Source organism: Micromonospora sp. NPDC051141 (assembly GCF_044455765.1).
In the GTDB taxonomy this organism is placed as follows: Bacteria; Actinomycetota; Actinomycetes; order Mycobacteriales; family Micromonosporaceae; genus Micromonospora.
On the sequence record NZ_JBITFD010000001.1, the window covers coordinates 456283 to 511435 of the forward strand.

Sequence of the window (55153 nt, forward strand, 5' to 3'; positions counted from 1 at the left end):
CCACCCGGGTGCGCACACCGGGCAGCGGCACCCCCACCGTGCCCGGCCGCCGGGGCCCGTCCGCCCGGGCGCTCACCGTGATCAGGGTCTCCGTCATCCCGTACCGTTCGACCGGGCGGTGGCCGGTCAGCTCGGTGAGCGCGGTGAAGACCGGCTCGGGGAGCGCGGCGCTGCCGGACACCAGCAGCCGGGCGCCGCGCAGCGCCCGCGCCGCCGCCGGCTCCGCCGCGATTCGCGACCAGATCGTGGGTACGCCGAAGTAGAGCGAGCCGGCGGCGCCCGCGTACCGGTCGGGGCGGGGCCGGCCGACGTGGTGCAGCCGGCTGCCGATCCGCAGCGGGCCGAGCACGCCGAGCACCAGCCCGTGCACGTGGAACAGCGGCAGACCGTGCGCCAGCACGTCGTCCGGCGTCCAGGCCCAGGCGTCGGCGAGCCCGTCCAGGCAGGCGGCGACCGCGCGGCGGGACAGCACCGCGCCCTTCGGCGCGCCCGTGGTGCCGCTGGTGTAGAGGATCAGCGCGGTGGACGCCGGGTCCGGCTCGCGATGCCGGGTGTCCGAGCGGCGGGTCAGGTCCACCGGCAGGGCCGGCGGCCCGGCGGGACCGTCGACGGCCGGCGTCCCGGGCGTCGTCAGCAGCACCTCGGCGGCGGAGTCGCGCAGCACGTGGTCGCGCTCCACCGGCCCGGCGTCCGGCGGCACCGGCACCACCGCCGCGCCGGCCAGCAGCCCGCCGACCACGCCGACCACGGTCTCCAGGCTCGACGTGGCGGGCACCGCGACCCGGCGGACCCCGTGCAGGTCGTCGGCGACCGCGGCGGCGGCCCGGCGCAGCTCCACCCAGGACAGTGCCCGGTCGTCTACGCGGATCGCGTCCGGTCGCTCGTCGGTGGACCGGTCGAGCCAGCTCAGCAGCGGCACGGGCACCCCTCTCGCGATTCGCCGCCGACGGCGGCGCACCGACCGTAACCGGGCCGCCCGGGAGCCGGCCACCCCCTGTGCCCACCGGGCCCGACGACACGCCGGGTGACCGTCCGACACCCCTGGCGGCGGCCGTACACCCCCGATTCATCGGCCGATGGGTTGAACCGGGTCTCGGTTGCCCGGATGATGGGCGGCGTCGGCCCGCCGCGCGGGTCGCTCCCGCCCACATCCGACGCCGCGACTCGCCGGCGGCACCCGTACCCGACGGAGGATCCCGCCAGATGCCGGTCATCGAAGTCGAGCACCTGCACAAGAGGTACGGCGACAAGGTGGCGGTCGACGACGTCTCGTTCAGCGTGGAGCAGGGCGAGATCTTCGGGGTGCTCGGCCGCAACGGCGCCGGCAAGACCACCACCGTGGAGTGCGTGCAGGGCCTGCGTCGCGCCGACGGCGGCACGGTGCGGGTGCTCGGGCTCGACCCGATCCGGGACCGCACCGAGGTGCGCCAGCGGGTCGGCGCCCAGCTCCAGGAGAGCCAGCTCCCCGACAAGCTGCGGGTACGGGAGGCGCTCGACCTCTACCGCTCCTTCTACCGCAACCGGGCCGACATCGACGAGCTGCTGGCCGACCTCGGGCTGGCCGAGCAACGCAACACCGCGTTCCACAAGCTCTCCGGCGGCCAGAAGCAGCGCCTGTCGGTGGCGCTGGCGCTGGTCGGCCGCCCCGAGATCGCCATCCTCGACGAGCTGACCACCGGGCTGGACCCGAAGGGCCGGCGCGACACCTGGGACCTGGTCGAGCGGATCCGCGACCGGGGCGTGACGGTCGTGCTGGTCACCCACTTCATGGCCGAGGCCGAGCGGCTCTGCGACCGGCTCGCGCTCATCGACGCCGGTCGGGTGGTCGCCATCGACACGCCGGCCGGGCTGATGTCCCGGGTGGACGCCGAGCACCGGGTGCACTTCCGCCTGGTCGACCACCTCGACGACGCGCTGCTGTCCGCGCTGCCCGAGGTCAGCTCCGTGCGCCGGGACGGCGACGAGGTCACCGTCACCGGGCCCGAGGAGGTGCTCCAGGCGGTGCTGTCGGCACTGACCGAGCGCAAGATCCGTTACTCCGGCCTCCGGGTCGAGCAGCCCACCCTGGACGACGCGTTCGTCTCCCTCACCGGCCACCCGGCCACCCCGCCGGCGCTCGACGGAAGGTCATCGTGAACGCCCTGTCCAAGCTCGTCGCCGTCGAGGCCAAGCTGTTCCTGCGGGAGCCGGTCTCGCTGTTCTTCGTCTTCGCGCTGCCGCTGGGCCTGATGCTGGTGTTCGGCCTGCCGCAGCGTGGGGCCCCCCAGGAGGCGACCCCCGGGCAGCACGGCGAGCAGACGTTCCTGCCGTCCATCGCGCTCTCCCTGACGATCGGGATGCTGGCGCTGTTCACGCTGCCGATGGCGCTGGGCATCTACCGGGAACGCAAGGTGCTGCGCCGGCTGGCCACCACCCCGGTCAGCCCGGCGTTGCTGCTCATCGCCCAGGTGGTGGTCAACCTGGCCATGGGCGTGGCCGGCGCGGTGGTCACCGCGGTCGGCGTACGTTTCCTGCTGGACCAGCCCGCGCCGGCCAACGTGCCCGGTTTCGTGCTGGCCTTCCTGCTCGGGGTGGCCTGCCTGTTCGCGATCGGCCTGCTCATCGCCGCGCTCGCCCCGTCCGCGCGGTCGGCGCAGTCCATCGGGCCGACGCTGTTCTTCCCGCTGCTGTTCCTGGCCGGGGCCTGGCTGCCCCGCGACCAGATGCCCACCGTGCTGGCCCGCATCGGGGAATACTCGCCGCTGGGCGCCACCTTGGACACCCTCTCCGCGGCGTGGGCCGGGCAGAGCCCGTCCGTGTCGCAGCTGCTCGTGCTGGCCGGCACCGCCGTCCTGGGCTGCCTGCTCGCCACCCGCCTGTTCCGCTGGGAGTAGGGCCCGCCGGCCCTCGCTAGGGGGCGGCTAAGGGTACGTCGGCAGTGTGATCTGGATTACGTTCGAGTCGCACGGGAGATCGCCCGCACGGTCCGCCCCGGCGGAACCGGCGGCGATCCGCCCCGCGCTCGTGCGCGGCGCCCGCGGCGCGCGCACGGCGAGGCGGAACACGAGCGACGGAGGTCGTGCCATGACAGCTTCTTCCGATCCCGCCCCGGCCGTCCGGACGGCGACGTCCTTCGTCAACGGTGACGACCGGACCGCCTGGCCGCTGGCGGCCCACCAGATAGGCACGGACGCCACCGGCATCGTCGAGGCGGTGCTGGAGGGCGGGCCGGCGACGCTGCCGGTCGAGCTGCGCAACCACCGGGTGTCCCCGGTGGAATCCAAGATCAAGGTACGGCACTACGGGGGCTACGAGCACTTCGAGCGGGATCCGGCCGGCGTCGTCGACGGCACGCCGGCGGTCTTCCGCTGGACCGGCCGAACCCGTATCGCGGAGTGAACGAGAGGCGGTAACGCGATGGGCGTCGGGGATCCGCGCAACGGTGCGCACCTGACGGTGACCGACGTCGCCACGGTGACCGCGTTCTACGCGGCGGTCTTCGAGGCGGTGCCGGTGCAGCGGGAGTGTCTGCTGGACGGCCGCGTCCTGCACGCCGAACTGGTGGTCGACGGCCACCGGCTGACGGTCAGCGAGTGGTCCGACGGCCCGGGTGATCCGGGCGGTCCGGGTGGCCCGCTGCCGCTCGCGCCGGCCGATCCGCACCTGCTCGTGCAGCGGGCGCTGGCGGCCGGCGCGACGCTCGAACCCACAGGTGGCGGCCCGCCGGTGGGCGTGGTGTTCCGGGACCCGGCCGGCCTGCGCTGGGCGGTGCCCGGCCCCTAGGCGCCCGACGACGACGAACGGCCCCGCCCGACGGGCGGGGCCGTTCGTCGTGTCCGCGAGGATCAGCGACGCAGCGTCGACCCGAGGCCACCGCCGCTGCGCCGCCGGTGCTGCCAGTAGAAGTCCCGCCGGGCGCCCTGCGGGAAGCCGGGCTGCCACGGCTTGACCGGGCCGGCGGTGTGGATGATCGACGAGTCGGTGAGCTTGCCGCCGAACTCCGGCTCCCGACGCCAGGCCATCAGGTCGTTCCACCGCCACGGCAGCCGCAGCCAGTTGGCGTGCACCGCGAAGTTGAGCGCGTCCTGGTCCGGGTAGCGGGACTCGTGCGCGTGCCGACGCAGGTAGTCCAACGACACCTCGCTCACCTCGCACTCCTTCCAGCGCGGCACGTCGATCAGCAGCACGCCGGAGTTGAAGTAGAGCGCGTGCGGGTCGAGGTGGTCGTAGCTCGACAGGCCGGGGATGCCGCCCATGTCCAGCAGCCGGCGGTTGAACGGGTCCCGCACCCCGCCGAGCGGCACCCCGCCCATGTCCAGCTCGAACAGCGGCTTGAGGCTGTTCAGGCACATCGTGTCGCAGTCCAGGTAGAGCAGCCGCTGCACGTCCGCCGGCAGCGCCGCCGGGACCAGCAGCCGCAGGTACATCGCCGGGGACAGGTACGCCATCAGCGGGTCGCTGCCCTTCGACAGGTTCACCTGCGCGGCGTCCACCCGGAGGAACTCCACGGTGGCGTTGGGCCCGGCGATGCGGGTGAGCGTGTTCCGGGCGCTCGCCGGCACGTCGTCGGCGGCCACCAGCCAGTACCGGAGCGTCTCGCCCGGGTTCGACTCGGCGACTGTCGACATGACGACCGCGGCGTGCGCCGCGTACGCGTTGTCAAAGGTCAGGGTGAGGTCCACGGGTGCTCTCCTTCGCGGCGGTGCGTGAGCGCAACGTCGAGAAAAGTAGCCGTGGAATTGTCGGCCCGGCAAGGAATGCGCATTCGCTCAGGGGGTTCGACGCGCAACCCCTGAATATGCCCCCTCAATTCCGCCGGTACGGCAGCAGGCGAGATGTGGCAGGCCGGAAGCGATTCGATGGACCCGAAGGAGCTGGTATTGCTGGCCGGCCCTCGCCTCGCCTGCCCCCGCCGGGGTTGGGTGCGTTTGTTGTCGCCAGAGCGACGACAACCGCACCCGAAGCGGGCTGAGCGTGCCGTCACCGCGTCTCGACGAGGCGGAAGCGCTCCAGCACGGCGGGTGTGTCGTCGTCGACCGTGAACGTCGGGTCGCCGAGCCACGCCCGGTAGTCGTCGCCGTGCCAGTAGTCCTCGTGCCCGGCGCGCCAGGCGGCGACCGACGCGTAGCCCTCGCCCTCGTCCCGGGCGTGGTCGAGGTCCACGTCGCCGAGCCGGGCCACGCGGACCTCGACCAGCTCGATCACGGCCACCGGCCGGCCGGCGGAGTCGATCACCGCGAACCGGGTGCCGACGGTCGGCAGCGGCTCGCCGTCGATCTCGTAGTCCTGGAGCAGCCCGGTGGTGCTGGTCTTGGTGCCGTCCAGCACGGCGGCGACCAGTTGGTCACGCAGCGGGCCGGGGAAGGCGAACTCGAACGGGGGCAGCTCGGCGGTCATGGCGCGCAGCGTAGCCGCGCCTCGGGTCGGCGGCGACGCGGTTTCGCCGGTCACGCCGACGGGGACCCGGGAGCCGGGAGCCGCCGGTCGAGCCAGTCGAGCAGCACGGCCTCGTAGCGTGGGCTGACGGCGGCCAACTCCTCGCGCTCCCCGAGCGTGGGCGCGTGGTCGCAACCGGGCAGGCGGACCACGGTCAGGTCGGCGTGGCGGGCCGCCCGTCGCCACACCGCGATGCTCTCCTCGATCGGGATCCAGGCGTCGGTCTCGCCGTAGCAGAGCAGCACCGGACCGGCCAGCCGGGCGAACACCGGCGCCGGGTCGAAATCCATGTCGGCCCAGGTGCCCGGCCGCTGGGGCAGCTCGCGGGGGAGGAACGCCAGCGGGAACCAGGGCCGCGACAGCGCGGCCGTCAGCGCCGCCTGCGCGGTCGGGCGCGGCACGTCGCCGCGTTGGAACCCCTCGGCGGCCTCGCGCAACCGGGTCAGCTCGGCCACGTCGGCCGGCCCGTAGTCGTGCCGGCGTAGCTGCTCGGCGGTGCCGTAGCGCATCTGCGCGGCCGGGCTGACCCCGCTGCACCCGACCAGGATCAGGAAGTCGACGGGGTGCGCGGCGGCGGTGACCGCCGCCGCCCAGGCCCCCTGGCTGAAGCCCCACAGCCCGATCGGCGCCGGGTCGACGTGCCGGCGCAGCACGGTCACCGCGGCGGCGGCGTCCTCGGCCTGGTCGGCGAGTGGCACGTCGCGGCCGTCTACCCGGGGGCGGCGGTCGTAGCGCAGCACCGCGACGCCGGCCGGCGGCAGCAGTCGGGCGAGGTGCCGGTAGAGGAAGTGGGACCGCTGGTCGGCGTGCGAACCGTGCAGCACCACCAACCCGCCCCGGGCCGGCCCGGCCGGCAGGTCGAGCGTCGCCGGCCGGCCCGACGCGCCGATGGTCGTCTCCACGCCGGCAGTGAACCACGCCGCGCCGGTCCCGGCCGTCCCGTGCCGCCGGGTGCGTCGCACATCCGCCTGCGTACGCTGGCGGGGTACGCCGCGCCGACCGTGGAGAACACGATGACCAGCACCACGACCCGTACCGCAGGACCCGCCGACGTGCCCGCCCTGGTCGACCTGATCGAGTCGGCCTACCGGGGGGACCGGGCCCGGACCGGTTGGACCCACGAGGCGGACCTGCTCGACGGCCAGCGCACCGACCCGGAGATGGTGGCCGCGGCGGTGACCGGCCCGGCCGGCGTGGTGCTGCTGGCGGAGCGGGACGGCGCGCCGGTCGCCTGCTGCCAGCTGGAGCGCCGGGACGACCACGCGTACTTCGGCATGTTCGCGGTCGCGCCCGGTCACCAGGGCGGCGGCCTGGGCCGGGAGCTGCTCGCCGAGGCCGAGCGGTACGCCCGGGAGCGCTGGCACGCCGGTGAGCTGCGGATGACCGTGATCGTCCAGCGCGACGACCTGATCGCCTGGTACGAGCGACGCGGCTACGCCCGCACCGGCGAGTTGAGCCCGTTCCCCTACGGCGACGAGCGCTTCGGCGTGCCGCGTCGCCCGGACCTGGCGTTCGAGACGCTGTGCAAGAAGCTCGGCTGACTCAGCCCGGCGGCCGGTCGACCCGGGCGGCCAGCTTCCTCGGCGCCCGCAGGCAGTAGCTCTCGGTGAGCAGCTCGGCGACCTCGGTCCAGTCCGTCGCGTCGTCGAGCGCCATCCCGACCACGTCGGCGCCCCAGCCCGGCGCGAAGAACGGAGGACCGGCGGCGAGTAGCCCGGCGACCTCGTCGCCGGGCGCGCGGAACGTCAGCACGCAGAGCGGCTCCTCGGTCGCGGTGGCCCGCGCGACGGCGGCCGGGTGGTCGGGGCCGACGGTGTACGCGTGGGCGAACGTGCGGGCGCGGATCCGCCAGCGCAGGCCCACCCAGGCGGGCTCCTCGCGGGTCTCCGGCAGGCCGAGGCAGACCGGTCGCAGGCGGTCGAGGTGGGCGGGTGGGACGTCTCCGGGGCCGGTCACGCGCGCAGGTTAACCACTCCCACCGACAACCCGGACGGCCGGCGCGGCGTCCTTGCCGCCGCCGGTGGGGCCGTCGATTGTCGTAGCCGGGGAGTAGAACACCGATGAGTCTCGACGCGATCCGTGGTCATAGCTGCTGCACCTGCGGACAAAGGATGAGGATATGAGCATAGTTCGAGTGCTTGTCGGCACGCGCAAGGGCGCGTTCCTGCTGACGTCGGACGAGCGGCGCCGCGACTGGACGGTCGACGGCCCGCACTTCGGCGGCTGGGAGATCTACCATCTGACCGGCTCCCCGGTCGCTCCGGACCGGCTCTACGCCTCCCAGTCCGGCGGCTGGTTCGGGCAGCTCATCCAGCGCTCGGACGACGGCGGTCGGAGCTGGGCCCCGGTCGGCAACGACTTCGCCTACGCCGGGGACGTCGGCCAGCACCTCTGGTATGACGGCACGCCCAGGCCGTGGGAGTTCAAGCGGATCTGGCATCTCGAACCGTCCCGTCACGACCCCGACACGGTGTACGCGGGCGCGGAGGACGCCGCGCTCTACGTCTCCACCGACGGCGGCGAGAAGTGGACCGAGCTGACCGCGCTGCGCCAGCACCCGAGCGGTCCCGGCTGGCAGCCCGGCGCGGGCGGGATGTGCCTGCACACGATCATCCTGGACCCGGTCCACCGGGACCGGATCTACGTGGCGATCTCGGCGGCGGGGGCGTTCCGCAGCGACGACGGCGGCGCGAGCTGGCTGCCGATCAACAAGGGGCTGCGGTCGGCGGAGATCCCCGACCAGGATTCGGAGACCGGCCACTGCGTGCACCGGCTGGCCCAGCATCCGTCCCGCCCCGACACCCTGTTCATGCAGAAGCACTGGGACGTGATGCGCACCGACGACGCCGGCGGGAGCTGGCGGGAGGTCAGCGGCAACCTCCCCTCGGACTTCGGCTTCCCGATCGCGGTGCACGCGCACGAGCCCGAGACGATCTACGTGGTGCCGATCACCAGCGACTCGCTGCACTACCCGCCGGACGGCCGGCTGCGGGTCTACCGCAGCCGCACCGGCGGCGAGCACTGGGAGCCGCTGACCGAGGGCCTGCCGCAGTCGCACTGCTACGTCAACGTGCTGCGGGACGCGATGGCGGTCGACACGCTCGACGAGTGCGGGATCTACTTCGGCACCTCCGGCGGGCAGGTCTACCACTCGGCGGACGCCGGCGACAGTTGGGCGCCGATCGTGCGCGACCTGCCGCCGGTGCTCTCCGTCGAGGTGCAGGTGCTGCCGTGATCCGGGTCGTGCTGCCGGCCCACCTGAAGAACCTGGCGCACGTCACCGGCGAGGTGCGCGTCGAGGTGGCCGGTCCGCCCACGCAGCGCGAGGTGCTCGACGCGCTGGAGGCCGCGTACCCGATGCTGCGGGGCACGATCCGCGACCGGCACAGCGGCGTGCGCCGCCCGTTCGTCCGCTTCTACGCCTGCGAACAGGACCTGTCGCACGAGTCGCCGGACGCGCCGCTGCCCGAGGAGGTGGTCGTCGGCAAGGAGCCGTTCATCGTGCTCGGCGCGATGGCCGGCGGCTGAGCCGCCGGGTCCGGGGAACCGCGTCCGGGGCGGCCACGTCTGAGGGTCCATGACTGGTGGCAGATCCCGAACCGTCGGATGGGTGACGGTCGTCGCGCTGACCCTCGCCGGCTGCACCGCCGCGCCACCGGCCGAGCCGCCGCCCTGGGGCGGCCCGGCCGGTGGGCTGCGGTTGGTCGCGTTCGACTCCTGCGAGGAGGCGTTGCGGCAGCTCCGGGCTGCGGCGCGGGCGGTGGTCGGTCCGTGGGGAATCGGACCGGACGGTGACACCATGCCGATTGTCACCGCCGAGCGGGGCGACGGACCGGCCGCCGCCAAGGACGCGGCGAGCGCGCCCACGGCTGGCTTCTCCGGCACCACGGTGCACGAGGCCGGGGTGGACGAGCCGGACCTGGTCAAGACCGACGGCCGGCGGATCGTCTCGGTGACCCGGGGCGTGCTGTCCGTGGTGGATCCGGTGAGCCGCCGGCTGACCGGACGGCTGGCGATCGACCCGACGGCGGGGGAGCGGTTCGCCGGGGGTGACACCAGCCTGCTGCTGCACGGCGACCGGGCGCTGGTGCTGCTCCCGGCCCGGTGGATGGTCAAGTCCGCCGCGCCGAAGGGGCGGCCCGCCCCGGACGGGCCGCAGGCCCGGCTGGTCCTGGTCGACCTCGCCGGGACGCCGCGGATCCTCGGTGACTACCGGATCGACGGCAGCATGGTCGACGCGCGGCAGGTCGGCGCGACCGCCCGGGTGGTGGTCCGCTCCGCGCCCCGGCTGGCCTTCCCCGCGTCGGGCCGGGGCACCGACGCGCAGCGGACCGCCGCCAACCGCGCCGTCGTCGACCGGGCCACGATCGACGACTGGCTGCCCCGGTACGAGGTCCGCGAGGGTGGCCGCATCGCCACCGGGCGGGTGGACTGCGACCGGGTGAGCCGACCGGCCGGCTTCTCCGGGGTCGCGATGGTGACCGTGCTCAGCTTCGATCTCGGCGCGTCCACGCTCGGCGCCGGTGACCCGGTGACCGTCGCGGCCGACGGCGACACGGTCTACAGCAGCGGTCCTCGCCTCTATCTCACCAACGACCAGCGCCGGCGGATGCCGCTGGCGTCGCCGGGCGGGGCGGACGGCGGCACCGAGATCTACCAGTTCGACCTGACGGGGCGCACCCCCCGTCACGTCGCGTCCGGCTCGGTGCCGGGCTGGCTGATCAACCAGTACGCGTTGTCCGAGTGGAACGGCCACCTGCGGGTGGCCACCACCACCGGCGACCGGTGGGGCCGCGGGGACCGGTCCACCTCCGGCGTCTACGTGCTGCGGCCCGACGGCCCGACGCTCACCCGGGTCGGGCAGGTCACCGGGCTGGGTCGGGGCGAGCGGATCTTCGCGGTGCGGTTCCTCGGTCCCACCGGCTACGCGGTGACGTTCCGGCAGACCGACCCGCTGTACGCGGTGGACCTGCGGAACCCGGCCGCGCCCCGGGTGACCGGCGAGCTGAAGATCAACGGGTACTCGTCGTACCTGCATCCGGCCGGGGACGGCCGACTGCTCGGGGTCGGGCAGGAGGCGACCGACCGGGGGCAGGTCCTGGGCACCCAGGTGTCGCTGTTCGACGTCGCCGACCCGGCCCGGCCGACCCGGATCGCCCGGCACCACGTCGCGCGGGGCTGGTCCGACGCGGAGGCCGACCCGCACGCGTTCCTGTACTGGGCGCCGGAGCGCCTGGTGGTGCTGCCGGTGAGCCGACCGGGCGTGGTCACCGACCGGGCCGGCGGGGAGGCCGGCCGGGCCGCGCCGGCCACCGGGATGCTGGCGCTGCGGGTCGGCGACGACGGGTTCACGGTGGCCGGCACGATCGACCATCCGCCGTCGCTGGGCGACGGTGCGGAGTGGACGCCGGTCCGCCGGTCGCTGGTGGTCGACGGGGTGCTCTGGACCGTCTCCGACACCGGCCTGAAGGCGACCGCCCCGGCCACCATGCGGACGGTGGCCTGGGTGCCGACGACCTGACCTGTCGCCTCCGTATCCATGAATGTCTGTTAATGTCACGACGATGAGGATCGTCGATGCTCGGGTCATTCTGACCTGCCCCGGCCGCAACTTCGTCACCCTCAAGGTGGTCACCGACGAGGGCGTCACCGGAGTCGGCGACGCCACCCTCAACGGTCGCGAGCTGGCCGTCGCGTCCTACCTGCGCGACCACGTGGTTCCGCTGCTGATCGGCCGCGACCCGGCCCGTATCGAGGACACCTGGCAGTACCTCTACCAGGGCTCGTACTGGCGACGCGGGCCGGTCACGATGAGCGCGATCGCGGCGGTGGACACCGCGCTCTGGGACATCAAGGGCAAGGTCGCCGGGCTGCCGGTCTACCAGTTGCTCGGCGGCCGGTCCCGCGAGGGCGTCACCGTCTACGGCCACGCCAACGGCGAGACCGTCGACGAGGTGCTGGCCGAGGTGGCCCGCTACGTCGACCTCGGCTACCGCGCGGTACGCGTGCAGTGCGGCGTGCCCGGCCTGCCCCGCACCTACGGCGTCAGCGCCGACAAGATGTTCTACGAGCCGGCCGACGCCGCGCTGCCCAGCGAGACCACCTGGTCGACCGAGGCGTACCTCGCCCACGTGCCGGGCGTGTTCGCCCGGGTCCGGGACGAGTTCGGCCCCACCCTGCGGCTGCTGCACGACGTGCACCACCGGCTCACCCCGATCGAGGCGGCCCGGCTCGGGCGCAGCCTGGAGCCGTACGCGCTGACCTGGATGGAGGATCCGGTCCCGGCGGACCTGCCCGAGGGCTTCCGGCTCATCCGACAGCACACCACCACCCCGGTCGCCGTCGGCGAGGTCTTCACCAGCATCTGGGACGCCGCCCAGCTCATCCGGGAACAGCTCATCGACTACGTCCGCGCCACGGTGGTGCACGCCGGCGGGCTCACCCACCTGCGGCGCATCTTCGACCTCGCGGCGCTGCACCACGTGCGCAGCGGCTCGCACGGGGCCACCGACCTGTCGCCGGTCTGCATGGCCGCCGCGCTCCACCTCGACCTGGCCATCCCGAACTTCGGCCTCCAGGAGTACATGCGGCACACCGAGGAGACCGACGAGGTCTTCCCGCACGGCTACCACTTCGCCGACGGCTACCTGCACCCCGCCGAGACGCCCGGCCTCGGGGTGGACATCGACGAGGCGGCGGCGGCCCGGTTCCCGTACGCGCCGGCCTACCTGCCGGTGAACCGGCTGACCGACGGCACGGTGCACCCGTGGTGACCGCGTCGGGTCACCAGATGCGGCGACCGTACGCGTCCGGCACCCCGGACTTGCGGAAGAAGTAGGTGTTGATCTGGTCCCGCCACTGGATGGCGCTGCGGACCTGCTCGTCGAGGCGCTCGGCCACCCGTTCGTGCACCGCCGGTTCGACCAGGCCGGCGAGCCGGCGCCACCGCTCCCGCATCGCCTCCACCTGCTCGACGCCGGCGAAGTGCGTGTCGTAGATGTGCTGGATCACCGTGCGGCCACTGTGCAGCACGTGGTCGTAGGGGACGTGGTGGAAGAAGAGCAGCAGTTCGTCCGGGCACCGCTCGCGTGACTCGTACACCTCCGACCAGGGCGCCGGGTACTGGCCGGTGAACCCGGTCCCGGTCGCCCGGGTGCGGTCCACCCCGACGCCGTCCCGGTCGGCGAAGTGGTAGGTGCCCCAGGCGGTGTACTCGTAGCCGTCCACGTCGGGCCCGTAGTGGTGCCCGGGCCGCACCATGAAACCGACGCCCAGCGGCGCGGTGTACCGCTCGTAGCCGCGCCAGGAGTCGTCCATGATCTCGTGCAGCGTCCGCCGCAGCAGGTCCGGGTCGGGCGTCGTGGCCGGCGGCCACGTCAACCCGATCCACTCGTCGAGCACCGCGTCGGGCTCCAGGCGGGGATCCCAGGCGAGCCGGCCGACGGCGTACAGGTTGGCCTGGGCCAGCGGATGCCCGGTCCAGAACGGGTCGGCCCCGGTGTTGGCCACCGCGGCCAGGCCGCCGCCGCGTGCGCCGGCCACCACGTCGGCGACCGTGCCGGCGTCGCCCCGGGGCGCGAACCGCAGCACCTCGCTCCAGCAGGGGCCGAGCCAGCAGACGTGCCACTGCTGGCCGGTGTACTCCTGCGTCACCTGCACCTCGATCGCCATCCGGGTGGCCGGCATGGCCAGCAGCAGCGGCGACACCGGCTCGCGGACCTGGAAGTCCACCGGGCCGAACTTCACCTGGACGATCACGTTGTCGGCGAAGCGCCCGTCCAACGGGGTGAAGTGGTCGTACGCGGCCCGGGCCCGGTCCGTCGACCGGTCCCGCCAGTCCTGGTGGTGGTCGTAGACGAACGCCCGCCAGTGCACCACCCCGCCGTACGGTGCGAGCGCGGCGGCCAGCAGGTTCGCCCCGTCGGCATGGTCGCGCCCGTAGGTGAACGGGCCGGGCCGGCCCTCGGAGTCGGCCTTGACCAGGAAGCCGCCGAAGTCCGGGATGCGCGCGTACACCCGCTCGGCGGCGGCGGCCCACCAGGCCCGCACCCGGTCGTCGTGGGGGTCGGCGGTCAGCAGGCCGCCGAGCACCACCGGGGCGGCGAATGTCACCGCCAGGTGCACCCGCACACCGTACGGGCGCAGCACGTCCGCGATCTCCGCCACGTCGCCCAGCCGGTCGGTCAGCAGCCGCGCCTCGGTGTCGTGCACGTTGACGTTGTTCACCGAGACCGCGTTGATCCCGGTGGCCGCGAGCAGCCGCCCGTAGTCCCGGATCCGGGCCGTGTCCCGCCGCGCCGCGCCGTCGTGCCAGAAGATCGAGCCGCCGGCGTAGCCGCGCTCCACCTGACCCGACACCGGGTGCACGGCCACGTTGTCCCAGTGGTCGAGCATCCGGCGGGACAACGCCGGGCGGTGCCGCCGCGCCGGACGGTCGACGTCGAACGCCGCCGCGCCCAGCCGGACCACGTGGAACAGCCCGTACAGCAGGCCGGCCGGCGTGTCGGCCAGCACCACCGTCACGCCCGCCGAGCGGGCGGTCAGGAATCCCTCGTCGCCCAGCGCGCCGTCGCCCCGGCCGTTTCCCACCGGTGTGGCGGCGAGGCGGACCGCCTCCGCGGTCGCGTTCGCCAGCGGACCGGCGTCGCGCAGCGCGAGCACCAGGTCGGCGTCGACGTCCCAGGACGGGGAGCGCCACACCCGGCCGCCGTACCGGGCGCAGGCCCGCGTCACCTCGTCCAGCACGGTGTCCACCAGCGGGCCGGGACCGTGCACCAGGACGCCCCGCGCGCCGATCGCCCGGAACGCCTCCGGCGGCAGCCAGGCGGCGTGCCAGGTGGTGGTGTCCACCGGCAGCGGCTCCGCGCCGCTCGCCGGGTCGTCCGTGGCAGCGGTACTCACGTGGTGAACTCCCTCCGGATCACGTCGATCATCGGGTCGCCGATCCGGAGCAGCGCCAGCACACCGACCGCGCCCAGGAGCGCGAGCACCGCCTCGGAGAAGACGGCGGTGACGCCGGCGGCGGCGCCCAGCAGGACGACGTTGCCGACCGTGACACCGGGCGTACGGACCAGGAAGTACCCGGCCAGCCGGACCACGTCGCGGGTGCGGAACGCGAACAGCGAGACGATCACCAGGGCGTTGGTCCCGACCAGCGCGACGCCCGCCCCGACCAGCGCCAGCGGCACCGCCCACCAGGCCGGCACGGCCGCGGCCGGCAGGTGGGCCAGGTTCACCGCGATGAGCGTCAACCACGCCAGCGTCGGCACCCAGACCCGCAGCACGCCCGGCAGGTTGGTCCGGTAGGCGCGCCGGAACGCGGCGGCGGGCCGCAGGTCGGTCAGGTCCCGGCGCTGGTGACGCAGGGCGTGCAGCGCGGCGGAGACGGCCGGCCCGACCGGCAGCAGGCAGAGCGCGACCAGCGGCAGGTTGCTGGCGTCCCGGTCGAGCAGCACCAGCGCGACCAGCCCCGGCACGGTGGTGAGCAGGAGCAGCAGCTCCACGACGAGCAGGATGTGCACGGCCGCGGCGGCCCGCGACAGCGGCCCGTCGCCGAACTCCCGCCGGCCGGGCCCGCTCACCACGGCTCCGGCCGGGTCGGGGCCGGCTCACCGGACGGATCGAGCAGCCGCCCGTCGTCCCACGGCGGCGTCTCGTCCACCACCGGCGTCAGCTCGACGAGCGTCACCTCGTGCCGGGCGAGCGTGAGGTCAACGTCGGCCCGCCCGGTGGCGACCGGCAGGGCCCGGTGGCTGCGGACCGGCTCGGCGGCCTCCCGCAGCGCGTCGAGTTGCCGGGGGCGGGGCGAGCGCGGGCTGCCCATCTCCCGCCAGGCCGCCCGGACGTTGCCGGCCTCCTCGCTCACCGACGAGCGGAGCTGGAACGCCGAGGTGGTGCCGGGCGGGCCGAGCGGGACCGACAGCGCCAGGGTGTGCCGCGCCGGCGCCGGCGCCCGGCCGGTGACGTCGACCGGCGCCCAGGCCAGGATCGCGACCCGCCCCTCCGGGTGTCGGGTGACCAGGTGGTCCTCCCCGCGGGCGAGCACCTCGCCGCCGAGCCGCGCCATGAACGCGTACAGGTGGTAGGTGGGTTTCTTGAGCTGCCGGTGGGCGAGCAGGCCGAAGCCGCCGTGCAACGGCGCGGTCGGTACGCCCACCTCCTCGAACACGTCGCTGAACGTCCAGTACGAGAACGAGTCGACCAGGTCCCCGCCGCCGGCCAGCACCGGCGCGAGATAGGCGGCGTGGAACGCGGTGTCGTGGACCGGGTTGTCCGGCCGGTAGGAGGAGTTGAACTCGGTGATGTGCACCGGCCGGTCCGCCAGCGCGGTGCCGGCCAGGTGGCGGCGCGGCGCGGCGAACTGCTCCAGCAGCTCCGCCGCCGGGGCCAGCGTCTGGTGGGTGCCGAACGGCACGTGCCGGGCCGGGCCGGAGGTGTACGCGTGGCGACTGACGAAGTCGACGGGCACGTCGCGGGCGGCGACGAACTCGGCGAACGGCGCCAGCCACTCGTCCGCGCCGGGGGAGATGGCCGGGCCGCCGACCTGGAGCGAGGCGTCGACGTCCTTGACCGCGTGCGCGGACACCTCGTACAGGCGGTGGTAGGCGGCCTGGTCGGCGTCGCGCCAGAAGTCGGGCAGGTTGGGTTCGTTCCACACCTCGATGGGCCAGCCGCGCACCTCGGCCAGGCCGTATCTGTCGACCAGGTGGGCCACCGTGGCGCGGACCAGCTCGCCCCACTCCGGGTAGGAGCGGGGCGGTGTGACGTTGCCCCGCCACCAGAACACGGTCTGCTCCCCGGAGGCGAGCGCCGACGGCATGAAACCCAGCTCCACGAAGGGCCGGACGCCCCGCTCCAGGTAGGCGTCGACGACCTGGTCGACGTACGTGAACGAGTGTCGCACCCGGCGCTCGCCCCGGTGCTCGTACGGCTGGTGCACGCCGACGCCGTCGCTGAACAGCCCGTGGCCGCGGATGTGCCGGAACCCGATGTCGCGCTGCACGAGCGCCAGCGAGTCCTGGTAGTCCCGGCGCAGCGCCAGGTCGAACCGCCCGGTGCCCACGCAGGCCCGCCAGGCGTCGGTCAGCCGGCCGACCGGCCGGTCGGGGACGATGTGGCGCATCTCCGGTCACCCGTGGTTCTTGCGGTACCGCTCGTACGCCTTGTTGACCAGATCGGTGTACGCCTGCGCGTTCTTGCCCTTCAGTTCGGTGACGTAGGCGTCCCACTCGCTCAACGGGCGCTGGCCCAGCGCGAACCGGAGCGTGTTCTGGGTGACGTAGTCCTTCAGCGCCGTCGCCCAGAGCGTGGTCTGCTCGCGCTCCTCGTCGGTCAGCGGCGCGGGCGGCGGCGTCACCCAGGGCGCCGGCTTGCGGCCGTTCATCTCCCGCTGGAACTCCATCTCCTCGGCGGAGAAGAACGACTGCACCAGGTCCAGCTTGCCGCCGTACGCGAAGACGCCGTTGGCGAAGCCGAAGTCCTTCTGGAGGTGCTTGGTGCCCTTGGGGTTGAGCCCGACGATGTCGACGTCGGGGGTGGGCGCACGCCGGCCCGAGGCGTCCCTGGTGTACGTGGTGCCCTCGACGCCCCACTTGGCGAACTCCTGGCCGGCGTCGGAATACCAGAGCCAGTCGATGAACTGCATCATGGCCACGAAGTTCTTGCCCTCCCGGGCCTTGCTGGAGATCATCACACCGTTCTCCAGCCGGCTCGCCGGGTTGACCGGGCCGGCCGGGCCGATCGGGAACATGATCTTCTTCAGCCGGGCGTTCGGGTTGATCTTCGCGATGTCCGGGCGGTAGTCGTTCACGAGCGTCTGCGCGTTCGTGCTGATCACGAACGACTTGCCGCTGGCGAGCTTCTGGCGGGCCTGGTCGTCGGTCTGGGTGAACGTCTCCGGGTCGAGCAGCCCCTCGGCGACCAGCTTGTGCAGGAACGTCACCACCTGCCGGTACTGCTCCGACGCGCCGGTGAAGACGTACTTCCCGGCGCCGGCGTCCCAGGCGGTGGCCTGGTAGTTCCAGCCGGCGCCCGGCAACCCGTGCGACAGGGCGAGCATGTTCAGCAGGTTGCCGGCGGGGTTGGGCTTGCCGAACCGGTCGGAGAACGGATGGACGTCCGGGTGGGCCGCCTTCATCGCCTTGAGCATGGTGTACACCTCGTCCCAGGTGGTCGGCGACGGGACGCCCAGTTGCTCCAGGATGTCGGTGCGGACCGCGAGCGTGTACTCCTGCCAGGGCTTCTCGTGCAGGCCGGGCAGCAGGTAGAACTTGCCGTCCTCCTGCCGGAGCGTGTCCATCTCCGGCTTGAGGTTCCACTTCTCCAGCTTCTCCGCGAAGTGCGGCATCAGGTCGAGGTAGTCGCTGACCGGCAGGATGGCCCCGGAGGAGACGTACGAGTTCTCCTGCGGGTGGTAGGTCTTCGGGATGATCAGCGGCGCGTCCCCGGAGGAGACGAGCACGCTGCGCTTCTGCTCGTAGTCGCTGAGCGGCACGGCGACCGGGTCCAGCTTGACGTTGGTCCGCTTCGCCAGCTCCGACCAGAACATCCACTCCGGCTTGAGCGGGTAGTTCGGGTGGTTGTTGTAGAGGATCGAGAACGTGACCGGCTCGGTGGCCCGGAACTGGTCGCCGACGCCGTACTTCTCCATCGCGCCGGCCCGGTTGCGGTCGAGGTCCTTCTTGTCGGGGCCGTCGTCACCGCACCCGGTGAGCGAGACGACGGCGGCCGCGCCGGTGGCGAGCAGCACCTGGCGGCGGGACAGCTGGACCATGGGTGTTCCCTTCGGTTGGTGGCGCCGCTATCCCTTGACGGCGCCGAGCATGATTCCGGAGACGAAGTAGCGCTGGATGAAGGGGTAGACCGCGAGGATCGGCAGGACCGTCAGCACGATGGTCACGGACTGGATGGTCGCGGCGGCCTGCACGATGTCGTCGCCGCTGCCGAGCCCGCCGCCGGTCTGCGTGGCGTCACTCGCGCCCACGATGAGGTTGCGCAGGTAGACCGTCACCGGGAGCAGGTCCTGACGGTCCATGTAGAGGAACGCGGCGAACCACGAGTTCCAGAACGACACCGCGTAGAACAGCACCATCGTGGCCACCATCGCCTTGGACAGCGGCAGGACGATCCGCAGCAGCGTCCCGTACGTGCCCAGCCCGTCGACCGCGGCGGCCTCCTCCAGCTCGACCGGCAGGCTCTCGAAGAACGCCTTCATCACCAGCAGGTTGAACACGTTGATGGCGTTGGGCAGCGCGACGGCCCACACGGTGTTCTTCAGGCCCAGGCTGGTGACCAGCACGTAGTTGGGGATCAGGCCGCCGGTGAAGAACATGGTGAACACGGCGATCCCGACCAGCGCGGTCCGGCCCCGCAGGTGCCGCTTCGACAGCACGTACGCGTAGCAGGTGGTCAGCACGACGGAGATGAGCGTGGCGACCACCGTGTAGACGACGGTGTTGCGGTAGCTGATCCAGAACGCCGGGTCGGACGTCACCACCCGGTACGCGGTGAGGTTGAACCCGCGCGGGACGAGGTTGACCTGCCCGCTGACGATGGCGGCGTTGTCGCTGAGCGAGCGCGCCACGATGGTGAGGAACGGGTACACCGTCACCACCACCACGGCGGTGAGGACGATCGCGTTGACCGCCTGGAAGACGCGGTAGCCCCGGCTGGGCCGGGGGCCGCGCGGCCGGTCCGCCCGGCCCCGGGCCCGGGTCCCGGCGGTCACCACAGGCTCGTCCCCACCGCGCGCCGGGAGATCCCGTTCGCGGAGAGCACCAGCGTCAAGCCGATCACGGCCTCGAACAGGCCGATCGCGGCGGCGTAGCTGAGGTTCCCGGAGACGATGCCCACCCGGTACAGATAGGTGGAGATGACGTCCGCGGTCGGGTAGGTGAGCGGGTTGTAGAGCAGCAGGATCTTCTCGAAGCCGACCGCCATGAACGTGCCGATGTTCAGGATCAGCAGCGTCACCATCGTCGGTCGGATCCCGGGCAGCGTGACGTGCCAGGTCTGTCGCCACCGGTTGGCGCCGTCGATCCGGGCCGCCTCGTAGAGGTCGCCGTCGATCGTGGTGAGCGCCGCGAGGTAGAGGATGGTGCCCCAGCCGACGGTCTGCCAGACCTCGGAGGAGACGTAGATCGACCGGAACCAGCCGGGCTCCTGGATGAACGGGACCGGTTGCCCACCGAACGCGCCGACCACCTGGTTCACCGTGCCGTCCACGGACAGCAACTGCATGACCATCGCGGCCACGATCACGATGGACAGGAAGTGCGGCAGGTAGGACACCGACTGCACGAACCGCTTGAGGACCCGGCTGCGCACCTCGTTGAGCAGCAGCGCGAGCACGATCGGCAGCGGGAAGCAGAACAGCAGCGTCAGCGCGCCCAGCACCAGCGTGTTGGTGAAGACGTCCCAGAACGTGGGGTCGGTGAAGAACAGCCGGAAGTAGCGCAGGCCGGTCCAGTACTCGCCGAACACGCTGCCGCCGGGGCGGAAGCGCCGGAACGCGATCACGTTGCCCAGCATCGGCAGGTAGCGGAAGACCAGGAAGAACAGCAGCGGCAGGACGGCCAGCGAGTAGAGCTGCCAGTCCCGCCGCAGCGCCCGCCGCCAGGGCCGGCGACGGGCGACGCGACGCCGGCGGTCCGGCCGCGGCGCGGGCGCGGGCCCCGTCGGGGCGGACCGCGCATCCGAGCGTACGGATGTCATTCGCGCCCTCCCACCGTGGCCGAAAATTCCGGTAATGGCCCGTAAGCTTTCCGGAAATTTATGGCCATCGCTTGATCGATGTCAAGGTGATCGATGCGCCCGTCATTCGTGGAGGATCCGTGCCCTTCTCCGACCTGCCACTCGACCAGCTCCGGCGGTACCGGCCGGCGGTCCCCGAGCCCGCCGACTTCGACGGGTTCTGGCGTGCCACGCTCGACCGGGCCGCCGCGACCCCGGTCCTGTGCGACGTCCGGCCCGAACCCACCGGCCTGCGACTGGTGGACACCTGGGACGTGACGTACGCCGGCTTCGACGGCGAACCGGTGCGGGCCTGGTACACCCGCCCCGCCGGCGTCGACGGGCCGCTGCCCGCCGTGGTGGAGTACGCCGGCTACGGACGTGGGCGGGGCCTGCCCGGGGAGCGGCTGACCTGGCCGGTGGCCGGGTACGCCCACCTGCTGATGGACAACCGGGGCCAGGGCGGCGGGTACGCCCGCGGCGACACGCCCGACCCGCACGGCGGTCCGGGCGGTCCGACCCTCGCCACCCGGGGCATCCTGAACCCGGACGACTACTACTACCGTCGCCTGATCACCGACGCGGTCCGCGCGGTCGACGCGGTCCGCGCGCTGCCGGGCGTCGACCCGACGCGCGTTGTCGCGGCCGGGAACAGCCAGGGCGGCGGGCTCGCCCTGGCGGTCGCCGGCCTGGTCGACGACCTCGCCGCGGTGTTGGTCACCGCGCCGTTCGCGTGTCACATCCTGCGGGCCGTCCAGCTCACCGACGCCTCCCCGTACGGCGAGATCGCCCGGTACCTGGCCGTGGACCGCGAGGTCGAGGCGGCGGTCCGGCACACGCTCGCCCACGTCGACGGCGTCGCCTTCGCCCGCCGGGCCACCGCCCCGGCGCACTTCGGCATCGGCCTGCGCGACGACGTCTGCCCGCCGAGCACCGGCTTCGCCGCGTACAACCAGTACGGCGCCGGCAGCGGCCGGCCGGTGTCGCCGTTGCGGGAGATGCACACCTACCCGTACAACGGGCACGAGGGCGGGGAGGCGGTCCACGTGCGACGGCAGCGGAGCTGGCTGGAGGCGGTGCTTCGGCGTGCCGACGCGCCGGTGCGGACCTGACCGCCCGCCGCTGCCGGCGTGCCGGGCCGGTGCGGCCGGGCACGCCGGGACGGCGGGTGCGGTCGGGCGGCGGCCGATCAGCCGACCGAACAGGGGGCGCCGTTCAGGGTGAAGGACGCCGGCTTGCCGGCGTTGCCGGAGTGGGTGGCCTGGAAACCGATGTCGACCGAGGCGCTCGGGGCGATCGTGCCGTTGTAGGAGACGTTGCGCGCGGTCACCGCCCCGCTCGTCGGTGCGTACGAGGCGTTCCAGCCGCCGGTGATGGTCTGCCCGCTCGGCAGCGTGAACGCCAGCGCCCACCCGTTGACGGCCGCGCCGCCGGTGTTGGTGATCGTGACGCTGGCGGTGAGACCGTTGCCCCAGGCGTTGACCGCGTACGCCACCCGGCACCCGCCGGCCGGCGGCGGGGAGTTCGGCGGGGGAGTGGTGGGCGGCGGTGTGGTGGGCGGGGCGGTGGTCGGGGGTGTGCCGTCGCTGATGCTGCCCGGCACCGATCGCAGCGCGTTGTACCAGGCGGTGGCCATCTTGGCGTAGCCGCCGGCGTTGGGGTGCACGCCGTCGGCCAGGTCGCCGAGGGTCAGCGCGGCGTACATGTCCACCAGGTGCACGCGTCGCCCCGCGTCGGCCCGGCTCTTCACGATGCCCGGGATCGCCGCGTTGTACGCGCGGACCTGCGTGTCCGCGCCGGACTTGGGGACGATCGTGGCGACGAAGAGCTCGGTCGTGGGCGACGTCGACGTGATGCGGTCGACGAGCGTGGCCAGCCGGCCCGGGGCGCCGCTGGTGTCGCCGTACATGTCGTTGGTGCCGATGTGCAGCAGCACGGTGCGGGGGTTCGTCACCCGCAGCCAGTTCACCACGTTGGCGTCGATCTGGGCGATGGTCCACCCGGAGTGCCCCTCGTGGTCGTGGTCACCCAGGCTGCTCGGGCCGTTGAACTGCGAGCCGACGAAGTCGATCCGGTAGTTGTCCGCCGCCAGCCGCCGCCACAGCTCCGTCCGGTAGCCGCCGGGCACGTTGAACCCGTCCGTGATGGAGTCGCCGAGCGGCATCACCCGGACGCCCCCGTTGGACTCGGCGCTCGCCGGGCCGGAGGCCATCGTCGCCGCGGCGGCCAGGGCCACCATCGCGGCGGCTGCGGCGCTCCACAGTCGAAATCTTCGGATCATCGGGTCCTCCGCGGGGGATCGGTCGGTGCGTCACCGCGGTCGCCGTGGCGCGCGGTGAAGGAGAGTGAGGTGCGGAGCGGCCGACCGGGACCCGGACACCGGTGTCGTGCCGCACGGGGAGCGTGCCCTCCGCTCCCGCCGGACCACGCTACTGAGCTTTCGATAACGATGTCAATCGATGGTGCTGAATCGGTTTCGACCCCCGTGCGGGCGCCGCCGCGCCGTGGTGCGGCGCGGGCGTGATAGGCAGGGTCGAGGACCGCGTGCGCGGTGGCCCACGGCGTCGTCGAGGTGTGGCCGCTGCGCGACGTGCCCTAGCCGAGCCGGCGCAACGCCGCGTCCACGGTGTCCTCCGGGGTGCTGTTGAACGCGATCGCCGCGCCGGGCGCGTGCCGGTGCACCAGGTTGACGACCTGCTCGAAAAGCTCCAGCAGCGGCTCGTGCTTGCGGAGGCCGCCCCCGACCACCACGCAGGCGTACGCCCGGCGGGTCAGCGCCGCCGCGACCTCTCGTCCGGCGTCCGGGTCCGGCGCGACCAGGCACAGGTCGGCCTCGATCCCGTGCTCGGCGAAGCGGGCGTGACCGCGTGCGATCGCGGCGACCACCGGCGCGGGGTCCCAGCCCGGGACCCGGGCCGGGTCGAGTCCGATCACCAGCACCGGGCCGTGTGCCATCGCGTCCTCCTCGGTGTGCCGCGCCGTCCGGTCCGTCCCATCCCACCCCACCGGTGGCGCTCCGGCCAGCCCGCCACCCGGTTTCACTTTCCGTTGCCCGGGGCAATTGACCGGTCGACTCACACCCCTGAGGAAGGGCGGCCATCATGCACGTCGGCGGCATCATCTCCGGCATCATCATCGGTCTGATCATCGGCGCGCTGGGCCGCCTGGTCGTACCGGGCAAGCAGAACATCCCGATCTGGCTCACCCTGGTCATCGGCGTGGTCGCCGCGCTCCTGGGCACCGCAGTCGCGGGCGCGCTGGACGTGGCCGACACCAACGGCGTCGACTGGATCGAGCTGCTCATCCAGGTCGTCTTCGCCGCGATCGGCGTGGCGATCGTCGCCGGCACCTACGGCCGGCGACGGATCTGACCCGACCGCACCGCCGTCACCCGGGCCGGTCGGGACGCCGCGTGCGTCCCGACCGGCCCGCGTCTCAGGAGCCGTCGGCGGCGAACGGGCCGCCCGCGCCGAACGCCAGCGCGGCGAACCGCTCGCCGATGCGGCGGTCCGCCACCGGGTCCGGGTGCAGCTCGTCGGGCAGCGGCAGCTCGGCGTAGTCGGCCTCGCCGTAGAGCTCCAGGCCGTCCAGGTAGTGCAGGTTCGGGTCGTCGGCGGCCCGGGCGGCCACGATCCGGGCCAGTTCGGCGCGGATCACCCGCAACGTGAGCTTCCCGGCGGCCTGTTCGGCCGGGTCACCGGTGGCGACGAACCGCAGCGTGCCGGTGCTGAGGTCGGCGGCACCCGGGCCGGGCGTGTCCTCCTGGATCGGGCACAGGATCGAGGAGACGACAAGCAGCGGGGTGTCCGGGTGCCCGTCGCGCAGCGTGTCGAGGAACCCGTGCACCGCCGGGGTGAACGCGCGCAACCGCATCGCGTCGCTGTTGACCAGGTTGATGCCGATCTTCACGCTGATCAGGTCCGCCGGGGTGTCGCGCATCGCCCGCGCGGTGAACGGGTCGAGCAGCGCGCTGCCGCTGAACCCGAGGTTGACCAGCTCCACGCCGGCGAGCCCGGCGGCGATCGCCGGCCAGGTGGCGGTGGGGCTCTCGGCGTCCGAGCCGTGGCTGATCGAGCTGCCGTGGTGCAGCCACACCCGCCGCCCCCGGTCGCCGACCGGCTCGACCGGCGCGTCGGTGCGCAGCGCCACCAGCTCGGTGATCTCCCGCTGCGGCAGCCAGATCTCCACCTCCTTGTCGTCGGCGGGCAGGTCGGCGAAGCGGACCGTGGCGACCGGTCCGGGATCGGTGGTCACGGCGCCGGTGGTCAGGTCGATGGTGAGCACCTTGCCGCCGTCGGCGGTGGCCTGCCCGGCCAGCCGCCCGTCGACGAGCAGGTCGTAGCGGCCGTCCGGGCGCGGCGGCGCGCCCCGGTAGACCATCTTGGTGGGCAGCACGTCCAGCTCGACGACGGTGGCGCGGGTGCGGAACACCAGTCGTACGCCGGACGGCATCGTCTCCGCCATCGTCACCTGCGGGTCGGTGTTCTGGGCCCGGGCGCGGGCCGGCAGCCGGTGCGGCAGCACGCCGTGCGCGGTGCGTTCCAGGTCGAGCGCGCCGCGCAGCAGGTCGGCGGTGATCGGCGTGGTGATCGAGGGGGGCGGCAGCGTCATGACCCGATCTTGACCTACCGGTCCGCCGGACGACCACGTGTTTCGCCCGACAGGCCGGACCCGGGGGCGCGTCAGTCGGCCAGCACCAGCTCGACGTAGCGCTCGGCCATGGTGGCGACGACCTGGTCCGGGTCGGTCGCCCAGATCTCGGCGTTGAAGATCTCCACCTCGGTGTCCCCGGTGTAGCCGGCCGCCGCCACGGCGCGGCGCAGCGGCGGGAAGTCGATGTGCCCGTCGCCCATCATTCCGCGCCCGAGCAGCACGTCGGCCGGGAGCGGGGTGAGGAAGTCGCACACCTGGAAGCTGGCGATCCGGGCCCCGGCGCGGGCGATCTGCCGCCACACGTCCGGGTCCCACCAGACGTGGAACGTGTCCACCACGACGCCGACCTGGTCGACCGGGAACGACTCGGCCAGGTCGAGCGCCTGCCCGAGGGTGGACAGCACCGCCCGGTCGGCGCAGTACATCGGGTGCAGCGGCTCCAGCGCCAGGCGCACGCCGCGTTCGCCCGCGTACGGGGCCAGCTCGGTGAGCGCGTCGGCGACCCGCGCCCGCGCGCCGGCCAGGTCGCGGGAGCCGGGCGGCAGGCCGCCGACGACCAGCACCAGACAGTCGGTGCCGAGGCCGGCCGCCTCGTCGATGGCACGCCGGTTGTCGGCAAGCGCCTCGGCCCGCGCGGTCCCGCCGGCGGCGGTGAGGAACCCGCCCCGGCACAGCGACGACACGCGTAGCCCGGCGTCCGCGACGAGCGACGCGGCGGCCGGTACGCCGATCTCGGCGACCGGCTCGCGCCACAGCCCGATCGCCGGGATGCCGGCACGGACGCAGCCGTCGACCGCCTCCCGCACCGACCAGCGTTCGGTGGTGCGCTGGTTGAGCGACAGCTTCGCCAGTCGCGGATCGACGGTCATCCGGTCACCCCGGCCACGTCGAGGTACCCGCGCATCCGGTGTGCCGCCAGCCCCGGGTCGAGCAGCAGCCCGGCGGCGTCGGCCAGCCGGAACGTCTCCACCAGGTGCGGCACGCCGCGTCCGCCGTGCAGGCCGCCGACCATGGTGAAGCCGGGCTGCCGGCCGTTGAGCCAGGCGAGGAACGCGATGCCGGTCTTGTAGTACCGCGTCGGCGGCGCGAACACGTGCCGGGACAGCGGCACGGTCGGGTCCAGGACCGCCCGGAAGCCGGCCGGGTCGCCGGCGTCGAGCCGTTGCAGCGCGGTCGACGCGGCCGGGGCGACGGCCGCGAACGCGCCGAGCAGCGCGTGACTGGACCGCTCGCCGTCGCCGGCGATCAGCTCGGGGTAGTGGTAGTCGTCGCCGGTGTAGACCTTCACGGAGGGTGGCAGCAGCTCCCGCAGCCGCACCTCCCGGCCGGCGTCGAGCAGCGACACCTTCACGCCGTCGATCACGTCGGCGTGCGCGTGCACCAGCGCGACGAACGTCTTCGTGGCGTCGTCCAGGTCGGTCGAGCCCCAGTAGCCGGCGAGCGCCGGGTCGAACATGTCTCCGAGCCAGTGCAGCACCACCGGCGCACCGCTGGCCCCCAGCACCTGCTCGTAGACGCGCCGGTAGTCGTCCGGACCGGTGGCGAGCGCGGCGAGCTGCCGGCTGGCCATCACCACCGCGACCGCGCCGCACTCCTGCACGAACGCGACCTGCTCGGCGTACGCGGCGACGACGTCGTCGAGCGTGTCGGGGACGCCGGTGAGCTGGTCGGTGGCCGCCCCGGCGACGATGCGCCCGCCGCACGCGGCGGCCTCGGCGGCGCTGCGCCGGATCAGCTCGCGGGTGGCCGCCCAGTCCAGCCCCATGCCGCGCTGCGCGGTGTCCATCGCCTCGGCCACGCCGAGCCCCCACGACCACAGGTCACGCCGGACCGCGAGGGTGGCGTCCCAGTCCAGCCGGGCGGGCGCGTCGGGGGCGTTGTCGGCGTACGGGTCGGCGACCACGTGCGCCGCCGCGTACGCGATCCGGCTGGCCGGCGGCGCGGCCGGCCGCTGCCAGCCGGCCGGTTCCCGCAGCGTCCGCGTCTCGGTGCCGCCGCCCGGGGTGGGCAGCGTGATCCGGACGGTCACCTGTCGATCTCCTCGATCTCGACCCGCCGCCCCTCCCGGGCGGAGCGCAGCCCGGCCTCGGCGAGTTGCACGCCGCGCGCGCCGGCCAGGAAGTCCCACGGGAACGGCTCGTCGTCCACGACGTGCCGCAGGAACGCCTCCCACTGCACCTTGAACCCGTTGTCGTAGTCGGCGTTGTCCGGCACGGTCTGCCACTGGGCGCGGAACGGCTCGGTGACCGGCAGGTCGGGGTTCCACACCGGCATCGGGGTGGTGCCGCGGTGCTGGATGCGGCAGTCCCGCAGCCCGGCCACCGCGCTGCCGTGCGTGCCGTCGACCTGGAACTCGACCAGCTCGTCCCGGTACACCCGGACCGCCCACGAGGAGTTGATCTGCGCGATGACGCCGCCGGCCAGCTCGAAGATCCCGTACGCGGCGTCGTCGGCGGTGGCCGGGTAGGTGACGCCGTTCTCGTCGACCCGCTCCGGGATGTGCGTGGCGGTGACCGCGGTGACGGCGGTGACCCGGCCGAAGAGCTGCTCCAGCACGTAGTGCCAGTGCGGGAACATGTCGACGGTGATGCCACCGCCGTCCTCGGCGCGGTAGTTCCAGCTCGGCCGCTGCGCGTCCTGCCAGTCGCCCTCGAACACCCAGTAGCCGAACTCGCCGCGCACCGACAGGATCCGGCCGAAGAACCCGCCGTCGACCAGCCGCTTGAGCTTGCGCAGGCCGGGCAGGAACAGCTTGTCCTGCACCACACCGTTCTTCACGCCCCGGTCGGTGGCGAGCCGGGCCAGCTCCAGCGCCCCGGCCAGTCCTTCGGCGAGCGGCTTCTCGGTGTAGACGTGCCGGCCGGCCTCGATCGCCGCCCGGATCGCCTTCTCCCGCTGGGCGGTGACCTGCGCGTCGAAGTAGATCTGGTGGCGGTCGTCGGTGAGCGCCGCGGCCAGGTCGGTGGTGTACGAGGTGAGCCCGTGCCGGGCGGCGATCTCGGCGAGCCGGGCCTCGTCGCGGCCCACCAGGGTCAACTCCGGCCAGATCCGGCTGCCGTCGCGGGCGGGCAGTCCGCCCTGCTCCCGGATCGCGAGCAGGGACCGGACCAGATGTTGCCGGTAGCCCATCCGCCCGGTCACGCCGTTGAGGATGATCCCGATAGACGTGCGCTCCACGTGTGTCCTTCCGGGTGGCGGTCCCGCTCCTGAATGCGTTTTCAGTAAGCGCTTTCAGGAGGTACGGTAGCCACGCCGAAACCGGCCGGTCAAGACGTTCCGCACGGGGGAGATCGATGCAGCCACGGGCGCACGTGACGCTGGAGGACGTGGCCCGGGCCGCCGACGTCTCGCTGGCCACGGCCTCCCGCGCGCTCAACGGCATGCGGGTCACCCCGCACCTGCGGGACCGCGTCCTGGCCGCCGCCGCGCAACTCGCGTACACCCCGAACGCGCACGCCCGGGCGCTGGCCGGGGCCTCCCACCGCACCGTCGGCGTCATCTGTCACGACGTCACCGACCCCTACTTCGCCGCCGTCGCCGGCGGCGTCATGCGGGTCGCCGGCGCCAACGACCTGCTGGTCATGCTGGCCAGCACGTTCCGCGACCCGGAACGCGAGATCGCGTACGTGTCGATGCTGCGCGCCGAACGCGCCCCCGCCATCCTGCTCATCGGCTCCGGCTTCGAGGACACCCGCTGGGAGCGGGCCATGGAGGCCGAGCTGAAGCCCTACCTCGACGGCGGCGGCCGGGTCGCCGTGGTCAGCCGGCACCGCAACCTCAAGGTCGACAGCGTGCTGCCGGAGAACCGGGCCGGTGCCGCCGCCATGGCCCGCGCCCTGCTGGAGCTGGGTCACCGCCGCTTCGCGGTGCTCTCCGGCCCCCGGGCGCTCACCACCGTCATCGATCGGCTCGGCGGCTTCCGGGACGAATTGGCCGCCGCCGGCGTCACCCTCGACCCGGCCGACGTGATCGAGGGGCCGTTCACCCGCGACGGCGGCTACCAGGCGATGACCGAGCTGCTCACCCGCGGCCTGGACGCCACCTGCGTGTTCGCGGTGACCGACGTGATGGCCATCGGCGCGTACGCGGCGCTGCGCGACCACGGGCTCTCGGTGCCCGGTGACGTGTCCGTCGCCGGGTTCGACGACATCCCGATCGTCCGCGATCTCACCCCGCCGCTGACCACCGTGGCGCTGCCGCTGCGTGAGATCGGCGAGAAGGTGATGGAGCTGGCGCTCACCGAGAACACCACCCGCCGCCGGCGGATCCTGCGCCTGAGTGGCGAGGTGGTGCTGCGCGCCAGCACCGCCAAGGTGGGCGCGTGACCGGGGCGACCTCCGATCCGGCGGCCCAGAGCTCGGCGTGGACGTGTCGGCGGGCCGCGACTCGGCCGTGAAGGTGTCGGCCCGGGCCTGCACACCGGCGTACCCTCGGATCGTGCCCCGGCTGAGTTGGCCCGACCTGCGCAACGCGCGGGACCTGGGCGGCATCGCGACCATCGGCGGCGGGCGCGTCCGCGATCGGGTGTTGGTCCGCACCGACAACCACCACCGGCTCGGCGCCGCCGGACTCGCCGCCCTCCGGGGGTACGGCGTGAGCCGCGTGCTCGACCTGCGCTGGCCCTCCGAGGCGGCGGCGGGCCCGAGCCCACCGGCCGCCGACGCGTCCTACCGACTCGTCCCGGCCTGCTTCGATCCGACCGGCGACGAGGACATCCCGCCGGACAGCTACCGGTTGCTGGTGGACGCCAGCCGGGACCACCTGCACGCGCGCTACGGCGGCGTCACCGACTACCTGCTCGGCTCCGGCGTGACACCCGCCCACCTGTCCGCGGTCCGCGCCCGGCTGACCTGAGGGCTGTCGGCCGGCGCCCGCCTCCGGGCCCGGGCCGGTAGTGTTCCGCCATGATCGAGGATGTCACGTGCCGTTGACGAATCCGTGGCTGGCCGGGCCGACACCGACGAGGAAGCTGGACCGGGAACGCATCGAGGAGCGCATCCACAACCTGCTGTCGTCGCAGAACATGTGCGTGCTCGCCACCACCGGCCCGGACGGGCCGCTGGCCACCCCGGTGCGCTACTACCCGCTCGACTTCACACTGATGTTCACCGCAGCGCCCCGCTGGTCGGGCTGGCCAGCAGTCGCGGCGCGCAGGTGTTCGGCACCGCCCGGATGCTCGCCCCGGACCATCCGGACCACGCGCACCACTGGTCGGCGTTCCGCTGGCAGAACGAGCACGCCGAGCGGGGCCGGTCGCTTGCCGAGCCGCCCCAGGAGACACTCGTGGTCGTCGAGGCGCAGCGGATCGTCTACACCGAACACTGGCTGCGCCGCGAGGGCTACGCCCCGCGCCAGCACTGGCGCCGCTGACCAGGACGGCGCCTACGGCTCGGCCACCCGAGGGTGCGGCGAGCCGTAGGCGCCGTCGTGTCAGTACGTCAGGCGGCGCAGGTAGCGGTAGCCGACCTCGGCGGTCCGCTGCGGCGTCACGTCCGGGGTGTCGTTCTCCACGATGTACTCCAGCACCTGGTGCCGGCGGAAGATCCGGGCGAAGTCGATCATCCCGGTGCCGAGGTCGGCCATGTCGCCGGTGACCGGGTCGCGGTCCTTGACGTGGTACTGCAACACCCGCTGGGGCGCGCAGCGGATGACGTCGAGCGCGAAGCCCTCCGGGTCGTCGACGCCCTCACCCGAGTTGATGCCACCGGTCACCGCCCAGTACAGGTCGATCTCCAGGTGCACCAGGCGCGGGTCCAACTCCTCAGTCAGCACGTCCCACGGACGCCGGCCGTTGCCGAAGTCGATGGTGAACTCGTGCGCGTGGTTGTGGTAGCCGTACCGCAGGCCGGCCCGGCGCGCGGCGGCGGCCTCGACGTTCATCTGTTCCGCCCAGCGCTTCCAGTCGTCCTCGCGGTCGGAGTTCAGGTACGGCACCACCATGAACCGCTGGCCCAGCGTACGGGCGTTGGCGATCTTCTGCTCCAACGCGGCGGCGTCGGCGGCGATCCCGTCGTGGCTGGAGGTGGCCCGGATGCCGATGCCGTCGAGGAACCCGCGCAGCTCCGTCGCGGTGCGGCCGAAGTAGCCGAGCGCCAGCTCCACCCGCGGGTAGCCGATGCGGGCCAGGTGGGCCAGCGTCGCGTCGTAGCCGGGTGCGCCGTTGAGCGCGTCGCGGACCGTCCAGAGCTGAAGGCTGATCAGCTCCTTCGGCACGTGCCGCCGGCCGTGCTGGTGCCCACCGCCGGCCTGGGCCGCGGTCGCGCCGAGCCCGCTGGCCAGCCCGACGCCGGCCAGCGCCGCCAGTGAGCCGCGCAGCAGGTTGCGCCGGTCGAGGGACCGCCGCAGCGCGCCCTCTCCGTCGAATCCGTAACACATGACGTTCTCCTTTTCGCCGGTCTTACGCGGAGGGGACCAGGGCGACCTGGTCGGTGCCGGTCAGCGTGGGCAGCCCGTCGCTCCCGGCGTGGGTTGAGCTGCGGACGGTCGGGCAGGCCATGGGATGCGGCCGACGCTACAAAAGGCATGTCGATATGTCCATAGCTTTCAGCTTTTCCAGCTCAACTTTTGCCCAGATTGGACGAAAGTGGTGTGGCGTGCCATGCTCCGCGCATGACCAGCTACGACGTCGCCCTCGTCCTGCTCGTCGACCCGACCGGCGCGATCCTGATGCAGCACCGCGACGGCAACGCACCCGTCTCGCCGTACCGGTGGAGCCTCCCCGGCGGCAGCATCGAGCCCGGCGAGACACCCGAGCAGGCCGCCCGCCGCGAGCTGCGGGAGGAGACCGGCCTGACCGCCGGCGACCTGCGCCTGCTGTGGAGCGGCCCCGACCGTACGAGGAAGGCTTCCCGCACGCCGTCACCGTGTACGTGTTCCGCGGCGTCACGGACGCCCGGCAGGAGGACGTGGTGCTCGGCGAAGGGCAGGCCATGGTCTTCGTGCCGCGCGACCAGGTGCTCGACCGGGAACTGGCGGTCGGCACCGCCAAGGTCCTGTCGCTGCACCTGGCCGACCCCGAGGTCGGCTAGCGTCCGGTCACGTCCCGGCGTCGGCCCGGCGTCGGACTGTGTCGGCCGGCCGCTGTCGAGCTGAGAGCGGAAACGACTCAAGCGGCGATGATCAACGCACGACCAGCAGGTCCAACGCGTCGACCACCGGCCCGGTGTCGGCCCGGGCTGCCTCGCGCAGGCGCGCGACCCCGGCCGCGTATTCGGCATCGGTGATCAATTGAAGCGGCGTGTGCGCCTCCCGGCGCAGCGTGCCCGCCGCCTCCCGTAGCGACCTCGCGGTGACCTGCGGGACCGGCTCGACGGACGCGGCGGGGAAACCGGCGTCGGCGAAGGCCGACTCGACCTCGGCGATGCCGGGGTACGTGTCGAGCACGCGCACGGCCTCCGGGAAGTAGCGGAACAGCGTGATCGCCCGGTGCCGGCCGGCGAACGCCGAGCGGATGAGCACCGGGCCGCCGGGCCGCACCACCCGGCGCAGCTCGCGCGCCGCGGCGACGAGGTCGGGCAGGTGGTGGATCACGGTGGAGACCCACGCGCCGTCGACGCTGCCGTCGCCGAGCGGGAGGCCCGCCGCGTCGCCGCCCAGGAGCGGCCGGAACGCGGCGCGGGCGCGCATCGCCGGCGACGGCTCGACGGCGACGACGTGCAGGCCCGGAAACCAGGTGGTGAAGGCACGCGCCCAACTGCCGGTGCCGGCCCCCAGGTCGAGCAGGCGGGTGCCGGGCCGCGGGGCGAGGTGCCGGGCGACCGCCTCCCGCCACGCGGTGAGCCCGTCGTCGGCGAGGTGCCGGGTCGCCGCGAAGGCTGCCGCGTCGGTGTCGTCGTACGCGATGCGGGCCATGTCGCCGAGTCAACTATCCGCTGGGCGCCCGGAGCAAGCGTGGTGAGGAACCGCACGCGTCACGCACAGTCTGGCACGCCCGAAACGGAATGCCTCATCGATGGCTGTCGCCAATGAGTTGCTCGGCCCGCTCCGCCTCCGGGCCGGAGGAGTCGCGTTCCCGACCGAGACGTCGATCCACTTCGGACGTCTGGTTGGCTGGCTCGATCATCCCCGGAGCGACGTGAGAGGCGACGCGGCCCGGACCTCGAAGGAGACCCATGCGCCAACCCCTTACCCTCGCCGAGATCCTGGCCGTGCTGGCCGCCCCGAAATCGGTCGGCGACCTCCGGAGCTACTTCCACGGTGTCGCCGACGCGGCCTACACGGGCGGGCAGTTCGACCTGCTGGGCGGCGGTGGATCCCGCCCGGAAGTCGCGGACATCGTCACCGCCGAGGACCTGATCGCGGTGGAACTGCTCAGCGTGACCATCCGCCACCGACAACGGCTCGACCTGCTCCATGGCCCACTCGGTCGGGAGGTTTCCGCGGCGCTGGCCGCGATCCCGACCGACGTCGAGTTGGGGGAGGACGACGCGCTCGGGTACGTCGTCGAGGGCGGTGCGGCCGACACCGCGTGGTGCCGGCTCCGCGCCGCGCCCAACATCGACTGGGTCATCGCCGGCAAGTTGCTCGCCCGTAAGCGCCCGAGGCTCGTGCCGGTTTACGACCGCGTGGTGTCCTGCGCCTACGGCACGCGGAGCGGCTTCTGGGCATGGCTGCACGACATGCTCCGCGAAGACGGCGGTGCCCTGGTGCGACAACTCGACGCCCTGCACCGGGAGGCCGAGCTACCGGCTGCGGTCAGCCGCTTGCGGGTGCTCGACGTGGTGTCCTGGATGCGGCATCGGCACGCCCACCTTTCCAGCGACTGTCCCGGCCTGCGGCTGCCCGTTTCCGTGCAGAGATGAGATGCGCGAGATCACCATCCGCACCCTCGCCGGAGGACATCGTCAACCGTCACGCAGACAGCCAGGTCGCGCCGGGCACCGGTCCCGTTGCCCTGCCGCCACCTGATGCACCCGCCAACGGGAGGGCCGACCGCCGGCCGCGTGGATGCGTGAGGACGAGGGACATGGGTCAACCCTGGAGCCGCTGTGCCCAGAAGACCTGGTCATCGGGTCCCAGGTAGACCAGTGCCAACAGCAGATCGGGCAGCGTCACCGGTGCGGTGGCCATCGGGAACTCCCGTTGGTGCGTCTCCAGGTGCGGAAAGAGCGCCACGAACGTCACCGGCGAGGCGTCGGCGTCTCCGATCGCCAGTCGACTTCCCCCGCTGTACCACCCGGATCCGCCAACCCGGAGAGGGCCCGCGCCGCGCAACCAGGGGTAGTGGTCGGCGATTCTGTTCTCCACCCCGGCGCTGCCCAAGCCGACGCTCTCCTGCGGCGCGGCCACTGCGAACACCGACGGTTTGAGGTCGGTGCGCTTGTCGATGAGGAAGAGCGCGAAGTATCCGCCGTCGAGTGATGCCGACGGCGTCTGCCAGGACACCCGGCCCAGCACCAGTTGGTCACCGCCGGACGCCACCGGCGCCTGGTACGCGGAACCGAGCGCCGCCTGCGCCTGCTCGTAGCTGACGAACTCCAACGATGACCGCAGGTGCAGTGCCTCCGGCCCGTAGGGTGGACGCTGGTGCCACCAGCGCCACCCGCCGACTGCCGCCACGACCACCACCAGCGCCACCGCTGCAGAAGCCGCCCGTCGCCACCTCACGACCGAGAGTGCATCATGCCGTCGCCTCTCCGGGCGAGTCGGACGATCGCGGCCACCGACCGGTCCACGTCCGCCTCCGTCGTCGTCGCGTTCGACACCGAGATCCGCATCAACCGTCGCCCCCGCCACGTCGTTCCGCCCACCCAGCACGTGCCGTCGGCCTGCACCGCGGCCACCAGCCGGTCGGTGCGCGTGTCGTCGCCGAAGCCGACCAGCACCTGGTTGAGCACCACGTCGTTGACCACCTCGAACCCGGCCGCGGTCAACCCGTCGGCGAACCGGCGGGCCAGCGCGCAGCACCGGTCCACCAGCGCGGTGACGCCGTCGCGGCCCAGCTCCCGCAGGCCGGCCCAGACCGCGAAGCCACGGGCGCGGCGGGAGGACTCCGCGGTCAGGTCCGCGCCCGCCGGCGCTCCACCGGAACCCACGAGGTACGCGGCCGAGTACGACATTGCCGCCGCGTGCGCTTCGGGCCGGGCGCAGAACGCGAACGCGGTGTCGTACGGCAGGTTGAGCCACTTGTGCCCGTCGCAGGCCCACGAGTCGGCCGCCTCGATGCCGTCCACCAGGTGCCGGGTGGCCGGGCTGGCGGCGGCCCACAGCCCGAACGCGCCGTCCACGTGCACCCAGCCGCCGTGCCGGTGCACAAGTTCGCCGGCCCGGCGCAGCTCGTCGCAGGCGCCGGTGTTCACGTTGCCGGCCTGGAGGCAGACGATCGTGGGGCCGGGCCCGGCGTCGCGCAGCGCCGCCGCCAGCGCGTCCGGGTCGATCGCGCCCTGCGGGCCGGCCGGCACCTCGCGCAGCGCGTCGGTGCCGAGGCCGAGCAGGCGCAGCGACCGGTCGACGGTGGCGTGCCGTTCGGCGCCGGCGAGCACCCGCACCGGCGGCGCGCCGAGCAGGCCGCCTCGTTCCACGTCCCAGCCGGCGTCGGCGAGGACCTGGTGCCGGGCGGCGGCGAGCCCGGCGGTGTTGGCGGCCTGGCCGCCCGTGACGAAGCCGACCGACGCCGACGCCGGCAGCCCCAGCAGGTCCTTGAGCCAGGTGCCGGCGGCGGTCTCGGCGGCGACCGCGGCCGGCGAGGTGACCGCGTTGAACGCGATCTGGTCCCAGCCGGCGGCGAGCATGTCGGCGGCGGTGGCGGCCGGGGACGCGCCGCCGACCACGAAGCCGAAGTAGCGCGGCCCGGCGGTGGCGACCAGCCCCGGGTCGGCGGCGGCCACCAGTTCGGCCAGCACCTGGTCCGGGGGTGTGGGCGCGGCCGGCAGCGGGGTGGCGAACGCGCGGGTCAGCGCCGCCTGGTCGACGGGCACACCGACCGGCCGCTCCGGCAGTGACCGTCGGTAGTCGGCGGCGTGGTCGGCGGCCCGCCGGAACAGCTCCCTCGGCTCGTCCATCGCCGCACCCTAGCGCCGTGACTGCCGGCTCGGGACGGCGGTCGGGCGGCCGGCACATGCGGAGTGAGTGCTGAGTGACGCCCGTGACCGCTGGCTCACCCACGGACTCCTGCGTTTGTGTGGAGTGGGTCGGACCGTCGGTGGCTTTCCCGCCGACGAACAGGCGCCCCGGGGGAGGACCCATGAGTCTGCGGAGATTGTTGGACAGCACACCCGCCCAACTGGCCGGACGGAGTGCCGACCTGCTTCAGTTGGTCGTCCTCACCGGTACGGCCCTCGCGACGCTGTACGGCGTCGGTACCACCTGGGTGGTGGCCCTGCACCTCCCACCGCTGGCGCTCGTCCTGCTGGCGCCGCTCCTGCTCACCGTGGTGGTGACGGCGTACTACCTCCGGTGTGTCTACCGCCCACCGGACTTCGTCATCGAGGAACTCGACGGTTCGCTGGTCGTCACGCGGGTTCCTGGTGACGACGGTCCCGACCACCACCGCTACGCCTACACCCGGCGGCAGCGCGTCCGGGCCACGCGGCAGATCCGGTTGGTGGGCGTACGTTCCCACTGGAGTGGCCAGAACCGGGTGGTCGAGGAGGCGAGTTCGCTGTTTCCGGAGCATCGCCTGCTCGACGGTGCCGTCGCCGAGGAGGACGGGCGCGTCTACCGGTGGCTGTACCTGCTCGGCCCGCTCGCCCGCGGCCGTCGGGTGAACGTCGGAATCAAGCAGGTGTTCGAGGACGTGTACGCGCCGATGAAGCCGTACTACCGGGAGAGCTGCGAGGAGCGACAGGTTCGGAAGCTGTCGGTTCGGGTGCAGTTCGACCACGGGGACGCGCCGGCCGAGGCGTGGCACGTGGTGTGGCGGAGGACGCGGTCGGGGTCGAGTCGTCAGGAGGTCGCCCGTACCCGCTGCCGGCCCAGCGCCGAGCCGACGGGGGAGAAGGTCGTCTACGAGTTGACCCGCCGGCGACCGGACCCGGAGTGCGCCTACGGGATCTGGTGGCGGTGGCCGGAGGAGCCGCCTCGGCGAAACGCGGATGCGGCGGCGCGGCGGGCCGGGGACGAGGGCGTCATTCGGACGCCGTCCCGAGAGCGGCGGTGAGTCGGTCGAGGTGGGTCGCGACCGGTCCGGCGGTGAGCATGCCGCTGCCCGCGCCGGCCACCTCGTGCGCCGCCGGGGCGAGCGCGGCCCGGGCCCGCCGCATCGCGGCCCGGTCGCCGAGCGCCGCTGCGGCGCGGCCGGTCAGGCACCACAGCGCCTCGCACAGCAGGTCGGGCGGGGGCGCGGGGGTCCGGCGCAGCGCGACGGCGGCGTCCGCGGGGCGGTCGGCGGCGAGCAGAACCAGCGGGCGGGCCCAGGGCGCGTACGGACCCCAGTCGGTGTCGTCGGGGAAGTCGGCGGGCCGGTCGTGCCACACCCGCAGGCACAGCAGCGCCAACGGGAGCAGGCCGCGCGCCACGCCGGGCATGCCGCAGCCGGTCAGCCGGGGTGCGGCCGACCGGTAGGCGGCCTCGGCCCGCGGGTACGGCGCGCCGGTCGCCGCGGTTCGCATGGCCCGGTACCACGTGGTGAACACGCCGGTGAGCGGGGACTCGTGCCGGTCGGCGAGCCGGTCCGCGGCGTCCGCGTGCGCGTCGGCGCCGGCGAAGTCGGCGAGCGCGCCCCGGGCCTGCATCCGGATCAGGTGTCCGAGGATCTCGACCGGGGCCTGGCCGTGCCGGGCGGCCAGCGCGACCAGTTCCGCGCCGACGGCGTCCCGTTCGGCGGCCAGCCCGGTGCGGTGGAACGTCTGCAGGAACACGCCGTTGAGCGCCTGGGCCAGCAGCGCCGGGTCGGCCAGTCGCCGGGCGATCGCCTCGGCCTGCCGGGCCGCCTCGGGCCCCCGCGTCGACGGCAGGCCGCGTGACTCGACCGCGACGGTGGCGAGCAACCGCGCCCGGGTTGTCTCCGGCCCGTCCGGGCCGAGGCCGGCGAGCGCCCGCTCCGCCGCGGTCACCACCCGGGCCGCCTGTTCCGGGTCGTCCGACCGGGTCCAGATCGCCGGCACGTCGTACCCGCCGATCACCCGCGCGGTGAGGTCCGGGTCGCCGAGCTGCTCGGCCGCGTCGATGGCCGCCAGCCGCTGGTCACGGGCGGCGGCCAGGCCGCCCGGCCCGGTCACCGCGAGGCTGCGCAGCAGGCCGACGGTGGACTCCAGCCGGGCCCGCGCGCCCGGCACCACGCTGCGCTGGTACGCCGCGGCGGCCTCCGCCCAGACGTGCGCGGGACCGGACGGCTCGGGGTCGGCCTGGCGTCTCAGGTCGGTCTCCAGCCGGCGCAGTCGCGGGCCGGGGTCCAGCCCGAGCTGGTCGCGCAGCAGTTCGCGGGCCCGGCGCAGCACCGCGAGCGCGTCGGCCTGCCGCCCGGCCCGGTAGAGCGCCAGCGCCAGCAGCCGCCAGCCGTCCTCCCGCCACGGGTGGTCCGCCACGTGGGCGTCCAGGTCGGGTACCGCGTCGGCGGCCCGGTCGAGCGTGAGCAGCGCCTCGGCCCGGCGTTCGACGGCGGTGAGCCGCACCTGGTCGAGCCGGGCGCGTTCGGCGTGCGCCCACGACCTGTCGACGTCGGCGTACCCGGGCCCGCGCCACAGGCCCAGCGCCGCGTCGAGCCGGTCGAGTGTCGGCCGGGGCAGCGCGTCGGCGGCGTCGGCAACCGCGGTCTCGAAGCGCCAGGCGTCGACCGTGTCCGGGGCGGCGCGCAGCGCGTACCCCGGTCCGTCGGTGACCAGCAGCCGGGCCGGCTGCCGCGGTGGGCGGTGCGGTTCCAGGCCGCGACGCAGCGCCGCCACGAACGTGCGGACCGCGCCGACCGCGCCGGCCGGCGGGTCGTCCCAGAGGTCCTCGACGAGGTGCCCGACCGGCACCACCCGACCCCGGGCCGCGATCAGCCGGGCCAGCACCGCGCGGTGCCGTGGACCTCGCAGGTCGACGGGTGCGCCGGTGTCGTCCCAGGCCGTCACCGGACCGAGCACACCGAAGTTGACCCGCACCGACCGTTCCCCTCCTCGACCGGGCCACCGTACCGCGCTCATCGGTTGCTCATCCGGTGCGGCGACGCTGGTCGGGCCCAGTTGAGCGGAGAAGGGAACGACCGATGACCTCCACCATCGCCGGATTCGACACGCGACGGGTCACCGTCGCCGAGGACGTGGCGCTGCACGTGGCCGTGGGCGGCTCGGGCAGCCCGATCGTGCTGCTGCACGGCTTCCCGCAGACCCACCTGATGTGGCGGCACGTCGCCGCCGACCTGGCAACCGACCACACCGTCATCTGCCCGGACCTGCGCGGGTACGGGGCCAGCGACAAGCCGGCCGCCCGCGACGAGGACACGTACGCGAAGCGGACCATGGCCGCCGACGTGGTGGCCCTGGCCCGGGCGCTCGGCCACGAGCGGTTCGCGCTCGCCGGCCACGACCGGGGCGCCCTGGTCGCGGTCCGGGCCGGTCTCGACCACCCGGACGCGGTCACCCACCTGGCGTCGCTGGACGTCCTGCCCACCCTCGACATGTGGGAGGTGCTGCACGGCGCGTCCGCGTCGGTCGCGTTCCACCTCTACCTGATGGCCCAGCCGCCCGGCCTGCCGGAGCGGATGATCTCGGCCAGCGCGGACGACTTCTTCGGGTACTTCCTCGACGCCTGGGCCGGCGACCCGACGGCCATTCCGGCCGACGTGCGCGCCGAGTACCTGCGGGCCTCCCGGGAGGCGGTCGACTCGATCGTCGCGGACTACCGCGCCTCGGCCGGGATCGACGTCGCGCACGACCGGGCGGACCGGGCCGCCGGACGGCGGCTGAAGATGCCGGTCACGGTGATCCAGCAGGACTGGGGCGCGGCGCTCGGCTACGACGCGGCGGCGGTGTGGCGGGCCTGGGCCCCCGACCTGGAGCACCGCACCACCTCCGCCGGGCACTTCCTGGCGGAGTCGGCGCCGGCCGAGGTCAGCGCCGCGCTGCGCGCGCTGCTGGCCCGGTAGCGGCGCGTCCACTGTCCCGTACGTCTTACCGTATCATGTACGCTGGCGTTGCCGTCGGGGCGACACTGCGGAGGAGGGCGCGACGTGGCAGCGGGCGAACACGCGATCATCGCGGAGGGGCTACGCAAGCGGTACGGCGACAGAAACGTCCTGGACGGGTTCGCCCTACGGGTCCCGCCGGGCACCGTGTGCGGCCTGCTCGGCCCGAACGGCGCCGGCAAGACCACCGCGGTGCGGATCCTGTCCACCCTGCTCCGGTTCGACGAGGGGCGGGCCGAGGTCGCCGGCGTTGACGTCGCCCGCCGGCCCGACCAGGTGCGCCACCGCATCGGTCTGGTCGGGCAGCACGCCGCGCTGGACGAGGTGCTCAGCGGTTACCAGAACCTGGTCATCTTCGGCCGCCTCTGCCACCTCGGCACGAAGCGGGCCCGGCAGCGCGCCACCGAGCTGCTGGAGCGCTTCGGCCTCGCCGGCGCCGGCGACACGCCGGTCAAGGCGTACTCGGGCGGCATGCGGCGCCGGCTCGACCTCGCCGCCGGCATGATCCTCACGCCGTCGGTGCTCTTCCTCGACGAGCCGACCACCGGCCTGGACCCCCGAGGCCGCAACGAGGTCTGGGAGTCGGTCCGCGAGCTGGTCCGCTCCGGCACCACCGTGCTGCTCACCACGCAGTACCTGGACGAGGCCGACCGGCTCGCCGACCAGATCTCGGTGCTGGACAGCGGGCGGGTCATCGCCACGGGCAGCCCCGACGAGTTGAAGTCGCGGCTCGGCGGCGACCGGCTCGACCTCGTGCTGCACGACGCCGGTGACCTGGCCGTGGCCGCCGCGCGGCTGCGGCTGGTCGCCGGCGCGGAGCCGGAGGTCGACCCCGACCGCCGCCGGGTCAGCGCCCCGGTCGGGGACCGGGTCGGCGCGCTCACCGAGGTGCTGCGGGCGCTCGACGCGGGCGGCGTCACCGTGGCCGACGTGGCGCTGCGCCGCCCGACGCTCGACGAGGTGTTCCTGCACCTGACCGGCCACCGCTCGCGGGCGGCCGAGGAGGTGGCCGCGTGACCGGCGCGACCCTGCCCACCGCGGTCGGCCCGGCCGCCGTGCCCGGGCGGCCGTTCCTGCTCGCCGACAGCGTCACCCTGACCCGGCGCGGCCTGGCGCACTGGCGTCGCGACCCGGGGCCGCTTGTCGCGTCGCTGGGCTTCGACGTCGTCATGGTGCTGATGTTCGCCTACCTGTTCGGCGGCGCGCTCCGGGTGCCGGGCGGCGGCAGCTACCGCGAGTTCCTGATGCCCGGCATGTTCGCCATGACCATGGTGTTCGGCATCAGCCTCACCACCCTGGCCGTCTCCGCCGACGTCGACCGGGGCGTCACCGACCGGCTCCGGTCGATGCCGGTGTCGCCGTTGGCCCCGCTGGTCGGCCGTGCCGCAGCCGACATGCTGTTCGCGGTGGTCACCCTGGCGGTGATGGTGCTCGCCGGCCTCGCCGTGGGATGGCGGGCGCACGGCGGCGTCGGCGACACGCTCGCCGCGTTCGGGCTGATCCTGCTGCTGCGTTTCGCCCTGGTCTGGGTCGGCATCTTCCTCGGCCTGGTGATGAAGGGGCAGCAGGCGGTCGCCGGCGTGCAGACGCTGGAGTTCCCGCTCGGCTTCCTGTCCAACGCGTTCGTGGCGCCGTCCACCATGCCCGCGTGGCTCGGGACGGTGGCGGAGTGGAACCCGCTGTCGGCCACCGTCGGCGCCGTCCGGGAGCTGTTCGGCAACCCCGGCTGGGGCGGTGACTCCTGGGTGGTGTCCCACTACCCGGTGCTGGCGGTGGCGTGGCCGTTGGTCCTGGTGGCGGTCTTCCTGCCGCTGGCGGTCGGCAGGTACCGCTCCTTGCGCGACTGACCGCCCCGCCCGGACGGGTAAGCTACGGTACGTTGTACGCCAAGCGGGGTGGACCGCCGGCGAGGTCGGGAGGTACGAGGTGCTGCTCGGGCGGTTCGCGGTCGTCTTCGAGCCGGGCGACCCGCCCCGGGCCGGCACGGTCAGCTTCTACGACCCGACCGGCGACGCGGTGCCCGACGAGTTCGACGAACTCGGCGACGTCCGCGAGTTGACGCTGGCGCTGCCCCTCGACGGCCCGGTCGCGGCGTGGCAGGTGCGGGCCTGCGCCGTGCCGGTCGCCGACGCGGTCCGGCGGCTCGTCGCGCTGCGCGACGAGGCGGACGTGACGCCCGCCGCCGCGTTCTGGTCGGCGGTGGCGGTCACCGGGCTGCACCTGGTGGCCCGGGGCCGGCTGCTGCCCGGCGTCACCCCGGACGGGCACGACGCCTGGCGGGCCGGCCCGTTCGACGTCACCGACGTGGAGCGCATCCGCGCGCTCGCCGCGGCGATGCCGGCCGGGGCCCGCGCGGTGCCGGTCGACCCGTTCGCCGGGACGCTCGTGCTGCCCGACGCCGAGGACCTGGTCCGGGCGTTCCTGGACGCGGTGGCCGACACGCTGCCGCGCATCCCGGCGGCGCCGTGGCTGACCGGCGACGACCGGTTCACCGGCCTGGACCCGCAGCCGGTGGAGGAGCTGCGCGACTGGGCGCGCGAGGTCTCCGCCGGCGTGGACACCGGGCTGCGGGTGGCGTTGCGGCTGGCGGGGCGCGACGACTTCGCGACCACCGGCCTCACCGCCGTGGTCCGCCTGCGCAGCCTCGCCGACCCGACGGTGGTCAGCGACGCGGCGGCGCTCTGGGAGGGCGACGCGCACGGCCTCGGCGAGCAGGCCACGTTCGAGGCCGTGCGCGCGGTGCGCCGGGCCGCGACGGTGTGGCAGCCGCTGGCCCGGCTGCTCGACGAGGCCGCCCCGGTCGAGCTGGAACTGCTCGACGAGGATCTGATCGACCTGCTGGGCGGCGCCGAACGGCAGCTCGCCGCGGCCGGCATCGACGTCGAGTGGCCGCCGCGGCTGTCCCGCGAGCTCGCCGCCCGCGTCCTGATCTCCTCGCCGCCGGAACAGCCGGCCGACCCGGCCGGCTTCCTCCGCTCGGCCGCGCCGATGCCGCGGAGCTGGCAGCTCACGCTCGCCGGCGAGGCGCTCACCGACACGGAGATGGACCTGGTCGCCAAGTCCCGGCCGATCGTCCGACTGCGCGAGCAGTGGGTGGCGGTCGCGCCGGAGCTGGCCCGCCGGGCCCGGGAGCGGCAGCTCCCTCCGCTCAAGGCGTACGACGCGCTGGCCGCCACGTTGATCGCCAGCACCGAGGTGGACGACGAGCGCGTCGAGGTGGTGGCCGACGGCTGGCTCGGCGCGTTGCGCGAGCGGATCGCCGAGCCGGACGGCGGCCCCGAGCGGCTGGTCCCGCCGACCGGGCTGGCCGGCACGCTCCGCGCGTACCAACTGCGTGGGTTGCGCTGGCTGGACCGGATGACCTCGCTCGGCTTCGGCGGCTGCCTCGCCGACGACATGGGTCTGGGCAAGACCGTCACCGTCGTCGCGCTGCACCTGCGCCGCCGTGCCGACCCGGCCCTCGCCGGGCCGACGCTCGTGGTCTGCCCGGCCTCGGTGCTGGGCAACTGGGAACGCGAGATCCGCCGGTTCGCGCCGGGCGTGCCGGTGCGCCGGTTCCACGGCGCGGCCCGCACGCTCGACGACCGCACCGACGGGTTCGTGCTGACCAGCTACGGCACCATGCGACTGGACGCGGTCGTGCTCGGCGGGCGGCGGTGGGGGATGGTGGTCGCGGACGAGGCGCAGTACGTGAAGAACCGGCTCAGCGGCACCGCGAGGGCGCTACGCGAGATCCCCGCCGACGCCCGCCTCGCGCTCACCGGCACACCGGTGGAGAACAACCTCTCCGAGCTGTGGACCATCCTCGACTGGACCACACCCGGCCTGCTCGACACGGTCGGCACGTTCCGGGCCCGGTGGGCCCGGCCGATCGAGGTGGACCGGGACGCGTCCGGCGTGGACCGGCTGTCCCGCCTGGTCCGTCCGTTCCTGCTGCGGCGCCGCAAGTCCGACCCGGGCATCGCGCCGGAGCTGCCGCCGAAGACGGTCACCGACCACCTGGTGTCGCTCACCGCCGAGCAGGAGACGCTCTACCGCCGGGTCGTCGACGAGGTGATGGGCGAGATCCGCGCCAGCCCGACCGGCATCGCCCGCCGAGGACTGGTGCTGAAGCTGCTCGTCGGGCTGAAGCAGGTGTGCAACCACCCGGCGCACTACCTGAAGGAGCCACACGGCGAACTCTCCGGCCGCTCGGAGAAACTGCAGCTCCTCGACGACCTGCTGGAGACCATCCTCGCCGAGGACGGCGGCGCCCTGGTCTTCACTCAGTACGTGCGGATGGCCCGGCTGCTGGAGCGGCACCTGGCCGCGCGGGGCGTGCCGGCGCAACTGCTGCACGGCGGCACGCCGGTGCCGCAGCGCGAGGAGATGGTCCGCCGGTTCCAGGCCGGCGCGGCGCCGGTGTTCCTGCTCTCCCTCAAGGCGGCCGGCACCGGTCTCAACCTGACCAGGGCCGACCACGTCATCCACTACGACAGGTGGTGGAACCCGGCCGTGGAGGAGCAGGCCACCGACCGGGCGTACCGGATCGGGCAGACCCGGCCGGTGCAGGTGCACCGACTGATCGCCCAGGGCACCCTGGAGGACCGGATCGCCGCGCTGCTGGAGTCCAAGCGGGAACTGGCCGACGCGGTGCTCACCGGCGGCGAGACCGCGCTGACCGAACTGTCCGACGCCGAGCTGCTGCGGCTCGTGCGGCTGCGCGACGAGGGATGACGGACGTGGACTTCGACTTCGGGTTCGACGACGAGCCGGACGACGAGGCGACCGGGCCGGTCGAGGACGACGGGCGGGCCCGGAGCTTCCCGGCGTTCGGGCCGGGCCGGCGGATCGGCAGGAAGTTCGCCGACACCTGGTGGGGAAACGCCTGGATCGAGTCGATGGAGCACACCGCGCTCGACCAGGAACAGCTCAGGAAGGGCCGGCGGTACGCGTTCGCCGGTCAGGTCGGGCCGATCACGGTGAGCCCCGGGCGGATCTCCGCGCCGGTGCACGACGGCGACCAGTACACCCCGCACCACACCGAGGTCCGGATCTCCACGCTCGCCGACGCGGAGTGGGACCGCCTGCTGGACCGGGTCGCCGCCCGGGCCGGGCACATCGCCGCGCTGCTCGACCGGGACATGCCGCAGGACCTGGTGACCACCGCCGACGACGTCGGGGTACGGCTGCTGCCCGGCTACGGCGACCTGGAGCCGTCGTGCGACTGCCCGTCCTGGGACCATCCCTGCCGGCACGCCGCCGCGCTGGTCTACCAGGCGTCCTGGCTGCTGGACCGGGATCCGTTCGTGCTGCTGCTGATGCGGGGGCGGGCGGAGCCGGAGCTGATCGAGGAGCTGCGCACGCGTAACGCCGGCCGCGCGGTCGCCGCCGACCCGGCGGGCGCCGTCGGCATCCGGGCCGAGGAGGCGTACGCGACCGTCCCGGCCGCCCTGCCCGAACCGCCGCCGCTGGTCCGCGACGAGCCGATGGCGCTCACGCCGCTGCTGGCCCCGCACGACGCGCCCGGCCTGGACGCCGAGGCGCTGGGCGTGCTCGCCGCGGATGCCGCGTCCCGGGCCCGGCGGCTGCTCACCGCCGACGCGGCCGAGGTGCTCGCGCCCGAGCGTGACGCCTGGGCGGACGCCGTGCGGCTGGCGTCGCGGATGCCGCGCTCGCGGGCCGCGCGCCGCCTCGCGGAGGCCAGCGGCCGGGCCGACGACCTGCCCCTGGCGATCAGGGCCTGGGAGTACGCCGGCGTCGCCGGCCTGGCCGCTGTCGACGCGGTGTTCAGCCCGCCGAAGGAGCTGGTGTCCCGGGCCACCGACGCGCTGCGCGAGGCCGGCGGGATCGGCGGCGCGACGCCGCGGGTGCGGAACTGGCGCAACCGCTGGACCGTGGGCCGGGACGTGCAGGTGCGCTACGGCCCGGACGGCCGCTGGTACCCGTTCCGCAGGCGTTCCGGCCGGTGGTGGCCGGCGGGCCCGCCCGGACCGGACCCGGCCGACGCCCTGCTGGACCTGTCGAGAGACTGATCCGTGGACCGGCGGCCGGTCGGAGGGTCCCGCTCCGGCCGGCCGCCCCGGCGGACGGCCCGTACGCCATACGGTATGCCGCCGGTAGGATGGAGCCACTATGTCGAAGGAGCGCAGCGGCAAGGCCGATCCCGCACGCAGCCTGGCCATTCTCTGGCGCACCCGGGAGCCCACCAGCCGCGGCGCCGGCCCGGGGCTCAGCGTCGACCGGATCGTGCGGGCGGCCGTCGAGATCGCCGACGCCGAGGGCATCGACGCGCTCACCATGCGGCGGGTCAGCGAGGCGCTGGGCGCCGGCACCATGTCGGTCTACACCTACGTGCCCGGCAAGTCGGAGCTGCTCGACGTCATGGTCGACACCGTCTACGGCGACATGCCGCGCCCGGCCGACGTGCCCGGCGGCTGGCGCGGCCGGCTGGACCGGATCGCCCGGGACAACCTGGCGCTCTACCGCGCCCACCCGTGGCTGCTGCGCGCCGAGACCAGCCGCCCGGTGCTCGGCCCGCACACGCTCGCCAAGTACGACTACGAGCTGCGCGCCGTGGCCGACATCGGGCTGGACGACGTGGAGATGGACGCCGTGCTCACCCTGGTCCTCGGGCACGTCAAGAGCATCGCCCGCGCCGACCACGACGGCGCGCAGCTGGAACGCGAGACCGGGATGACCGACGGGCAGTGGTGGCAGATCCACGGCCCGTGGCTGGAGAAGTTCATGACCTCGGGCAGCTACCCGGTCGCGGCCCGGGTCGGCTCGGCCGCCGGCGCGGCGCACGGCGCGGCCTACGGCCCGGAGTACGCCTTCGAGTTCGGGCTGCGGCGGGTGCTTGACGGCATCGCGGTGGTGGTCGCCGAGCGCACGGGCGGGGCCGGCCCACTCGGCTCGCCCTCCAGCGACGCCGGACGGTGACCGCGCGCCGCTAGGCTGGTCGCATGATCACGTGCGTCGTGCACTACACCATCGATCCCGCCCGGATCGAGGCGTTCGAACGGTTCGCCCGCGCCTGGATGACGCTGGTGGCCCGGCACGGCGGCGTGCACCACGGCTACTTTCTGCCCGCCGAGGGCGCCAGCGACCGGGCCGAGGCGCTGTTCAGCTTCGAGAGCCTCGCGGCGTACGAGCGGTACCGCTCCCGGTTCGGCGTGGACCCGGAGTTCGTCGCGGCCGACCGGATCCGCGACGAGTCGGGGTGCGTGCTGCGGTACGACCGCACGTTCATGCGCCCGTTCCTGCCGACCGACTGACGCGGTCGCCGCGCTGCGGGGCGAGGGTGGTGGTCACGGGGAAGCCGGCCGGCGGGTGTCGACGGCCGCGGCGGCGTAGCGCCGGGCCAGGCGGGCGAACGCGTCCCGCAGCTCGGGCGGCCCGACCACCTCGATGTCGGCGTCGTACCGGCCGAGCAGGGCCGCCAGGCCCGGCCAGGACCAGGCGCCGAGCACCAGCCGGCAGCGGTCCGGGCCGAGTTCCTCGACCAGGCCGTCGCGGGTCCAGGTGGAGACCGTCCGGGCGGGCAGGTCGAGGATCACCTCCCCACGGCACGGCCAGTCACCGGGGCCGCCGACGCCGTGGAACCGGCCGGCGACGAACGCCGCCACGTCGCCGCCGGGAAGCTCCCGGGGCGTGAACCGGGGACCGGTCGGGGTGCGCGGGCTGATCCGGTCGACGCGGAACGTGCGCCAGTCGTCGCGGTCCAGGTCCCAGGCGACGAGGTACCAGCGCCCGCCCCAGGTGACCAGGTGGTGCGGCTGGACCCGGCGCGGCGGCGGAGGGCCGTCCGGTGGATCGGCCGCCGGCGCGGCCGGGTAGTCGAAGCGCAGCACCTCGCGGGCGTGCACGGCGGCGCTGAGCGTTACCAGCAGGCCCGGCTCGACCCGGGGCCGGGCCGGGCCGCCGGACTTCTCCACCGCGACCACCCGCAGGGCGTCGACGCGGTGGCGCAGCCGCGTCGGCATGACCTGCCGGACCGTGGTCAGCGCCCGCGCGGCGGACTCCTCGATGCCGGTCACGGTGGTCGCCGCGGTCTGCAACGCCACGGTGAGCGCCACGGCCTGCTCGTCGTCGAAGAGCAGCGGCGGCAGCGCCGCCCCGGCGCCCAGCCGGTAGCCGCCGTCCGGACCCTTGGCGGCGGCGATCGGATAGCCCAGCTCGCGCAGCCGGTCGACGTCGCGGCGCACGGTCCGCGCGCTCACCCCGAGTCGTTCGGCAAGCACCGCGCCCGGCCAGTCGCGACGGGCCTGCAACAGGGACAGCAGGGCGAGCAGGCGGGCGGACGTCGTCGACATGGGTCGCATTCTGCCCCGGGTGGCGGACAGGAACTGACCGCTACGCCTGCGAGCGTGGACCGGCACCGATCGCCGACCGGAAGGAACCGATGACCGTGACCACGACCGCCCCGACCGCGCCGCCCACCACGCTCGACGCCGAGCGGACCGCCCTGCTCCGGGCGCTCGCCGGCGCCCGCGCCGCGCTGACCGCCACGGTGCGCGACCTGACCGACGCCCAGGCGGGGGAGCGCCCCACCGTGAGCGCGCTCTGCCTGGGCGGGGTGCTCAAGCACGTCGCGGCCGGCGAGGAGGCCTGGCTGCGGTTCGTGGTCGACGGCCCGGCGGTGATGACCTTCACCCTGCCCGACGGCGTGACCTGGGCGGAGTTCCTGGCCGGCACGGCGCGCGAACTGCCGCGCTGGGCGATCGAACGGGAGCGGACGTTCCAGATGCTGCCCGAGGACACGCTCCCCGCCATCCTCGACCGGTACGCGCGGGTCGCCGCCCGTACCGAGGAGATCGTCGCCGGCCTGGCCGACCTGTCGGCGGCGCATCCGGTGCCGGACGTGCCCTGGCACGAGCCCGGCACGGTGCTGAGCGTGCGCGCGGTGCTGATGCACGTCATCGCCGAGACCCGGCAGCACGCCGGGCACGCGGAGATCCTGCGCGAGACGCTCGACCGGCGGACGACCACCTGACCCGGCGTGGGCCCGCCCTCATCCCGGCGCGGCGACGGCCCGGCCCATCCGGGTCACCGCCTCGGTCAGCACGGCGGGCGAGGTGGCGAAGTTGAGCCGGACGAAGCCCGCGCCGCCGGTGCCGAAGACGTGCCCGGAGCTGAGCGCCACCCGGGCGTCGTCGAGGAACATCCGGGCCGGGCCGGACAGGTCGGTGACCACGCCTGGCCCGTCACCCGGCGTCGCGGTGGGCACGCCGAGCCGGGTGCAGTCGAGCCAGGCGAGGTAGGTGCCCTCGGGCGGCTGCCAGGACACCGCGGGCAGGTGCGCGGCGAGCAGCGTCCCGAGCAACGCGCGGTTGGCGTCGAGGCCGTCGAGGAGTTGGTCCAGCCACGGCCCGCCGGCGGCGAACGCGGCGGTGTGCGCGAGCACCCCCAGGTGACTGGGGCCGTGGCTGACCTCCTCCGGCATCCGGGCCAGGTCGGCGGCGGCGTCCGGCCCGGCCACCGCCACCGCCGCCTTGAGACCGGCGAGGTTCCACGCCTTGGACGCCGACAGCAGCGCGAACGCGTTCCCGGCACCGGGGACGGTCAGGTACGGGGTGAACCGCGCGCCGGCGAGCGCCAGCGGAGCGTGGATCTCGTCGGAGACGACCCGGACGCCGTGCCGGGCGGCCAGCTCGGCGACGGCGGCCAGCTCGTCGCGGCGGTGCACCACGCCGGTCGGGTTGTGCGGGTTGCAGAGCAGGAACGCGGGCCGTGCGCCGAGCAGCCGGGCCCGGCGGAACGCCTCGTCCAGCGCGGCGAGGTCGAGCCGTCCGTCCGGCCCCAGCGGGGCCTCCAGCACCCGCCGGTCGGCGTGCGAGACGAACGCGTAGAACGGCGGATAGACGGGCGGGCAGACCACCACCGCGTCTTCCGGCTCGGTGACCAGCCGCAGCACCTCGACCACGCCCATCATCACGTCGGGCACCAGCGTGCTGCGCCCGACCGGGAAGTCCGGCCAGTCCCAGCGCTGCGCCGCGAACCCGGCGAGCGCCTCCGCGTAGCCCGTCCCGTGCGCGTAACCGGTGTCGCCCAGCTCGACCGCGCGGCGCAGCGCGTCGGCCACCGGCGGCGCGAGCGGCACGTCCTGCTCGGCCACCCACAGCGGGAGCACGTCCGGCGGGTGCAGCCGCCACTTGACGCTGGTGCGCTGCCGGAGCTGGTCCAGCGTCAACCGGGTGAGCGGGTTGCGGTCGTCGGCGGAAACGTGCATACCGTTCACCCTAGGCGGCTCTACCATCGCCCGATGGCCCGCCCGACGTATCCACTGCGGACGCCGCGACTGCTGCTGCGCCCGGTCACGCCCGACGACCTGGACGACGTGCACGCCTGGCAGCGGCGTCCCGACGTGTGCCGCTGGACGCTCGCGAGGCCGCGTACCCGGGAGCAGTCCCGGGCGTCGGTGGCCGCGATGGCGGGCGAGGACGCGCTGCGCGCGGAGGGCGACTGCCTGACGCTGGCCGCGGTCGCCGGTGACCGGGTGATCGGCACGGTGGAGCTGGTCTGGCGCAGCCGCGCCGACCGCACCGCCGAGCTGGGGTACGTCTTCCACCCCGACCACGGCGGCCGGGGCCTGGCCACCGAGGCGGCCGGCGCGTTGTTGGACTGGGGTTTCGGCCCGTTCGGGCTGCACCGGGTGACGGGTCGGTGCCACGCCGGCAACGAGGCGTCCGCCCGGCTGCTGGCCCGGCTCGGCATGCGCCGGGAGGCGCGGCACGTGCGCAGCTACCGGTTCCGTGACGAGTGGGCCGACCAGCTCGTCTTCGCCGTCCTCGCCGACGAGTGGCGCCCCCGCCCGGGCTGAGCGGGCCGCGTGCGGCCCCGGGCGGCCTGAGCCGGCCGGCCGCGTGCGGCCCCGGGTCCGGAGGCGGTCAGTCGGCGGTGACCGGGTCGCCGACCCGGATCTCGCCGGTGCCCATCGGGATCAGACGGATGCCGAACCAGACCTTCCCGTCCCACCGCCGGTGCCGCGCCAGCGTGCGGATCGGCTCCCGGCCGCTGGTGAGCGTCACCGGGTCGATCAGCGTGAGCGAGCAGCGGTCGCAGCGTTCGGCGACCCGGAAGTCGACCGCGCCGATGCGCACCCGGGTCCAGCCGTCCTCGGCGAACGGCGCGACCGGGCCGTCGAGCACCACGGTGGGCCGGAACCGGGCCATCGGCAGCGGGTCCGGTGCCGGCTCGCCCCGCTCCAGCGCGCCCTCGACGATCCAGTCCCGCAGGCGGCGCAGCGACGGCAGTGTGGCGGCCAGCAGCGGGCCGGCGTCGGCGAGGTTCAGCGGGTCGCCGGGATGGCCTCCGTGGGTCTGCGACACCGGGCGGCGGCGCGGGTCGTCCAGCCAGCCCAGCCGTACCGGGCGCGCCAGGCGTTCGGTGAGCCAGTCGTGCGCCTCGGCGGTGGCCAGGCGCACCGAGTCCAGCCGGGACAGCGTGGTGGCGGCCGGCGGGCCGGCCACCGGCTCGGGGACGACCAACGAACCGCCGGCCCGGTCGGTGAGCGTGAGGGAGCCGACGCCGGGCACGGCGGTCAGCCCGAGCATCCGGGGCGCGGCGCGGGCGGTGAGCACCGCGCCGTCCGGTTGCAGCAGCACCCAGCGCCGGTCGTGGCGCAGCCCCCACGGCTCGACCGTGGCCCGGTCGACGTCCACGCCGGCCAGCGACTTCACCGGGTGGACGTGGGCCGAGACGAGTCGCACCGGTCAGCCGAGCTTCGGGGTGGCCCGGTCGATGATCGCGGCGAGGTCGAGGCCGCCGGGCAGCGTCCCGTACGCCTGACCGTGGTCGCCGCCCAGCCGGGACGCGCAGAACGCGTCCGCGACCGCCGGGTGGCCGTGCCGGACCAGCAGCGCGCCCTGGAGCACCAGCGCGAGCCGCTCCACCACGCGGCGGGCCCGCAGCTCCAGGTCGGTGTGGTCGGCCAACTCGTCGCGCACCGCGCGGACCGCCGCGTCGAGGCGCGGGTCGGCGCCGGCCGCGGTGGCCACCTCCGCCTCGTACGCGGCCAGCACCTGCGGCTCCCGGGTGAGCGCGCGCAGCACGTCCAGCGCGGCGACGTTGCCGGAGCCCTCCCAGATCGAGTTCAGCGGCGACTCGCGGAACAGCCGCGGCATGCCTGATTCCTCGACGTAGCCGTTGCCGCCCAGGCACTCCAGCGCCTCGGCGGCGTGCCCCGGCCAGCGTTTGCACACCCAGTACTTCCCGACCGCCAGCGCCAGGCGCTTGAACGCGGTCTCGCCGGCGTCGCCGCGCGCCGACCGGTCGGTCGCGCCGGCCAGCCGCGTCATCAGCACGGTGGCCGCCTCGGACTCCACCGCCAGGTCGGCCAGCACGTTACGCATCAGCGGCTGCTCGGCCAGGTAGCGGCCGAACGCCCGCCGGTGCGTGGCGTGGTGCACGGCGGTGGTCACGCCCTGGCGCATGCCGGCCGCCGCGCCGATCACGCAGTCCAGGCGGGTCAGGTTGACCATGTCGATGATGGTGCGCACGCCGCGGCCCTCGCCGCCGACGCGCCACGCCACCGCGTGCTCGTACTCGATCTCGGCGGAGGCGTTGGAGCGGTTGCCGAGCTTGTCCTTCAGCCGCATCAGCCGCATCGGGTTGCGACCGCCGTCGGGCAGCACCCGGGGGACCAGGAAGCAGGTGAGGCCGTCCGGCGCCTGGGCGAGCGTGAGGAACAGGTCGCACATCGGCGCGGAGGTGAACCACTTGTGCCCGACCAGCCGGTAGCTGCCGTCCGGCTCGGGCCGGGCGGTGGTGGTGTTGGCGCGTACGTCCGAGCCGCCCTGCTTCTCGGTCATCGACATGCCGGCCAGCAGGCCGCGCTTGCTCTCCGGCGGACGCAGTCCGAAGTCGTACTCGGTGCTGGTCAGCAGTGGCTCGTAGCGCGCGGCCAGGTCGGGGCTGTGCCGCAGCGCCGGCACCGCCGCGTAGGTCATCGAGATCGGGCAGCCGTGCCCGGCGTCGGGCCGCCAGACGTAGAAGCCGGCGGCGCGGGCCACGTGGGCGCCGGGCCGGTCGTCGGCCCACGGCGCGGCGTGCAGGCCGTGCCCGACCGCGGTACGCATCAGCTCGTGCCAGGAGGGGTGGAACTCCACCTCGTCGACGCGGTGGCCGTAGCGGTCGTGGGTGCGCAGCACCGGCGGGTGCTCGTTGGCCAGCCGGCCGTGCTCGCCGGCCGCCTCGCCGCCGGCCAGCCGGCCCAGCTCGCGCAGCCCGGGGGCGGCCCAGTCGGCGCCCTCCCGGGCCAGGCCGTCGAGCAGCGCCGGATCGTCGGCGGTGTCGTGGCCGACCAGCGGCGGGACCTGGTTGACGACCTCGTGTGTGGTCACGGCGGCCCTCCCAGCACGCGGTGGCGGAAGGTGGATTGAACCACCGTTCAACCCCGACCGGCAACCGCGCGCCGACCGGTCGATTCGGCTCGATTCGGTTGACATCATCCCGCTCGGCGAGAAGAGTGGCCGAAACTTTCTTTTGTTCGGAAAGCGGCAGGGGGGCCAATGTCCAGGAACAAGCTCGGCGTGATCGGCGCGGCGCTCACGCTCGCGGCCGGTGTCCTGTCCGGATGCAGCGGCGGCGAGGCCGTCGACGTCGGTGACGGCGGCGGGAGCGCCGGGGGCGCGGGCGGTGTCCTCAACGCCGCGATCGGCGGCGAACCGGACCAACTCGACCCGCACAAGACGTCCGCCTACTACAGCTTCCAGGTCCTGGAGAACGTCTACGACACGCTCGTCGAGCCGGACGCCGACCTGAAGATGGTGCCGTCGCTGGCCACCAAGTGGACCACCAGCGCCGACCAGCTCACCTGGACGTTCACCCTGCGCGACGGGGCGAAGTTCTCCGACGGGTCGCCGCTGACCTCGGAGGACGTGGTCTACTCCTACGAGCGGATCATCAAGCAGAAGCTGAACACCGCCTACAAGTTCGCCACCGTCAAGTCGGTGACCGGTCCCGACGCGGCCACCGTCGTGGTGACGTTGACCGCGCCCACCCCCAACCTGCTGGCCAACCTGGGCGGCTTCAAGGGCGTGGCGATCGTGGAGAAGTCCAACGTGGAGTCCGGCAAGGTGAAGACCGCGCCGGTCGGCAGCGGCCCGTTCAAGGTCGCCGGCTACACCTCGGGTGACAGCATCAAGCTGGTCCGCAACGACACCTACTGGGGCGACAAGCCGAAGCTCGACGGCGTCACCTTCACGTTCGTCAAGGACCCGACCGTCGCGCTGCAGAACCTGCGCAGCGGCCAGGTGCAGTGGACCGACAACCTGCCGCCGCAGCAGGTGAAGGCGTTGCGCGACGGCGACGACCCGGTGGTGAGGACCGCGCCGTCGACCGACTACTGGTACGTGGCGCTCAACGAGGCCCGCAAGCCGTTCGACAACCCCGAGGTCCGCCGCGCGATCGGCTACGCGCTGGACCGGGAGGCGATCACCAAGGCGGCCAAGTTCGGGCTCGCCACGGTCAACCAGACCGCCATCCCGCGCAACAGCGCCTTCTTCTACGACTACGCGCCCTTCTCGCACGACCCGGCCAAGGCGAAGCAGATGCTCGGCCAGGCCGGCGTCGGCAACCTCACCATGGACCTGATGGTCACGAGTGAGTACCCGGAGACGGTCACCGCCGCCCAGGTCATCGCCGCGCAGCTCAAGGACGTCGGGATCACCGTGAAGATCCGTACGCTGGACTTCGCCCAGTGGCTCGACGAGCAGGCCAAGGGGAACTTCGACGGGTTCATGCTCGGCTGGCTGGGCAACGTCGACCCGGACGAGTTCTACTACGCGCAGCACCACAGCGGCGGCACGTTCAACTTCCACAAGTACGCCAACCCGGCCGTGGACAAGCTGCTCGACACCGCCCGGACCGAGACCGACCAGGCCGCCCGCAAGCAGGCGTACGACCAGGCGGCGAAGCAGATCGTCGACGACGCCAGCTATCTCTACCTGTACAACCCGGACGTGGTGCAGGGCTGGTCGAAGAAGGTGTCCGGCTACGACGTCCGCAGCGACCGGGCGATCCGGTTCCGCTCGGTCACCCTCGGCAAGTGACATGACCCGCTTCGTCCTGCGGCGGGTCCTCCAGTCCGCGGTCGTGCTGCTCGGGGTCACCCTGGTGGTCTTCCTGCTGCTGCAACTGGTGCCGGGCGACCCGGTGCGGGTGGCGCTCGGCACCCGCTTCGACCCGCAGACGTACGAGGCGCTGCGGGAGCGCGCCGGCCTGGACCAGCCGCTGCCCGTGCAGTACGCCAGCTACCTCGGTCACGCGCTCACCGGCGACCTCGGGGTCAGCTTCCGCACCGGCCAGCCGGTCAGCCGGATCGTGCTGGAA

At 73.9% G+C, this 55153-nt stretch carries 53 protein-coding genes and 2 pseudogenes (2 of these 55 running past the window's edge); 29 read left to right on the forward strand and 26 right to left on the reverse strand.

Translation table 11 applies throughout. From position 1 onward, the window contains the following. Nucleotides 1–919, reverse strand: the 5' portion of a protein-coding gene (locus tag ACIA6B_RS01490) for an acyl-CoA synthetase (protein ID WP_396769827.1). 485 nt of this gene lie to the left of the window's left edge; 919 of the gene's 1404 nt are visible here — the first part of the coding sequence; the start codon lies at nt 917–919; its stop codon lies off the left edge, out of view. 284 nt (nt 920–1203) lie between these two features. Between ACIA6B_RS01490 and ACIA6B_RS01495 the strand changes: the two genes are divergently transcribed. The 4 genes from ACIA6B_RS01495 (at nt 1204) to ACIA6B_RS01510 (ending at nt 3762) form a co-directional block, all read left to right on the forward strand. Further along, complete coding sequence (locus ACIA6B_RS01495) at nt 1204–2136, forward strand: ATP-binding cassette domain-containing protein (RefSeq protein ID WP_396769829.1); 933 nt, start codon at nt 1204–1206, stop codon at nt 2134–2136. Then, the gene (locus tag ACIA6B_RS01500; RefSeq protein ID WP_396769831.1) at nt 2133–2873 is read left to right on the forward strand and encodes an ABC transporter permease; all 741 of its coding nucleotides are present in this window, start codon (nt 2133–2135) and stop codon (nt 2871–2873) included. Before ACIA6B_RS01495 ends, ACIA6B_RS01500 begins: the two co-directional genes overlap by 4 nt. Before the next feature lie 190 nt (nt 2874–3063). Beyond that, entirely contained in the window at nt 3064–3378 is a 315-nt protein-coding gene (locus ACIA6B_RS01505) for a DUF5988 family protein (protein WP_396769833.1), read from the forward strand. A gap of 18 nt (nt 3379–3396) precedes the next feature. Beyond that, entirely contained in the window at nt 3397–3762 is a 366-nt protein-coding gene (locus ACIA6B_RS01510) for a VOC family protein (protein ID WP_396769835.1), read from the forward strand. 62 nt (nt 3763–3824) lie between these two features. Here the strand turns inward: ACIA6B_RS01510 and ACIA6B_RS01515 are convergent, their stop codons facing one another. The 3 genes from ACIA6B_RS01515 to ACIA6B_RS01525 form a co-directional block, all read right to left on the reverse strand. Beyond that, a complete protein-coding gene (locus ACIA6B_RS01515) occupies nt 3825–4661 on the reverse strand; it encodes a glycosyltransferase family 8 protein (RefSeq protein ID WP_396769837.1) in 837 nt (278 codons plus the stop codon). 298 nt (nt 4662–4959) lie between these two features. Continuing rightward, nucleotides 4960–5376 (reverse strand): ASCH domain-containing protein, encoded by a 417-nt coding sequence (locus ACIA6B_RS01520; RefSeq protein ID WP_396769839.1) that lies wholly within the window; start codon nt 5374–5376, stop codon nt 4960–4962. A gap of 50 nt (nt 5377–5426) precedes the next feature. Next, complete coding sequence (locus ACIA6B_RS01525; protein WP_396769841.1) at nt 5427–6317, reverse strand: alpha/beta hydrolase family protein; 891 nt, start codon at nt 6315–6317, stop codon at nt 5427–5429. 111 nt (nt 6318–6428) lie between these two features. On the opposite strand from ACIA6B_RS01525, the gene ACIA6B_RS01530 reads away from it, so the two are divergent. Continuing rightward, the gene (locus ACIA6B_RS01530) at nt 6429–6956 is read left to right on the forward strand and encodes a GNAT family N-acetyltransferase (RefSeq protein WP_396769843.1); all 528 of its coding nucleotides are present in this window, start codon (nt 6429–6431) and stop codon (nt 6954–6956) included. 1 nt (nt 6957) lies between these two features. Here ACIA6B_RS01530 and ACIA6B_RS01535 read toward each other — a convergent pair whose 3' ends face one another. Continuing rightward, nucleotides 6958–7371: an MmcQ/YjbR family DNA-binding protein gene (locus ACIA6B_RS01535; protein ID WP_396769845.1), complete on the reverse strand. Its 414-nt coding sequence runs from the start codon at nt 7369–7371 to the stop codon at nt 6958–6960. 163 nt (nt 7372–7534) lie between these two features. On the opposite strand from ACIA6B_RS01535, the gene ACIA6B_RS01540 reads away from it, so the two are divergent. The 4 genes from ACIA6B_RS01540 to manD are packed head-to-tail and all read left to right on the forward strand — an operon-like array spanning nt 7535 to nt 12188. After that, on the forward strand, nt 7535–8650 hold the full coding sequence (locus ACIA6B_RS01540; protein ID WP_396769847.1) for a WD40/YVTN/BNR-like repeat-containing protein: 1116 nt from the start codon (nt 7535–7537) through the stop codon (nt 8648–8650). Further along, a complete protein-coding gene (locus tag ACIA6B_RS01545) occupies nt 8647–8943 on the forward strand; it encodes a MoaD/ThiS family protein (protein ID WP_396769849.1) in 297 nt (98 codons plus the stop codon). Before ACIA6B_RS01540 ends, ACIA6B_RS01545 begins: the two co-directional genes overlap by 4 nt. 49 nt (nt 8944–8992) lie before the next feature. Next, the gene (locus ACIA6B_RS01550) at nt 8993–10936 is read left to right on the forward strand and encodes a beta-propeller domain-containing protein (protein WP_396769851.1); all 1944 of its coding nucleotides are present in this window, start codon (nt 8993–8995) and stop codon (nt 10934–10936) included. Between the two features lie 43 nt (nt 10937–10979). After that, nucleotides 10980–12188: a D-mannonate dehydratase ManD gene (gene manD, locus ACIA6B_RS01555; protein WP_396769853.1), complete on the forward strand. Its 1209-nt coding sequence runs from the start codon at nt 10980–10982 to the stop codon at nt 12186–12188. Between the two features lie 10 nt (nt 12189–12198). Here manD and ACIA6B_RS01560 read toward each other — a convergent pair whose 3' ends face one another. Genes ACIA6B_RS01560 through ACIA6B_RS01585 form a run of 6 tightly spaced genes read right to left on the reverse strand, consistent with a single transcriptional unit; the run spans nt 12199 to nt 20127 of the window. After that, nucleotides 12199–14316 carry an alpha-glucuronidase gene (locus tag ACIA6B_RS01560; RefSeq protein ID WP_396769855.1) on the reverse strand — a complete coding sequence of 706 codons (2118 nt, stop codon included), beginning with the start codon at nt 14314–14316 and terminating at the stop codon, nt 12199–12201. After that, a complete protein-coding gene (locus ACIA6B_RS01565) occupies nt 14313–14996 on the reverse strand; it encodes a hypothetical protein (RefSeq protein ID WP_396769857.1) in 684 nt (227 codons plus the stop codon). The genes ACIA6B_RS01560 and ACIA6B_RS01565 overlap by 4 nt, the downstream gene beginning before the upstream one ends. Then, nucleotides 14993–16537: a xylan 1,4-beta-xylosidase gene (locus ACIA6B_RS01570; RefSeq protein ID WP_396769859.1), complete on the reverse strand. Its 1545-nt coding sequence runs from the start codon at nt 16535–16537 to the stop codon at nt 14993–14995. Before ACIA6B_RS01570 ends, ACIA6B_RS01565 begins: the two co-directional genes overlap by 4 nt. 6 nt (nt 16538–16543) lie before the next feature. Beyond that, entirely contained in the window at nt 16544–18187 is a 1644-nt protein-coding gene (locus ACIA6B_RS01575; protein WP_396769861.1) for an extracellular solute-binding protein, read from the reverse strand. Nucleotides 18188–18214: 27 nt separating this feature from the next. After that, nucleotides 18215–19141 carry a carbohydrate ABC transporter permease gene (locus tag ACIA6B_RS01580; protein ID WP_396769864.1) on the reverse strand — a complete coding sequence of 309 codons (927 nt, stop codon included), beginning with the start codon at nt 19139–19141 and terminating at the stop codon, nt 18215–18217. Continuing rightward, nucleotides 19138–20127, reverse strand: coding sequence for an ABC transporter permease (locus tag ACIA6B_RS01585; RefSeq protein ID WP_396769866.1), 990 nt, complete (start codon nt 20125–20127; stop codon nt 19138–19140). Before ACIA6B_RS01585 ends, ACIA6B_RS01580 begins: the two co-directional genes overlap by 4 nt. 119 nt (nt 20128–20246) lie before the next feature. Between ACIA6B_RS01585 and ACIA6B_RS01590 the strand changes: the two genes are divergently transcribed. Continuing rightward, the gene (locus ACIA6B_RS01590) at nt 20247–21257 is read left to right on the forward strand and encodes an acetylxylan esterase (protein WP_396769868.1); all 1011 of its coding nucleotides are present in this window, start codon (nt 20247–20249) and stop codon (nt 21255–21257) included. 77 nt (nt 21258–21334) lie between these two features. On the opposite strand, the gene ACIA6B_RS01595 is transcribed toward ACIA6B_RS01590, so the two are convergent. Both ACIA6B_RS01595 and ACIA6B_RS01600 read right to left on the reverse strand, forming a co-directional pair. After that, nucleotides 21335–22426 carry a cellulose binding domain-containing protein gene (locus tag ACIA6B_RS01595; RefSeq protein ID WP_396769870.1) on the reverse strand — a complete coding sequence of 364 codons (1092 nt, stop codon included), beginning with the start codon at nt 22424–22426 and terminating at the stop codon, nt 21335–21337. A gap of 314 nt (nt 22427–22740) precedes the next feature. After that, a complete protein-coding gene (locus ACIA6B_RS01600; protein ID WP_396769872.1) occupies nt 22741–23100 on the reverse strand; it encodes a hypothetical protein in 360 nt (119 codons plus the stop codon). Nucleotides 23101–23246: 146 nt separating this feature from the next. Between ACIA6B_RS01600 and ACIA6B_RS01605 the strand changes: the two genes are divergently transcribed. Next, on the forward strand, nt 23247–23516 hold the full coding sequence (locus ACIA6B_RS01605) for a GlsB/YeaQ/YmgE family stress response membrane protein (RefSeq protein ID WP_107156754.1): 270 nt from the start codon (nt 23247–23249) through the stop codon (nt 23514–23516). A gap of 64 nt (nt 23517–23580) precedes the next feature. On the opposite strand, the gene ACIA6B_RS01610 is transcribed toward ACIA6B_RS01605, so the two are convergent. The 4 genes from ACIA6B_RS01610 to ACIA6B_RS01625 all read right to left on the reverse strand — a co-directional run bounded on the left by ACIA6B_RS01610 (nt 23581) and on the right by ACIA6B_RS01625 (nt 27975). Continuing rightward, on the reverse strand, nt 23581–24756 hold the full coding sequence (locus tag ACIA6B_RS01610) for an SGNH/GDSL hydrolase family protein (RefSeq protein ID WP_396769874.1): 1176 nt from the start codon (nt 24754–24756) through the stop codon (nt 23581–23583). 71 nt (nt 24757–24827) lie between these two features. After that, nucleotides 24828–25667 carry a sugar phosphate isomerase/epimerase family protein gene (locus ACIA6B_RS01615; RefSeq protein ID WP_396769876.1) on the reverse strand — a complete coding sequence of 280 codons (840 nt, stop codon included), beginning with the start codon at nt 25665–25667 and terminating at the stop codon, nt 24828–24830. Next, the gene (locus ACIA6B_RS01620; RefSeq protein WP_396769878.1) at nt 25664–26827 is read right to left on the reverse strand and encodes a dihydrodipicolinate synthase family protein; all 1164 of its coding nucleotides are present in this window, start codon (nt 26825–26827) and stop codon (nt 25664–25666) included. The genes ACIA6B_RS01615 and ACIA6B_RS01620 overlap by 4 nt, the downstream gene beginning before the upstream one ends. Then, a complete protein-coding gene (locus ACIA6B_RS01625) occupies nt 26824–27975 on the reverse strand; it encodes a Gfo/Idh/MocA family protein (protein ID WP_396769880.1) in 1152 nt (383 codons plus the stop codon). Before ACIA6B_RS01625 ends, ACIA6B_RS01620 begins: the two co-directional genes overlap by 4 nt. A gap of 116 nt (nt 27976–28091) precedes the next feature. Between ACIA6B_RS01625 and ACIA6B_RS01630 the strand changes: the two genes are divergently transcribed. The 3 genes and pseudogenes from ACIA6B_RS01630 to ACIA6B_RS01640 all read left to right on the forward strand — a co-directional run bounded on the left by ACIA6B_RS01630 (nt 28092) and on the right by ACIA6B_RS01640 (nt 30168). After that, on the forward strand, nt 28092–29123 hold the full coding sequence (locus tag ACIA6B_RS01630) for a LacI family DNA-binding transcriptional regulator (protein ID WP_396769882.1): 1032 nt from the start codon (nt 28092–28094) through the stop codon (nt 29121–29123). Between the two features lie 112 nt (nt 29124–29235). Beyond that, nucleotides 29236–29652, forward strand: coding sequence for a tyrosine-protein phosphatase (locus tag ACIA6B_RS01635; protein WP_396769884.1), 417 nt, complete (start codon nt 29236–29238; stop codon nt 29650–29652). Between the two features lie 67 nt (nt 29653–29719). Beyond that, nucleotides 29720–30168, forward strand: a pseudogene (locus ACIA6B_RS01640) (pyridoxamine 5'-phosphate oxidase family protein). 60 nt (nt 30169–30228) lie between these two features. Here ACIA6B_RS01640 and ACIA6B_RS01645 read toward each other — a convergent pair. Next, nucleotides 30229–31173: a sugar phosphate isomerase/epimerase family protein gene (locus ACIA6B_RS01645; RefSeq protein WP_396769886.1), complete on the reverse strand. Its 945-nt coding sequence runs from the start codon at nt 31171–31173 to the stop codon at nt 30229–30231. A gap of 291 nt (nt 31174–31464) precedes the next feature. On the opposite strand from ACIA6B_RS01645, the pseudogene ACIA6B_RS01650 reads away from it, so the two are divergent. After that, a pseudogene (locus ACIA6B_RS01650) lies at nt 31465–31587 on the forward strand (NUDIX domain-containing protein); the annotation flags it as partial. Between the two features lie 26 nt (nt 31588–31613). Further along, on the forward strand, nt 31614–31826 hold the full coding sequence (locus ACIA6B_RS01655; protein ID WP_396770223.1) for a hypothetical protein: 213 nt from the start codon (nt 31614–31616) through the stop codon (nt 31824–31826). 91 nt (nt 31827–31917) lie between these two features. Here ACIA6B_RS01655 and ACIA6B_RS01660 read toward each other — a convergent pair whose 3' ends face one another. Beyond that, a complete protein-coding gene (locus tag ACIA6B_RS01660; RefSeq protein WP_396769888.1) occupies nt 31918–32649 on the reverse strand; it encodes a class I SAM-dependent methyltransferase in 732 nt (243 codons plus the stop codon). Nucleotides 32650–32909: 260 nt separating this feature from the next. On the opposite strand from ACIA6B_RS01660, the gene ACIA6B_RS01665 reads away from it, so the two are divergent. Beyond that, nucleotides 32910–33599, forward strand: a complete 690-nt coding sequence (locus ACIA6B_RS01665; RefSeq protein ID WP_396769890.1) for a DUF6308 family protein — start codon at nt 32910–32912, stop codon at nt 33597–33599. Nucleotides 33600–33768: 169 nt separating this feature from the next. On the opposite strand, the gene ACIA6B_RS01670 is transcribed toward ACIA6B_RS01665, so the two are convergent. Continuing rightward, entirely contained in the window at nt 33769–34404 is a 636-nt protein-coding gene (locus tag ACIA6B_RS01670) for a hypothetical protein (protein WP_396769892.1), read from the reverse strand. After that, the gene (locus ACIA6B_RS01675; protein WP_396769894.1) at nt 34401–35798 is read right to left on the reverse strand and encodes a pyridoxal phosphate-dependent decarboxylase family protein; all 1398 of its coding nucleotides are present in this window, start codon (nt 35796–35798) and stop codon (nt 34401–34403) included. The genes ACIA6B_RS01670 and ACIA6B_RS01675 overlap by 4 nt, the downstream gene beginning before the upstream one ends. Nucleotides 35799–35980: 182 nt before the next feature. Between ACIA6B_RS01675 and ACIA6B_RS01680 the strand changes: the two genes are divergently transcribed. Continuing rightward, a complete protein-coding gene (locus ACIA6B_RS01680) occupies nt 35981–36895 on the forward strand; it encodes a hypothetical protein (RefSeq protein ID WP_396769896.1) in 915 nt (304 codons plus the stop codon). Here ACIA6B_RS01680 and ACIA6B_RS01685 read toward each other — a convergent pair. Next, complete coding sequence (locus ACIA6B_RS01685) at nt 36864–38861, reverse strand: BTAD domain-containing putative transcriptional regulator (RefSeq protein WP_396769898.1); 1998 nt, start codon at nt 38859–38861, stop codon at nt 36864–36866. The genes ACIA6B_RS01680 and ACIA6B_RS01685 overlap by 32 nt on opposite strands. A 62-nt stretch (nt 38862–38923) precedes the next feature. On the opposite strand from ACIA6B_RS01685, the gene ACIA6B_RS01690 reads away from it, so the two are divergent. From ACIA6B_RS01690 to ACIA6B_RS01720, 7 genes are all read left to right on the forward strand, one after another. After that, entirely contained in the window at nt 38924–39802 is an 879-nt protein-coding gene (locus tag ACIA6B_RS01690) for an alpha/beta fold hydrolase (protein ID WP_396769900.1), read from the forward strand. 84 nt (nt 39803–39886) lie between these two features. After that, the gene (locus tag ACIA6B_RS01695) at nt 39887–40858 is read left to right on the forward strand and encodes an ATP-binding cassette domain-containing protein (RefSeq protein WP_396769902.1); all 972 of its coding nucleotides are present in this window, start codon (nt 39887–39889) and stop codon (nt 40856–40858) included. Between the two features lie 11 nt (nt 40859–40869). Beyond that, nucleotides 40870–41688: an ABC transporter permease gene (locus ACIA6B_RS01700; RefSeq protein ID WP_396770211.1), complete on the forward strand. Its 819-nt coding sequence runs from the start codon at nt 40870–40872 to the stop codon at nt 41686–41688. Between the two features lie 79 nt (nt 41689–41767). Beyond that, nucleotides 41768–44557: a DEAD/DEAH box helicase gene (locus ACIA6B_RS01705; protein ID WP_396769904.1), complete on the forward strand. Its 2790-nt coding sequence runs from the start codon at nt 41768–41770 to the stop codon at nt 44555–44557. Beyond that, nucleotides 44554–45855, forward strand: a complete 1302-nt coding sequence (locus tag ACIA6B_RS01710; RefSeq protein WP_396769906.1) for an SWIM zinc finger family protein — start codon at nt 44554–44556, stop codon at nt 45853–45855. Before ACIA6B_RS01705 ends, ACIA6B_RS01710 begins: the two co-directional genes overlap by 4 nt. Before the next feature lie 100 nt (nt 45856–45955). Further along, on the forward strand, nt 45956–46762 hold the full coding sequence (locus ACIA6B_RS01715; protein WP_396769908.1) for a TetR/AcrR family transcriptional regulator: 807 nt from the start codon (nt 45956–45958) through the stop codon (nt 46760–46762). Between the two features lie 23 nt (nt 46763–46785). After that, a complete protein-coding gene (locus ACIA6B_RS01720) occupies nt 46786–47097 on the forward strand; it encodes an NIPSNAP family protein (protein ID WP_396769910.1) in 312 nt (103 codons plus the stop codon). 33 nt (nt 47098–47130) lie between these two features. On the opposite strand, the gene ACIA6B_RS01725 is transcribed toward ACIA6B_RS01720, so the two are convergent. Then, complete coding sequence (locus ACIA6B_RS01725) at nt 47131–48135, reverse strand: helix-turn-helix transcriptional regulator (protein WP_396769912.1); 1005 nt, start codon at nt 48133–48135, stop codon at nt 47131–47133. A gap of 89 nt (nt 48136–48224) precedes the next feature. On the opposite strand from ACIA6B_RS01725, the gene ACIA6B_RS01730 reads away from it, so the two are divergent. Then, nucleotides 48225–48815 (forward strand): DUF664 domain-containing protein, encoded by a 591-nt coding sequence (locus ACIA6B_RS01730; protein ID WP_396769914.1) that lies wholly within the window; start codon nt 48225–48227, stop codon nt 48813–48815. Between the two features lie 18 nt (nt 48816–48833). Here ACIA6B_RS01730 and ACIA6B_RS01735 read toward each other — a convergent pair whose 3' ends face one another. Next, nucleotides 48834–50051 (reverse strand): MalY/PatB family protein, encoded by a 1218-nt coding sequence (locus ACIA6B_RS01735; RefSeq protein ID WP_396769916.1) that lies wholly within the window; start codon nt 50049–50051, stop codon nt 48834–48836. Between the two features lie 33 nt (nt 50052–50084). Here ACIA6B_RS01735 and ACIA6B_RS01740 point away from each other — a divergent pair, with 33 nt between their 5' ends. Continuing rightward, nucleotides 50085–50642 carry a GNAT family N-acetyltransferase gene (locus ACIA6B_RS01740; RefSeq protein ID WP_396769918.1) on the forward strand — a complete coding sequence of 186 codons (558 nt, stop codon included), beginning with the start codon at nt 50085–50087 and terminating at the stop codon, nt 50640–50642. A 67-nt stretch (nt 50643–50709) separates the two neighbouring features. On the opposite strand, the gene ACIA6B_RS01745 is transcribed toward ACIA6B_RS01740, so the two are convergent. Beyond that, the gene (locus ACIA6B_RS01745; RefSeq protein ID WP_396769920.1) at nt 50710–51531 is read right to left on the reverse strand and encodes an MOSC domain-containing protein; all 822 of its coding nucleotides are present in this window, start codon (nt 51529–51531) and stop codon (nt 50710–50712) included. A 3-nt stretch (nt 51532–51534) separates the two neighbouring features. After that, on the reverse strand, nt 51535–53163 hold the full coding sequence (locus tag ACIA6B_RS01750) for an acyl-CoA dehydrogenase family protein (protein ID WP_396769922.1): 1629 nt from the start codon (nt 53161–53163) through the stop codon (nt 51535–51537). A gap of 168 nt (nt 53164–53331) precedes the next feature. Here ACIA6B_RS01750 and ACIA6B_RS01755 point away from each other — a divergent pair, with 168 nt between their 5' ends. Next, entirely contained in the window at nt 53332–54873 is a 1542-nt protein-coding gene (locus ACIA6B_RS01755; protein WP_396769924.1) for an ABC transporter substrate-binding protein, read from the forward strand. Nucleotide 54874: 1 nt separating this feature from the next. Beyond that, nucleotides 54875–55153, forward strand: partial view of an ABC transporter permease gene (locus ACIA6B_RS01760; protein WP_281941108.1) — the 5' portion only. The gene runs 666 nt beyond the window's last position; 279 of the gene's 945 nt are visible here — the first part of the coding sequence; its start codon is at nt 54875–54877; the stop codon falls past the right edge of the window.

What these genes read in the sequence shown, in the direction of transcription:
- ACIA6B_RS01680 (WP_396769896.1), top strand. Translation starts at nt 35,981, where the DNA reads ATGAGTCTGCGGAGATTGTTGGACAGCACACCCGCCCAACTGGCCGGA.
- ACIA6B_RS01645 (WP_396769886.1), bottom strand. Translation starts at nt 31,173, where the DNA reads ATGTGTTACGGATTCGACGGAGAGGGCGCGCTGCGGCGGTCCCTCGAC.
- ACIA6B_RS01505 (WP_396769833.1), top strand. Translation starts at nt 3,064, where the DNA reads ATGACAGCTTCTTCCGATCCCGCCCCGGCCGTCCGGACGGCGACGTCC.
- ACIA6B_RS01570 (WP_396769859.1), bottom strand. Translation starts at nt 16,537, where the DNA reads ATGCGCCACATCGTCCCCGACCGGCCGGTCGGCCGGCTGACCGACGCC.
- ACIA6B_RS01605 (WP_107156754.1), top strand. Translation starts at nt 23,247, where the DNA reads ATGCACGTCGGCGGCATCATCTCCGGCATCATCATCGGTCTGATCATC.
- ACIA6B_RS01595 (WP_396769870.1), bottom strand. Translation starts at nt 22,426, where the DNA reads ATGATCCGAAGATTTCGACTGTGGAGCGCCGCAGCCGCCGCGATGGTG.
- ACIA6B_RS01720 (WP_396769910.1), top strand. Translation starts at nt 46,786, where the DNA reads ATGATCACGTGCGTCGTGCACTACACCATCGATCCCGCCCGGATCGAG.
- ACIA6B_RS01710 (WP_396769906.1), top strand. Translation starts at nt 44,554, where the DNA reads ATGACGGACGTGGACTTCGACTTCGGGTTCGACGACGAGCCGGACGAC.
- ACIA6B_RS01610 (WP_396769874.1), bottom strand. Translation starts at nt 24,756, where the DNA reads ATGACGCTGCCGCCCCCCTCGATCACCACGCCGATCACCGCCGACCTG.
- ACIA6B_RS01550 (WP_396769851.1), top strand. Translation starts at nt 8,993, where the DNA reads ATGACTGGTGGCAGATCCCGAACCGTCGGATGGGTGACGGTCGTCGCG.
- ACIA6B_RS01575 (WP_396769861.1), bottom strand. Translation starts at nt 18,187, where the DNA reads ATGGTCCAGCTGTCCCGCCGCCAGGTGCTGCTCGCCACCGGCGCGGCC.
- ACIA6B_RS01735 (WP_396769916.1), bottom strand. Translation starts at nt 50,051, where the DNA reads ATGCACGTTTCCGCCGACGACCGCAACCCGCTCACCCGGTTGACGCTG.
- ACIA6B_RS01585 (WP_396769866.1), bottom strand. Translation starts at nt 20,127, where the DNA reads ATGACATCCGTACGCTCGGATGCGCGGTCCGCCCCGACGGGGCCCGCG.
- ACIA6B_RS01730 (WP_396769914.1), top strand. Translation starts at nt 48,225, where the DNA reads ATGACCGTGACCACGACCGCCCCGACCGCGCCGCCCACCACGCTCGAC.
- ACIA6B_RS01715 (WP_396769908.1), top strand. Translation starts at nt 45,956, where the DNA reads ATGTCGAAGGAGCGCAGCGGCAAGGCCGATCCCGCACGCAGCCTGGCC.
- ACIA6B_RS01690 (WP_396769900.1), top strand. Translation starts at nt 38,924, where the DNA reads ATGACCTCCACCATCGCCGGATTCGACACGCGACGGGTCACCGTCGCC.
- ACIA6B_RS01495 (WP_396769829.1), top strand. Translation starts at nt 1,204, where the DNA reads ATGCCGGTCATCGAAGTCGAGCACCTGCACAAGAGGTACGGCGACAAG.
- ACIA6B_RS01660 (WP_396769888.1), bottom strand. Translation starts at nt 32,649, where the DNA reads ATGGCCCGCATCGCGTACGACGACACCGACGCGGCAGCCTTCGCGGCG.
- ACIA6B_RS01675 (WP_396769894.1), bottom strand. Translation starts at nt 35,798, where the DNA reads ATGGACGAGCCGAGGGAGCTGTTCCGGCGGGCCGCCGACCACGCCGCC.
- ACIA6B_RS01685 (WP_396769898.1), bottom strand. Translation starts at nt 38,861, where the DNA reads ATGAGCGCGGTACGGTGGCCCGGTCGAGGAGGGGAACGGTCGGTGCGG.
- ACIA6B_RS01600 (WP_396769872.1), bottom strand. Translation starts at nt 23,100, where the DNA reads ATGGCACACGGCCCGGTGCTGGTGATCGGACTCGACCCGGCCCGGGTC.
- ACIA6B_RS01530 (WP_396769843.1), top strand. Translation starts at nt 6,429, where the DNA reads ATGACCAGCACCACGACCCGTACCGCAGGACCCGCCGACGTGCCCGCC.
- ACIA6B_RS01755 (WP_396769924.1), top strand. Translation starts at nt 53,332, where the DNA reads ATGTCCAGGAACAAGCTCGGCGTGATCGGCGCGGCGCTCACGCTCGCG.
- ACIA6B_RS01740 (WP_396769918.1), top strand. Translation starts at nt 50,085, where the DNA reads ATGGCCCGCCCGACGTATCCACTGCGGACGCCGCGACTGCTGCTGCGC.
- ACIA6B_RS01540 (WP_396769847.1), top strand. Translation starts at nt 7,535, where the DNA reads ATGAGCATAGTTCGAGTGCTTGTCGGCACGCGCAAGGGCGCGTTCCTG.
- manD (WP_396769853.1), top strand. Translation starts at nt 10,980, where the DNA reads ATGAGGATCGTCGATGCTCGGGTCATTCTGACCTGCCCCGGCCGCAAC.
- ACIA6B_RS01520 (WP_396769839.1), bottom strand. Translation starts at nt 5,376, where the DNA reads ATGACCGCCGAGCTGCCCCCGTTCGAGTTCGCCTTCCCCGGCCCGCTG.
- ACIA6B_RS01725 (WP_396769912.1), bottom strand. Translation starts at nt 48,135, where the DNA reads ATGTCGACGACGTCCGCCCGCCTGCTCGCCCTGCTGTCCCTGTTGCAG.
- ACIA6B_RS01615 (WP_396769876.1), bottom strand. Translation starts at nt 25,667, where the DNA reads ATGACCGTCGATCCGCGACTGGCGAAGCTGTCGCTCAACCAGCGCACC.
- ACIA6B_RS01630 (WP_396769882.1), top strand. Translation starts at nt 28,092, where the DNA reads ATGCAGCCACGGGCGCACGTGACGCTGGAGGACGTGGCCCGGGCCGCC.
- ACIA6B_RS01510 (WP_396769835.1), top strand. Translation starts at nt 3,397, where the DNA reads ATGGGCGTCGGGGATCCGCGCAACGGTGCGCACCTGACGGTGACCGAC.
- ACIA6B_RS01665 (WP_396769890.1), top strand. Translation starts at nt 32,910, where the DNA reads ATGCGCCAACCCCTTACCCTCGCCGAGATCCTGGCCGTGCTGGCCGCC.